A 56992-nucleotide genomic window follows, 5' to 3' on the forward strand; every position below is an offset into this window, starting at 1 on the left:
TTTGTTCGACATTCAGCATTTCTCCTGATCACTCTTTTTACAATTAACAATATGATTAATGTTAATTATATTTATTTTATGGAAAATGTCAATACTTTTCCCACTAATTATAAAGAGAAGGTAATTTATGTTGTAAATAACGTTATGTTTCGTATTTTTTAGAGTTTATATGCATAAAAAGCCGAGTGAAGAAGTTCTCATTCCCCTCTTCCCTCAGCTTTTTTCCCTTTTAATTAACGTGCTGCTAAACCAATCATCATTTTACCGTCTTTAAAATATTCAATGACATAGTCAACAGACGGACAGTAAATAAACGCTTCTTCTGTAAGATCAGCTGTTTGTTGAAAAAACGTTAAAGCTTGAGCTAAATCGACGCTTACAGCTTTAGTCGCTCGTTTCCAGAATAAAACAACCTGATGCTCTTTTATATTCATCTCTTGAAGCCATTTTTTGATTTCTTCAATATGCCGAGCGGACTTTTTAATTAATACTTTTCTCCAATTAATTTGCATGATTGTTAAAAAAGGAAAGGTGTTTGAAAGTTTTTCGAAGTAAATGCTTGTCTGCCTTTGCGTTAGCAAATCTGCACTGTTACCTAATGTTTGAATATAATGTTCTATTTTTGTCATAATCATCCTCCAGTTGAAATTGGAGTTTGCTAGAATTTTCAGAGACGATCTCTATACAAACGATACTCTTCTTGCTAAAAATCCTGCAGCTTTCCAACCGTGCTTTTTCTCAACAATTTTGAAGTTTCACCTTTATACAAATTATTCAAAATAATTTGCGTATTTTAGTTTACCATAAAACTTAATCTTTGACTTTGATTATGTAAAACCTTCTTTGTGTTTTGTCCAAAGAGCGAATTCCATAGAAGAAAAGCTATAAAAAAGTTGACATCAGAATTTATAAAAGTTAATATACTTACTAAAAGTAACTTAATTGCATATAACAAACAAGGTGAAGAAAATGAACTATCGAACAGATGTGTGTATAATAGGAGCCGGACCAGGCGGTGCTCTACTGGCCTATCTGCTGGCTAAACAAAATATATCAACTATATTGATAGAGAGATCTGATACGCTTGGAAAAGAATTTCGAGGCGAACATTTAAATGAAGATGGAGAAATGATTCTTAAGAAACATCGTATATTTGAAGAAATTGAAAGCTTAGGCCTCCTTCGAATGTCCAGGGTCGAATACTGGAAGGATGGACATGTATTCAAAACGATAAAATCTGAACTTGGACATGCAGGAATTCATGTTCCACAGCAGCATCTTCTTCAGTCTATAAATAACCAAGCAAGCAGCCATCCCTCCTACAAGCTTATGCTGGGCACAAAAATAACGGAACTCATGCAGAATGAAAAAGGCCGATATACTGGAATAAAAGCTCAGCAAAAAGGCCAAGGTGAAATAATAGTTGAAAGTAAAATCATTATTGGAGCAGATGGTCGATATTCAACTGTTCGCAAACTTGCGCACATAAAAAACAATATCCACAATCATGGATACGATTTGCTTTGGGCGAAAATTCCTGCACCTGCCAATTGGGAGCCTTCTATTAAATTTGCACTTGTAAAACAGCAGCAGGTGGCGCTTTTTTCTCAAGCAAAAGGCTACGTGCAAATCGGATGGAATATTGAAAAAGGTAGCTATCCTGCTCTTCGGAAACAATCGTTTAGACCGTTTATTCAGCGTTTAATAGACGCTTTCCCTAGCTTAAACCTTTCAATAGAAAGGTTTATTACGTCGTGGTCAGACTTTACGCTTCTTTCTGTGCAAAGCAGCATAAGCGAAGTATGGTCAAAGCATCACCTGTTATTATTAGGGGATGCTGCTCATACGATGACCCCCACTGGCGCTTTTGGATTAAACGAGTCATTAAAAGACGCTGACTTACTGTCTGACTTACTGCATCAAGTTTTTTATCAAAACAAAGAGATTTCAGAAACATTGAGACAGTTTGAACAGAAAAGAAAGCCTAAATTAATAACTCTTGAACGTATTCAGTTTCAGCGAGAAAAAGAATTCTCGTCTCATTTTATTTCTTCTTAAAACCTAAAAAAGAGATTCCATAGATAAATGGAATCTCTTTTTTGCAATCATGATTTTTTAGCAGTTATTCTACGTAAGTTCTCTTTTATGTATATTCCGCGAAGTTAATCTTGCTTTGCCCGCTGCCATTTTTGAAATTCAAGAAATTGTTTAAACTGCTCTTTGCTTATTCCTGACTCCGCTGCTTCTTTTGCTAACTCAAGCCACTCATCATCAATATCCAACGATTCAGATTTATCCATAGGCTCATGAATCAATCTATCAATACTCACGTTCAATGAGGTAGAAATTTTGTTTAGAAATTGAATGGATGGGTTGAGCTGAATTCCTCTTTCTACTGAAGATATGTACGATTTAGCAACACCCGCTCGGTTTGCAAGTTCTGTTAGCGATATTCCTTGTTTCGTTCTAAGATCTCGAATACGTTGGCCAATTGTCATTTTAATCACCCTTACTAATGCTTACTTATCGATAATAATACCATAATTTCACTTTACCGTGCATTATAAATAAACGTTCTTACCATAAAGGGGTGATTATACATCTAAAAAAGGGTGATTATGCATCTAGTGAAAATAGCTTGAGACTGGTTATAAAGGTTATCTATACTTGGGAACGATTTATTCCCTTATCATTGTATCGGCTAAGCATTTGAACTAATGCTTTGTAAAAATTGTCTAACTTCCTCGATGCTTATACCTGTTTGTTTTGCTTCCATTATGAGCATAACCCATTCTAAGTCTAACGTATTTTCGTCTTTAAAATTCATAATTCTCCTCCTTTCTTCTTTTTTCGAAATTGATAACGTTTTCTTTTTTCTGTTTTTGGGCATTCTCCCTTATTTCTCACTATGGTTTTACAGTATAATGGATATTACTAGAACATTAGACATTTTTTAATTACTAAAAAGCACCTATTTTTTTGAAATTTTTGTCTATTCTTATCATAATAATTTTACCGTTACACAAACGCTACAGTTAGACACTAGGGGGATTGTTTTTATGCCTTTTCTGCATACGGCGACAGAAAAAATTTACTATGAAGTTCATTCGCCCGCGTTCACTGACCAGACAGACACCATTGTGATGATTCATTCTGTTATCACTGATCATACGCTTTTTGATTCTATTACTGCAGAATTAACCCAACATTATTCTGTTATTCAATACGATTTGAGAGAGACAGGAAACAGCGCCTCCGCTACAGGGGAGATATCGTTCGAGGCTCATATTGAAGATCTTTTCCACTTATTACATACGTTACATATAAAAAAATGTTACTTAGTTGGAGTGGGATTTGGGGGACAAATCGCTGTTAAATTTGCCGCCTGCTATGAAGCTCTTATTGAAGGACTGATACTACTGTCTCTTCCTTTTTATTCAGATAGCACCATTCAAAAGATTAAGAGATGTTACAACGAAGAAAGCAAAAATCAAATACCGGTAGATAAAATCCTTGAATTAGGCAAACTGGAAAGTCTCAAATATCCAAACATACAAGAGGTAATTGAAAGACTTAAACAAATGGATCCCAATGTATATTTCCGTTTCGTTAAACTTTCTACTACAGCCAGTCTATTTCAAGAGCTGAGCAGCATTTCACTTCCTGTACTCACTTTATCTGGCCAAAATGATTTGCTGTTTTCATCTCAGTATCTGATTTCAAAAACGATGTTTTTAAAAAACTACAGTCATATGACCATACCTAACGCACATTCTCTATTTCTAGTAAAAGAAAAAGCAGCTTTACTCAGAGAAATTGTCGTAGATTTTATTAAAAGTAATACATATCAGCTGCCTTCTTTAAAGAATGATTCTATGAAAATACTTAAAAACTGGGAAAGTGATACGGCTATAGACATACAAAAAGACTTCCATGCCCACACACCCTCTCTTAAAGTAGATTTCTTATACTCTTTTTCCGTCTATGTAAATGGTCAGCTTATTACAGAAGGCTGGAATAAGCGCTTTGCTCAAGAAATTTTACTATATCTTATTTTTCACCATTCTATCAGCAGGGAACAGCTATGCGAAGCGCTGTGGCCCGAAATGCCTTTAAGCAACGCCAAAAAGAATTTACGCGTCTACTTATCTCATTTAAAAAAATTAATTGAACGCAGAACATTCAGAGCCGGTTTTACTTGTTAACAGGCAGCTCATTTCCTTAAATGCCGATGTGTCAAGCGATGGATTAGATTTACTAACTGACCTTCAGTGGATAACCGAACAGTCTGACCCGGCGCTGAAATTCAAGGAAGCTGAACAGCGATTGCATCAATTAGTTCCTCATTATTTAACAACGATTTATGACGATTGGTTCCTTGATATCCGAGTGAAAATAGAGATTATTCTTCTTGACCTATTAATCTGGATGAAAGAATGGCTTTGTGAAAATGGAAAAGTTTCAAAAGCCGTATTTCTACTCATTAAATTTATTGATTTAGTAGAAGAAAAGGAATTCATTTATGATGAAATTGTCGATTGCTATATCAAGCTCGATAACAATGAAAAATCAGAGTACTGGCTCGATCAAAAAATGCGGTATTTAGTTGAATAAAATAGATGGTTTTAACCAGCTAAAAGCGGCCTACTCTTCTTTTGACGAACAAAAGCTGTTTTCACTGCAGACATCCTATTGGGGATGCACGTATACACGCTTTGAGTGGCTGCTTGAAATTCAGTCTCATTTATACCACCACCGTGCAGAACTGTATACGCTTTTAACCTGTTACCGCAGAAACGGATTGGATGTAGTGCTTTTTGAGTGATATAATTTTTCACTCTCTATATTTTCGTAGCTTTTTAGAGGCTTAAAGGAAGCTTCTTTTATTTGTTTATCATTTTCCATCTATTATGAAATATAATTTGTATATAGATTTGTATATAGAAAGCATTAAAAGAAGAGGTTAGCAAGCTGTTAAAGCGTAAAATTAGCGGTGATGAGTTAGATTTAGAACCGCGCATCAACGTTATTAATGAATTTTTAAGCTTAGAAATTGACCGTTTAGACAAATACGTCAGAACTTTATCTGTAGAATTAGATGACCCTACATATGAATTAGATCAATTGTTTAGAGATACTTTAGACGAAGTTTGGAACTAAGTATAGAACAAAAAGGCTTATCCCTAATGCAAGTAGCAGCGGATAAGCCTTTTATTTATAATTTCTATTAAAGCGGTATATTATTATTCGTATTTTTTGTTTCATTCAAATAGCTCTCCACATATATTTGTTCTGCATCTGTAGCATTTTTAATTCCATCCTCCGGACTAAATTCAATGTTTCTCCTTATTGCTACACGATCTGCAATGTAACCCATCGCTAACAAAAACACTATACATCCGCCTGCCCACAGCCACATTGTCATTTTAATACCCCCTCTTTCTTCTTTAGTTCACCTAGCGTCGCGTAATACAGCATATATCCTCCGACTGTATATTAAATGTTTTTCCGCAAAAAGGAATTTAAATTAACATTCCCTATACTTACTATACGTTTTAGTACGAAGGAAGATTTCAGAAAATTACATCGATAATTCTTGAATTGATTTTCAGCAAATCTGATTATAGCTTTTTATGTTTCATCCTAAATAATTTCAAAAATACAAAGTTACTGCTACCAATTTATCTACAAAGCATTCGAGGCTTTACGCCGCTTCAATCAGATCTACTATTATTGCCAAGTGCATTAATTATGATGCCGACTGTGACTGAATGTATGAACCAATTACCTCAACATTTAATTTCTCGCGGTACAGCTTTAAATAATACAATTCGTCAAGTTGCAGGTTTGATTGGTACTGCTATATTTGTTACAGTTATGACGCAACAAGCTACGGGACACCTCGCTAAAGCAATAACAACTTCGACTATAGATATGGTAGGAACGATGTATTCTTATTTGCGACGCTATTGGCTCTAATTGCGTTATTACTCTCTTTCTTCTTACGTACATCTAAGATTAATAGAGAAAAATAATCAGAAGCCGTTTCTTTGTATAAGAAACGACTTCTTTTAATAAACAATTGTATTCAAAGTACTTATCTTACATTTGAATATCTAATTTAGATTCAAATGCAGACACTTTTTCTTTAGCATCTAAAAATTGTGTTTCAGCAATTTTCGTATTTTCTTCTAAAGTTGATTTATCCTTACCGCTTTGTTTTTGCAGAACTTCTAACATTTCAACTTGTTTATTTAATGACAAAGATATGCCATTGACTGCGGAAGACAATTGTTTATATTCTTCAGTACTAAAACTAGCTTTATATTTCTCCAATTCTTCCTTAATAAGCTTTATTCTTTTCATAGGAGTGCCTTGTATGGACTTAATAGCCTCAGTTGCGTCCGCATCAATTTTTTCATAATCATAGTTATCTGCATTAAAATCTTTGTCTAACTCAATAGTGTTCACCGCATTAAAGTGCTGAGTAATATCTGCTTTAGTTAATACATAATGTAAGTGAGTACCTATTGCAGCCTCGTACACATCTACTGCTGAACCATAACGCTTCTGAGCTTTTATTGCTTGATCATTACTTAAATTGTCTATCTCAGTTTTTAAGTCTTTTAAGTGTTTGTCTATTTCACCATCATCGCCCTGAAGAATATTCTTGCTTTCAATTGACTTTGCTAGGATGTTAAAGTCTGCTTCAAAAACAAGATAATCATCAGATTCCATATATCCTTTTTCTTTTGTATAGTCTTCATAGTCACTCTCTAATTTAGAGATTTTTTGTTCTAGTTCTTTCTTTTCTTTCCCCATTTGTTTCTGCTCTTGTTTAGCCTCTTCTTGTTTTTTCTCTTCTTTTGTTGACCCACAAGCTACTAAACTAATAGATAACAGTGATGCTACAAGTCCTAGGCCGATTTTTTTTAAATTCTTCATTTTTTCTCCTTTTTTTGGTATGTAGTTTTTTCACCCAACAATGATAGCATATATTATGCACTCCAAAAGAACGATTTTAGAAAAATTATCAAGTTTTCCATAGATGAACCTTTAGAAACAACAATATTTTATCTGTTAATAGCAGCTTTAAAAAAACTCTTATCCGCAGTTTTACTAACAATTGCTTAGTTATTAGATCTTTTATCTTACGCGCATTAAAACTAATTAGAAAAAAAGTAAAAACCGTTTCACTGTTTAGAAAATGGTTATTTACTTTAACATATAATTCTATACTTAGAGTTAATTTGATATTTCAACCTCTAGTTCTGATTCAAAATAATATGGTTGACTTGTTTTTCTAAAATAGAAATCAACCATTTTCTTCATAAAAATAGTACTATTTTCAAGAGGAATCTTTTATTTCTCCTGAAGATAGCACTACACTATATTAATTAGATAACCTTTATTTTTGTTTTAATTGTATAATATGTATCTGCTATGAGTCCTACTGCAAGTCCGCTAATCATCCCGTACGGTAATACACCCGGTACATTTTGATAAAAAGTGCCGATTAACATTGCAGCTAGGATGCCGAAAAGTACGCCTATCACAATATGCGAACCAAACTTCACCTGTTTTGCGGTATACATTCTTCCTCCTCCTCACTTTTTTTCCATTATATCACAACGGAATCGTTTATTTAATGATAACTGAGAGAGGAATGCGAATGTAATAAAATTGTAACCTTATATAACTATTTTAGTACTACTCTTTTAGCGAATAAAATTTCATATGAGGTTTTGTTTCTTGATAATACGTTAAGCGGTCTTGGAGCGTACCGGTGTGAAATTCAAATTTATGGCCGTCTGGGTCCGTAAAATAAATGGAGTTTTTGTCTCTCTCGTCACGGTTCCTTCCCGGTAAGATATTTACATTATGCTGTTTTAACAGCTCTTTTGCCTCGTCAAAGCTTTCAACGGAAATAGAAAATGCTAAATGAGTATAAGAATACTGAATTTCTGATCTAGGAATATTTTCTTCTTCGTTTAACGCCAGCCACAATCCATTTAGACTAAAGTAAGCGGTGGACTTTCCTTTTACTAAAAGTTCCGCTCCTAACACTTTTTGATAAAATGTGATGGATTGCTCTAAATTTGACACAGAAAAGCACATGTGATTAATTCCTTGAATCATCTTTTACCCTCGCTTTCTACAAAAAAAGTATTACATAACTCTCCTTTTAGCACCTATTCTACTTAAAAAACATACTTTTTGCCATGTAAAGAGCCACTCCCCAAATCATGCATGCAGAAGCCTTATTGATCCAGATCATTATTTTTCCATTTGAATCCATTTTCCCTACTGCTTTTCCTGCAAAAGCTAAGGATAAAAACCATATCCATGAAACACATATCGTAACGAGCGTAAAAATCCATTTTTCTTTTCCGCTATACAGCAGAGAATTTGTTCCGATTACGCCCATAATATCCATCAGCGCATGAGGATTTAGCAGAGAGACAGACGCAGCAAATAGAATTTGCGCTTTTACCGTCATTCCTACCTTTACTGACGTTTTTGAAGGTTCGCTCTTCCACGTCACAAAACCCATATACGCTAAAAAAAGAAGACCTATTCCAAAAATAAGCGTTTGGAAAACTGAAAAAGAAGCGGCTACTGCCGAAACTCCCAGCACTGCAACTACAATTAAAATCGTATCACAAACAGAAGCCGTCACCACTACGGGAAGCGCCTGTTTAAAGGTTCGTTGATTTGCTCCTTGATTAAAAACAAATACATTTTGTACTCCTAAAGGTAAAATCAAACCGAATGCTAACAACAAAGCATGCATAACCACTGTAAACATATTACTCTCTCCTTTCTCTTTCATCTTACAATTGACGTACCCTGTTGTCTCCATCCAAGTTTTGATTTATAATACCAACCAAATTACAAAAAGGTGGTATCACATGAATTGGATTCCAAATCCGGCTGATAAAAAGCCAATACACAAACAAATTCAAGAGTATATGAAAGAGAAAATTACAAATGGAGAGTGGCCTATTGGAACTAAAATTCCTTCGCAGCGCCATTTAGCTGCTAGCTTTTCTGTAAATAGAAGCACGGTGGTGACGGCAACCGAAAACTTAATTGCTGAAGGACTTCTCAGTGGAAACAAAGGTGGCGGCACCAAGGTCATCAACAATACGTGGAGCTTACTCGCATCAGCTTCTCAGATGAACTGGAATTCGTATGTAGAAGCAGGAATATACCAACCAAATTCTCCGACTATCCGCCATATTAACGAAGCTGAATTTCAACCGGGCATTATTCGTTTAGGAACCGGAGAGTTAGCACCTGACCTGCTTCCTTCCCATCAGCTTTCCGAGTTGTTCAGGGGAATGAAACATAGAAGCGTACACTTGGGCTATGAGCATCCAAACGGCAACGATGAACTGCGACAAGAGCTAGTGAAGCATGTAAAAAAACGAGGCATTGAAACGTCTCCTTCATCTATTTTAGTTGTATCTGGCTCTCTTCAAGCGCTGCAGCTAATTTCAATCGGCCTGCTGTCTCCAGGTGCCAATATATTAGCTGAAAAGCCTTCTTATCTTTATTCTTTGCCGTTATTTCAGTCCGCACAAATGAAAGTAACGGGCGTTTCGTTAGACGAAGAAGGAATGAAATTATCTTCATTAAAAGACCAGCATAAAAAAGAAAAAGGCACAGCTTTATATACGATACCGAACTTTCATAACCCCACCAATGTGACGATGAGTGAACAAAGGCGCCAAGAGCTGCTTCACCAATGTGAAAGAATGCATTTGCCTATTATTGAAGATGATGCGTACGGAGAGCTTTGGTTCCATTCACCGCCTCCACTTTCATTAAAAGCTCGAGATAAAAATGGAATGGTTCTTTATTTAGGAACGTTCTCTAAAACATTCAGTCCAGGATTTCGAATTGGATGGATTGTCGGGCCTGAACATGTAATTGAGCGATTAGCCGACCTTAAAATGCAAGTTGACTACGGAGCCAGCTCCTTATCTCAATGGGCAGCTGCTGAAGCTCTTAAGACAGGAATCTACGACAAGCACGTTATCAACGTACGCTATAAATTAAAAGAAAAATCTCAACAAGCACAGACTATTTTAGAGAAGCATTTAAAAAGTCTTGCTGCGTGGAATGCTCCGAGCGGAGGTTTTTATTTTTGGCTTACGCTCCATACACCTGTTTCAATGCGGAAATTATTTAAGCACTGTCTCGACGAAGGCGTTCTTTTAAATCCAGGCGCATTGTATGACCATGAGACATCACAGCATATCAGAATATCCTTTTCTTATGCAACGCTTGCAGAATTTGAATACGGCATCAAAATAGTCGCAAAAAAGCCTTAAGAATCTTTACACGTGATTCTTAAGGCTTTCTTGTGTTAAGGGCAGCTTTATAAAAAAAGTGAGCTTATTATGCTGAAGATCCGCTCGTATCTCTCCTTGATGCAGCTGAATGATTTGTTTTGCAATAGCCAGTCCTAAACCTGAACCATTTGCGTTCGTTCTTGATTCATCACCTCGATAAAATCGGTCAAATAACTTTTCCACCTCAAGTTTTTCACTGATGCTAATGCTGTTCCTAAAGGAAATTACCAACGAATTCTCATCAATTTCCTGATTCACCTCTAATACGGAAGGCTTTTCGCTGTACTTCTTGGCATTTTCGAGCAAATTTTGAAATACTCTTACCATTTTTTCTACATCAATAAATGCATTCCATTCACAAGTAAAGTTCGTCTGAACGTCAATTCCTTCTCTCGTTAAAATCGGTTCGTACTCTCCTATTACCTGCTGAAGCAAACGTTTCATATCAACCTCATTTCGCTGAAGCTGAAAATCCGGACTCGTTAATTTTGTATAGTCAAACAACTCGTCTATTAAATCCGTTAAATAATTTGCTTTTGAATCCACAATATATAAGTAGCTATCTAACTTTTCATCATCCAACTGTTCTCTTTTTTTGATTAAATCGAGGTACCCGACAATGGAAGTTAAGGGCGTACGCAAATCATGAGACACACTTGAGATTAGCTCATTTTTTACCTGTTCGATTTCTCGTTCGCGATCAAACTTTGTACGAAGCTGCGCAGACATTTTGTTAATGTTTTGACTTAATTCAGCAAGCTCATCTTTTCCTCGCACATGAATGGTTGCCCCTAAATCTCCATGTGAGATTTTTTGAACTTGTTTAGAGATTTCTTTCATATAACGAATATGAGAACGAATAAGTACTAAAAAAACCAAAACAAAAACCACAACGGCGATAAAGAAAAGTCCAAACGCCAATACATTATATGCAGGGACATTCATTTTCTCTTCTTGTATATACCTCCTCAAAACAAGCCTAGCAATTAAAATAAAAATTAAATTGGTAGCCAAAAAACTTATAATGATAGCAAAAAGAAGCTTTACACTTATTCTTCTCATATCCTGTATCCTACGCCCCATATGGTTTTAATATAAATCGGTTTTTTCGGATTATCCTCAATTTTTTCGCGGATTTTTGTGATATGGACCATTACGGTATTATCCGATTTAAACGCGTCTTCTTGCCACACGGATTCATATATTTTCCCCATACTCATCACTGTTCCTTTGTTGCGTGCCAGCAGCTCTAAAATATCAAACTCTTTTGGCGTTAAACGAACTTCTTGGCTGCGCACAAATACAAGGCGAGTGCTGCGGTTAATTTCCAAATCGCCAATTTGAATAACGTCACGCTCAGCGCGTTCATTGTATTTTTTATAGCGTCTAATTTGTGATTTGACTCGTGCGATGAGCTCGAGAGGATTAAATGGTTTTGTTAAGTAATCATCTGCGCCTGCTGTTAGACCAGAAATTTTGTCCATATCTTCTGACTTAGCCGACAGCATAATAATGGGCATGTTTTTTTCTTCACGTATTTTAAAAGCAGCATCAATGCCATTCATCTGCGGCATCATAATATCTAATATAATTAAATCTACTTCTTGTTCCTCTAAAAGCGCTAAGCCAGATACAGCATTAGAAACTTTCAGCGTTTCAAATCCTTCATTTTCTAAGTAAATAGCAATTAGATTACGAATTTGCTCATCGTCATCTATAATTAAAATTCTGTCTTTCATTTACAAACTCCTTATATCTCATTCTTTTCGCATGTAAAAATGTATGCGGGAGGAACGTTTCTCCACTCTTTTTCAACTTTAATATGCGGAAAAAACGAGCGGATCAGCTGTTTTTTTAAATTCGTATACTGAAACGTAATAAATTTCCCTCCATCGGCTAATACGCTGCGCGTGTTTTGCAAGATACAGTCCGACACTTCAGACGTTAAAGAAGCAAAAGGAAGACCTGATAGTACGTAATCCACTTTTGGAATATCATACTGGATCAAGTACTTTTGAACATGTTCAGCGGATCCGTGTATCACATACACATTTTTTTCATCTTTTACTTGTTCCTTTACTTTTTCGTAAAAATGCCGATTGTATTCGATAAGAAGCAAAGTTGTCTGAGCGCTTCGTCTTCTTATTAATTCACGGGTGAAAACTCCGGTTCCTGGCCCGTACTCTACTATACAGGCTGCATGTTCAAAATCAATCCCTTTTACCATTTTTTTCGCTAAGTGCGTAGAGCTTGGCAAAAGTGCTCCTACCGTTCGCGGCTGGTGAAAATATTGATACATAAAAGCTAAATTCATTTTCTATTCCTTCTTTCTACTCTTTCTTTCTAGAATAGAAAAAAAAACTAAAGAAACGTTAAGTAAATTTCTTAAGAATTCTTAAGAAAATAAAAAGGAGGATGTGACAAACGTATTTTAGTTGAAGAAAGGTCCGAACGATGAATTGAGATTCTTTATTGAGAATCAAGTTCGTTCGGATTTTTTATGGTTATGGTGAACGTAGGTTTCAGGTATGTAGCAGCTTCTAGCCGGTGATTGGAGCGCAAGCGACGAGCAGGCTCATCGGCCGCCCGCGGAAAGCGCAGTCTTGCACGGAAATCAACTGCGGTGTAACAAGCGTCATACTATTTATCCCATTTGTACGTCTTTGGATTGATGTAGTTAATGTCTCAATTCCTTTTGAAAGAGTATTCAGCGTAAATAACATCCGCTATTTAAATCAAAGGTGGCTCCTGTATAATGTTTTGATTGAGGACTCAGTAAAAAAAGAACCGTATCTGCCACGTCTTGAGGCGTAACAAAGCTTGGAATCAGCTGATGGGCGATGTATTCATTTTTGCGCCACTCTGGAATACTTTTCATCATATCGGTATTTACCATTGTAGGCGCTACGGCATTCACCCGGATATAAGGAGAAAAATTCATTGCACAGCTCTTGGTTAATCCTAATACCGCTGCTTTAGACATTCCATATATAGCATCGGAGCTTCCTTCCATTCGCGATACGGACGATATATTAATAATCGCTCCTTCTGTTTCCTTTTCCATTAATAATTCGCCAAAGTATTTGGAAAAATAAATATATCCTTTAATATTAATGTCCATCACAACATCTATTTCGCTTTCTTCATAATCCAATAAATTTTTCCCTAAATATACACCCGCATTATTAACTAACCCATACAAACTTTTATCTTTTATTTGATAAAAAAGATCTTTTACATCGTTTCCTTTTTTAACATCTACTACATACGTTTCAATATGGCCCTTTGTATCTTCAGCTAGCTGTCTCAAAGCTCCTTCATTAATATCACAAGCAATAACTGAATAGCCCTTCGACACACATTCTTTTACAATTTCTTTGCCAATTCCAGAACCTGCACCCGTGACGATTATCCATTTTTCTTTCATCTCGACACCTCTTATCTACTTTCTGTTACACATACTTTTTATGTAAATATTCAAACATTTATTATACCATTATTTTCTATATGAACATCCCTTTCTTGCGCTCTTTTTTAGCTTACCTGACAAAGAACGTATAGTTTTTTATACGAGTGATAACGATAAGACAGTACATTATTCCAAATAAGAAAGAGATGATAAGACATGGCAAAAGTACTTTATATTACAGCTCATCCTCACGATGAGTCTCAATCATTCAGTATGGCAACTGGAAAAGCGTTTATCGATGCTTACAAAGAGCACAATGCAAGTGACGAAGTTGCACATATTGACCTTTATAAAGAAAATATCCCTCATATTGATGCAGATGTATTCAGCGGATGGGGCAAACTGCAGTCTGGCTCGGAACTCTCTTCTCACGAACAAGAAAAGGTCAATCGCCTTGCAGAACTGAGCGAACAGTTTGTAGGAGCGGACAAATATGTTTTTGTAACGCCAATGTGGAACTTTTCGTTTCCACCGGTTATGAAAGCTTATTTAGACTCTGTAGCCGTAGCAGGTAAGTCATTTAAATACACGGCAGAAGGTCCTGTTGGGCTATTAACGGATAAAAAAGCGCTTCATATTCAAGCACGCGGAGGCATTTATTCTGAAGGTCCTGCAGCTGAGATGGAAATGGGACATCGTTATATTGGAATTATGATGAATTTCTTTGGAGTCCCTTCATTAGACGGCATTTTTGTCGAAGGGCATAACGCAATGCCAGACAAAGCCCAAGAAATTAAAGAAAAAGGAATAGCAGAAGCAAAAAAACTTGCACAAACTTTTTAATACAAAAACCCGCGTAAAGCGGGTTTTTCTACGCAAAAAAGCTTTCTCTTTCCTTTTCAATCCACCTGTCCATTTCTCGATCACTTTTTTCTACAAGCCTGTTAACGAGAATATCATGCCAAATATAGTTTTCAAGTAAATTAATGTTGACTGCGTTATTTGTATAGTAAGCCATTTCTTTATGACCATAAATCATTTCACTGCTGTCAACAGATATAATAAACCAGTTTTGATTCCCAATGTTTTCGGTATAGCTTGTATGACGGTGCCGGTCAAATTCCTCCATCGCTTCATCTTGTTCAAACACAATTCCTTTTAGTGTTACGCTCTCCCTTAGCTGTAATAAAAGAGGCTTCAACTCATTATAAATATCGGGCCAAAGCGAGATGACAATTTTATTTTTTGCTTTTGACAATAGCGACTCACAAAAAGCAAGAATGGCAGTTTCTCCTTTCATCGTCATAACCCGGCTTTCTTCTATAGACTCTGCAGCTTCAAGACGTTTAAGCGTTTCGCTAACGTCTTCATACGTTTCGTTCCATTTTTTCTGCAGTGAATGCAAAAAAGCATCGACGGGCAGCGACGTGTACTGAGTGCCATCATTACTCTCTTCTTTTAACACCATGCCTTTTTCCTCTAGTGTTTGTAAAATATCGTATACACGCGCTCTTGGCACACCTGAGTGTTTACTAATGCCATAAGCAGTGGAAGATCCTTTTTTGACAAGCGTCACGTACACTTTTGATTCGTACTGATTAAATCCAAGCGACTGCAGCTGCTGAATAATATTTTCCATAAAGGAAACCTCCCTGTTTTTTAAGTTATTTGAAATTTTCATCATTTACATATTTACAACTGCTTTTTATATAGTTACTATTTAAGTAGTCACTATATATTATGACATGAGGAAGGTGCTTTATGGAAGAATTAAGTTTACAGATTGTACTATTGCTTTTACTATTTGGGTTCTTAGCTGCATTCATTGACTCTGTAGTTGGCGGAGGCGGTTTAATTTCAACGCCTGCCCTTTTATTTTTAGGCCTGCCTCCGGCTGCTGCCTTAGCTACAAATAAATTAGCTGGCACGATGGGCGTATTAACGAGTACTATTCGATTTGTCAAATCTGGAAAAGTCGATTTTCCCGTTGTAGGTAAATGGTTTCCTTTCGTATTTATCGGTTCTTTAGGAGGCTCAATCACCGTTCATTTTCTATCCTCTGCTTTTTTAAAACCGGTTATTTTAATTCTCCTTGTTTTGGTCGCTATTTATACGATTTTCAAAAAAAACTGGGGTGCTACGTCCACGTATAAGCCGCTGTCTATCAAAAAGCTTATTTTTTTTACCGCCCTTATTTTTATCATTGGCTTTTACGACGGATTTTTAGGAGCAGGTACAGGTTCATTTATTTTATTTGCTTTTTTATTTATGGGATTTGATTTCCTGCAGTCAGCAGGCAGCGCAAAGTTTTTAAATTTCGGCAGTAATTTAGGTGCTTTGCTTGTGTTTTTATATTTTGATTCTGTTGTATTTTCTTACGGATTAATTATGGGGTTTGCGATGATCGTAGGTTCTTTTGTGGGATCAAACGTCGCTTTATCAAAAGGCGTGACGTACGTCCGAACGCTTTTTATCCTTGTCACTTTAAGTCTTATTAGCAAAAACATATTCGATTATGTGAATCAGTACAAATAGATCAATGGTTTCTTTAGAACCATAACAATGAACCTATATATCTATTAGATTAATAAAACCACCTCTTACTATTTTCTTATTTTTGGGTAAATGTGTAAAAAAACACTAAAATTGTTGTATACTAGTCCATGTTGTTTTACATAATTTAGAAACCTTATACAGAGGTGAACATTTTGTTTAAGAAATTCAGGTTTTTATGGTTTATTTTGCTGATCTTTGTACTTATTTTTGTCAAAAATACGTTCTTTTCTTCTTCAGAGAACGCTACTGAGACGCTAGCAACGTCAGATGTTCCACAAGCTGCGGCTACTTTCAAAGAGGGAAACGATCAGCAGGACGGAGTCATTATTCAAAAATATCGCAAACAGCTAGATGCAGCACAGAAAAAAAGCGACGAAAAAGCTACTAAAGAAATACAAGAAAAAATTTATGAAGATGGCAGGCAAGCATCCTTAAAATTTTTACCGCGCAATAAATTTCAAAGAGCTTTTTCTCAGCCTTCTAAAAAATCGGCCGATGACATTTATAACTTTCTAATTGCCCAAGTGGGGTTTGGAGGATATGATTCTCTTTATCAAGAAGCAATAGCCGCAAAAAAAGAAGCAGCTTCTTCTACTGATGAATTAAATACGAGTGGCATTCAAGCTAAAACCGCTGCACTTACATACGGCACACTAGCACAAAGAGAGCAGCTGCTTGTTACAAGTCTTGCCTATGACTTAAGCAGCGTAGGCGTCATTTCTTCCGATACAGCTAAAGATATTGATAAAAAAGCTACTCATATGCTAGAAGTTAGAAAAGAAGGAATAAATGCCGCGATGGAAGAATAGTTTTGCGAAGTGAAAAGCAGCAGGTAAAAACTGCTGTTTTTTTATTCTGAATAACGTTCAGGTACTTCACTATTTTAATAGCGGATCATTTAATAACGATGGTTATAGCTTTCATATAATAATATAAAAATGGAGGGGATTTTTATGAAAGAAGCGATTGTGTATCAATACGACGCGTTTAGCACGCGCCCTAATAAAGGAAATCCTGCGGGAATTGTGTTTAACGGAGATGATTTTTCAGCTGAAGAAATGCAGAAGATTGCTTATCAAGCACAGTTTAATGAAACGGCTTTTATCATGAACTCTTCCCGTGCTGATTTACGAATTCGATACTTTACGCCTGGACAAGAAGCGGATTTGTGCGGCCATGCGACCGTCGCTTCTCTTTATGCTTTACATAGTAAAAACAAACTTCCAAAAACTACATTTACGGTTGAAACAAATGCTGGAATTTTACCGATGACTGTGCAGAATAGAAACGGACAACCTGTTATCACCATGAGTCAAGCTTCTCCGCAGTTTCATCCGTTTTCAGGTTCAAAAGAAAAGCTGGCAAGAGCTCTTAATCTTCATATTGATGACCTTGATCAAAGACTTCCTATTGTATATGGAAGTACAGGAAACTGGACGCTTATTGTACCGTTAAAAAGTTTAGATGCCTGTAAAAAGATGAAGCCTAATCAAGAAGATTTCCCTCACATTTTAACAGATATGCCAAAAGCATCTATTCATCCCTTTTGTTTTGAAACGATTCACTCAGAAGCTCATATGCACGGAAGACATTTCTCTTCACCATTTTCGGGTACAGTAGAAGATGCTGTAACTGGAACGGCTTCTGGCGTGATGGGCGCCTATTATGCGAGATATGTGGATCAGCAAAAAAACGACCGCTGGCAATTTGTGATTGAGCAAGGACAGGAAATAGATAGAGATGGATTCGTTCATGTAGAAATTACAAAAAAAGAGAATACGTATGGTGTGGTAATCGCAGGAGAAGCTGCCTATGTAACAAAGCAAATCGTTTCTCTTTCCTAATAAAAACGTGTCCGCCTTTTTGGCGAACACGTTTTTTTGTTTAATAAATAATAGCCTGTACGCTCATTATTGTAACGGTTAAAATAAGAATCACGTTCCCTATAATTAACCACGGCTTTGCGCTTCCTCTTCTACCTTTAATAGCCGTGATTAGTCCAGCAATGGGCAACAAAGCCATAATGATGACCCAAATTTTACGAAGAATGCTGGAATCCAAATAAAACCCAAACTGCATCATCGCAAATAACACGACTGTAATAAGGAAGAAAAGTGTAGGCACAGCTAAATGAATGCCTCTTGGTCTCATTGAGTAGTACACAACATCACTTTCTTTCTATGTAAAATCTTACGTAAAATAACGTTATCATTTACACAGAGTTTTGACAACTTTTTGAAGGATTTTGTCAACAAATTTTAATAATCTAGAAGAAATTACTTCTCATTCAGCTGCCCGAAGACTGCCGGAAGTGCAGAAATAACGTCGCTTGCTAAAATATCTATCATTGTATGCCCCTGATCGAGCAGAACATCCGCCGCCTTTCCGTGAACATATACCGCATTACTGATTGCTTCTTGAAGAGAATCATGCTGCATGATAAAAGCGAGGATGATCCCCGTTAACGTGTCACCCGTTCCGCCTTTGGCAAGTCCTGCGTTTCCAGTGGTATTTACATATTGTTTCCCGGCAGGTGTTGTAACAATCGTATTTGGACCTTTTAATACAAGGTACACACCATTTTCCACTGCGTATTGTCTAGATATTAAAAATCGATTTTCTTCTACTTCTGAGATTGTTGTATCCACGAGTCTAGCCATTTCTCCCGGATGAGGTGTTAAAATCGTTGCGTGTGCTCTTTCTTTTACTTCTTTCATCAAATCTGGCAGATGAAAAAGAGCATCTGCGTCGATTACAACAGAAACCGGCTGTTGAAGCACTTGCTCGACGACTTTCTTCGTTTCTTTCGTTCTCCCAAGCCCCGGTCCGACTGCAACCGCATCATACTTCGCTTCTTCTAAAGGAATCTCGCCTGCAAAAAAGCCATCTTTGCTTGGGCATGGCTTGTACATCACTTCCAACATGTGAGCAGCTGCAATCGCATGAATATCACTCGGAAGCGCAAGAGTTAAAAGCCCTGCTCCGCTTGTGAGTGCTGCTTTTGACGTTAGCATTGGCGCTCCAGGTGTTTGGAGTGAACCTCCTATTACGATTCCTTTTCCATGCGTACCTTTATTGGACGAAGCATTCCGAATGGGAAAAGATTGTTTAATATGCTGGGTTGACCATATCTCTTTAAGAAATGAGCTTTTTTCAATTGCTAGCGGCGGAATACCGATATCTACTATAATCAATTCACCGTAGCTTTCTTTGCTCGGGTATGTAAATGCCGTGATTTTTGGCTGCTGAAGCGTAATCGTAGCATCTGCACGTATCGTAAGCTCTTGCTTCTGTTCCATTACTCCACTTGGGACATCGATGCTGTATATGTAAGCCTTAGAGTCGTTTATTTTTTTTATAATGTTATCATAAGGTGATTTGATGCTGCCTTTTACGCCTATACCTAATAGACAATCAATAAGGACCGTATACTTTTTCACAGAGAAGTTGTCTCCCGCCGACTGCCACGCGAATCCAGCATTTTCATAGATGATCATTGCTTTTTTGGCTGCGCCTTTTATTTTTTCCCGTGCAGGAACTACCCAGACGTCAACTTCATAGCCTTTTGACTTCAAAGCACGTGCAATGACAAAACCGTCTCCTCCGTTGTTTCCCGTTCCTATAAGCAGCCCTATTTTTTCATATTGTTCGATTCGCTCACTCAGCACGTTTGCAGCAGCCTGCCCGGCATTTTCCATAAGGGACTCTTCACTCATCCCAATTGTATTCATCATATAATCATCTACTTGATACATTTCTTGATTCGTTACAATTCTCATTATGCTGCTCCTTACTGAAACGGAAATGGTTCGTCTGTATTTACCGTTCCTTTTATTTTCGTTATAGTTAATTGTTCTCCTTTCATCCAATCTTCAAACGAGAAAATAAGAGGTTTTGCTTTTCGTCCAATACCGACAATGACTTGCAATGTCTCCGGTACATACGCCACTGTATGAAGCGTTCCAGCAGAATTCCGGTAATCTTCTTTAAAAATACCGTATTCATCTTCATTAAATAAAGTGAAAGCTTCAAGAGGCGATAGCTTTTTTTCAATATGATCTCGAATATGATCGAGCCTTTCCCTTGACTCTACCAAATGATGACGATTTTCTTCGACTAGCTGATTAAAATGGTTCGTACACCCCATCATCGTTCCTCTTTGTACATGAACGCCTCGTCCAGATGCTTCGACTACTGCTCCCTGTCCGCTGCGGTCATAAATGGAATAATTAAACGCATGACGGTGCGGTGCCCTTTCTAAAATAGCAACAGCCTCTTCTGTCGTTTCACATGTTTCTAAAATAAACCGCGCAAGCGTACAGCAAATAAATCCGTTCGTTTGACGGCGGCGATTGACAAAATGATAGCCAATTGCTAATCCCTTTTCGTTCATTCCATCCATTCGCCCTATCATTCTTGTTCCAAACCCGACGCTTGCATATCCTTCATTTGGCTGAAAAAGCAAAAATCGACCTTCGTACGTTTTAGGATGATAATCGTAGTTTCGCACGTACACGCCGTGCTGCATAAGAGCAGAACATCCCGTTTTCTTCCACTCTTGCTGATACCCGCTGTACTCATGTATAACGTCTTCAAGAGACCAATCTAAGCCTTCTGCTAAGCCCACTAGCTCATCCCACAGTCCGGGAGCAAATAAGTCGTAATAATGACGAGCTTCTTTTGCTATCGTTTGATAGCTTCGTAATGAACGTTTTCTTCTTTTTTGATGATTTTCAAACAGCTTTGTCCCTTTATGTAATTCCCCTTGCATTTCACCAAGCTCTCGGTAAGAGCCTCGCCCTTGAATAACTTCTACCTGTATTTCTTTCACTTTTATCACTCCAATTTTCCAGTACCTTTATTGTGCAGCAAGCGCTCTATTCTTTGCAACTTTCTCCTCTCATAGAACTCTCTTCCTTTGAATACAGTTATAAAGAAACAGGTCGAAAGATTGAAAAGCATTATCATAAGAGGTGATCATATTGCTAAAGGAAGTTCAGCTAGAGATTCAGCGAAGAATCGCCTATCTGCGCCCAACACAAAAAAATGACGGGTCATTTCGCTACTGTTTTGAAACAGGCGTTATGCCTGATGCGTTTTTAATTATGCTTCTTCGCACCTTTGATTTAGATAAAGAAGTGTTGATTAAACAATTAACCGAACGGATCGTTTCCCTTCAAAATGAAGATGGCCTTTGGACGTTGTTTGATGATGAAGAACATAACTTATCCGCCACTATTCAAGCTTATACAGCTCTTTTATATTCAGGCTATTACCAAAAAAACGACCGGATTTTACGAAAAGCAGAAAGATATATTATAGATTCAGGAGGCATTTCTCGCGCCCATTTTCTCACAAGATGGATGCTTTGTGTTAACGGCTTATACGAGTGGCCAAAGCTATTTTACCTCCCGCTTTCTCTTTTGCTTGTCCCTACCTATGTACCGCTTAACTTTTATGAATTAAGCACCTATGCCAGAATTCACTTCGTTCCGATGATGGTAGCGGGAAACAAAAAATTTTCACTTACTTCTAGGCATACACCTTCTCTTTCTCATTTAGATGTAAGAGAACAGAAACAGGAATCGGATCAAACTGCTCAGGAATCACGCGCTTCTATTTTTTTAGTCGACCATTTAAAACAGCTGGCTTCTTTACCTTCTTACATCCACAAGCTTGGTTATCAAGCAGCCGAGCGTTACATGCTGGAAAGAATCGAAAAAGATGGTACACTCTACAGCTACGCCACCTCTACTTTTTTTATGATTTACGGTCTTTTGGCTCTTGGCTATAAAAAAGATTCATTTGTGGTTCAAAAAGCAATTGACGGTATTTGTTCACTACTTAGTACATGCAGCGGCCACGTGCACGTAGAAAACTCTACGTCAACCGTTTGGGATACCGCCTTGCTATCTTACGCTCTACAAGAAGCAGGTGTACCGCAGCAAGATCCCATGATTAAAGGCACAACTCGCTACTTAAAGAAAAGACAGCATACAAAGCTTGGAGACTGGCAGTTTCATAACCCAAATACAGCACCTGGAGGCTGGGGATTTTCCGATATTAATACGAATAACCCTGACTTAGACGACACGTCTGCTGCTATCAGAGCTCTTTCTAGAAGAGCGCAAACCGATACAGATTATTTGGAGTCTTGGCAAAGAGGCATTAACTGGCTGTTGTCCATGCAAAACAAAGACGGGGGTTTTGCTGCATTTGAAAAAAATACCGACTCTATTTTATTTACTTATCTGCCGCTTGAAAATGCAAAAGATGCAGCGACGGATCCGGCTACTGCCGATTTAACCGGTCGAGTGCTTGAGTGCCTCGGAAACTTTGCCGGTATGAATAAATCCCATCCTTCGATTAAAGCTGCAGTAAAATGGCTGTTTGATCATCAATTGGATAACGGGAGCTGGTACGGCCGGTGGGGTGTTTGCTACATTTACGGAACGTGGGCCGCTATTACAGGACTCCGTGCTGTAGGAATTTCTGCTTCTGATCCGCGTATCATCAAAGCCATCAATTGGCTCAAAAGCATTCAACAAGAAGACGGCGGATTCGGAGAATCATGCTATAGCGCTTCTTTAAAAAAATATGTGCCTTTACCCTTTAGCACTCCTTCTCAAACGGCTTGGGCTCTCGATGCTTTAATGACAATATGTCCGTTAAAAGATCGAGCCGTTGAAAAAGGAATTAAATTTTTACTGAATCCAAATCTTACAGAGCAGCAAATTCATTATCCCACGGGAATTGGTCTTCCTGGACAATTTTATATTCAGTACCACAGCTACAATGATATTTTTCCTCTTCTTGCACTTGCCCACTACGCAAAAAAACATTCTTCGTAAAGAAACAGCGCCTATAGCTGTTTCTTTTTATATATAAAAGCAGGTTTTTTAGGAGACAAGTGGAATACCTTTTTAATGTTAGGAAAGAAAGGATGCATCAAATGAATAATGTTTCACCACTTTTAAAAGGAAAAAACGTGATACTAAGAAAACCAAAAGACAGCGATGTAAATGACTATTTAGCATGCAAGCAAACAAAAGAACTTATTCGCATGTACGGAGGCGATACCCGAAACTTAAAACCTCTTACATTACAAGATGCCAAGCGGCACGTCGAGTACATAAAGTCTCAAAAGCTGAATTGGTGTATTGAATATCAGCAGCGCTTTGTTGGAGAAGCCCGGCTGACCGTTAACGAATACGACCGGCGCGCACGGTATGCAATTGGTTTATTTGATTCTTCCGTTTGGAATCAAGGGCTCGGCACTGAAGTTACAAAATTGGTACTTGCGTACGCATTTGAACACCTTCACTTGCACAGAGTTGATTTACGAGTGCTTGAGTACAACTATAGAGCCATTGCTTGTTATGAAAAATGCGGTTTTGTAAAAGAAGGAATAGAGCGTGAAGGTGCTTTTATTGAAGAAGCATTTCAGACAGATATTATCATGAGTATACTCGAACAAGAGTATTATCAGCTGTAGAGGAGAGAACCAGCTGTCATCATCGTACTTCTTTAAAAGTTCGTATAGCCCAAGCCTTTTGTGAATAAAGTAACATAACGATATAACCAAAGGAGCCAACGATGACAACTTATGATTCCTCCTCTTTTGTATTTGTAACCATTGACAAACATGACATTGCTGCTTTTTTACTAATTGATATTATTTGCAGCACCACTATTTATGTAGCATGTAAACATTATCTCCACAATGAGCTGGTTTCCATTGCAAGCAGCGCTCTTTTTCCCATGGTATGTAAGAAGGTTTCTCGACGCTAGCTCAGCTTTTTACCGGTTCTTTTAATGACAGCCAAGTGCGTTCCTTCTGCTGCTGAATCTCTACGGGGTGATTAAAAAATTCAGAAAGATGCGGCTCAGTGAGCTGGTCTTTCGTTTTTCCAGAAGAAAACACTTCTCCTTGGCGCATACAAAGCGTATGGGTAAAGCAAGGCAAAATTTCTTCTACATGGTGAGTAACATAAATAAGCGTAGGAGCTTTTGGCTGATCTGCCATTTTTGCAATCAGCTGAAGAAGCTGTTCTCGGGCCATTATATCTAGACCTGTACATGGCTCATCAAGTATTAAAAGCTTTGGTGAAGCCATAAGAGCTCGGGCAATTAGCACTCGCTGGCGCTCTCCTTGAGAAAGTGTTCCGTAGGCCTGATTTTGTAAATCTTCGCAATTTAGCAGCTGCATTAATTCTATGGCTTGGTTCATATCTTTTTGATCCACTTGTTCATATAACCCAATAGATGCAAATTTTCCGCTTAAAATCATTTCTACAACCGTATCGTCATCTCGAAACCGCTGTTGAAGCGAAGAGCTTACCCATCCAATTTCTTTTCTCAGCTCAGACAGATTTGTTTCTCCAAATTTCCTTGAAAGAACTTCTACTTCCCCTTTTGTAGGCCAGATATATCCGTTGATGATATTTAAAAGCGTCGTTTTTCCGGAACCATTTAATCCAAGCAAACACCAATGTTCCCCTTTTTCCACTGACCACGACACGCTTTTTAAAATTTCTTTTTCTGCTCGTTTTACTGAAACGTTCTTAATGTTGATCATGCTAACACTCCTTTACTCTCATTTTTCATTATATATACTATAAAAAAATAATGATTTATCCCATTTGTTAACTTGCTTTTCTTTTTTCATGCCAATTCTTTCAGCCACTTTAATCGATGGGAAATTGTCAGGATCTATTAATGATATAATCTTCTGAAATTTCAGCGTATTAAGTCCGTAATGTAGGCAAGCTTTTGCTGCTTCACTCGCATAGCCTTTTCCCCAGCAGCTGCGTAAAAATAAATAGCCAAGCTCCGGGTCTACCTTTCCGTCTACTTTTTGAAGAACCATGCCGCACTGCCCTAGAAACTCTCCATTCTGTTTATCCTCAGCGACCCACATGCTAATGCCGTATGTTTGATAATGCTGCTTCATCCATTGAATCCAGCGATATGTGTCCTGTTCATTTTTAGTAGAAGAATAATACTTCATGGTTTCAGCATCTTCAAATATTTTCATTAAATTGCCTGCATCGCTTTCAGCCATAGCTCGCAGCGTCATTCGCTCTGTCTCAATAATCGTATAAATCCTCTCCTTTCTTCCATTCCATAGCGTAATATCTTTATTATCCGCTACTATTTTCTTTTCGTAAAGTTTTCCTTTTTTTATTTAAATGAAACAGAAAAAAAGGCTGCTACACACAGCCCTTTAATCTGGATCACACGTTTTCCCGTACCGTAATACGTTATATATAGCACGTCCATCACTTGCAGTTGTCTCTGTATATTGAATTGGAAGCAGTGAGAAAATAACATAATAGACTGAAAAATAAACAAATTGATAGCAAAATATATCTTCAGGCAGAATATTAGCCATAATGAATCCATTTATTATAAAAATAGTAAGTAAATTAAACAGTACGCCGCCCGCATACACCACTGCATGGGAAAAGCGACTGTCGTTCTTAAGATTTTCATATTTACAAAACGAGTCTAGAAAATAGACTGACTTAATTTTAAACTTCCCCATTTTAAGAATCGTTTTCCCCCGCCCAATAGTAAAATCGACCTTCCCTCCGAAAATAATTGCCATGACGGAATGCCCCAGCTGATGAACAAATGATACAAGTGGCAATACAAGACAGAATGACCACACAAACTTTGGAAGATCATTTAACCCAAACACGTTTATCCCTCCTTTTTGTTTCTTCTCTCTACTTTTCCTCCCCGTTTTCACTTAAAACTACATTTAATTTCTTTTTTAAAACTCATACGAAATAACCAGCATACACATCATGTCTTATGACCTAGATAAAACCCGATATATGTAGCTTATGAAAAATACATTTTCCGAAAAACAGTTGGCGTCACGTTTTCCTGTTCTTTGAAGCGCTTGATAAAATAGCTTGAATGTTCATACCCTACTTGTCTTGCTATATCTTGTACGGAGATTTGGTTGTTTTTAAGCAGCAGTTTCTTTGCTTTTTGAATCCGCACGCGCGTTACGTATTCAAACGGCCGGATGCCAAGAGATTGTTGAAAGAGCAAACACGTATACTGCTCCGTTACGTTGAGCTGCTGCGCCAGTACTTCTAGCGTTAACGGCTGATGATAGTATTCCTCGATATAACGAAGGACTGGGTTTAGCTGAGTAATTTGCTGCAGGCGACTTTTACTTTCTATATATACGCTGTCTTGGCGAAGTTTTAAAATGACGCTGTATAGTAGTTCAGAGCACTGCATGGTGCTAGAGGTATGATTTTCTTCTAACCGATTCATTAGTTCTTGAAGCATCCTGTAAAGACTTTCAGCATTTGTAAGGACGATTTTTCCCGAATTAATAAATTGAAGAGAAAGCATGATATCATCAATCAAACTTCCGCTAAAAGAAACCCAGCATACTTGCCATTCGCTCGTAACGGGATAGTATTCGTGCGGAACGTGCGGCGTCAGAAACATCCCTTCATTTTCTTTTATAATATAAACCTCGTCGTTTACACGAAGCTCTCCCCTTCCTTTTAGGCATTGAATCAATTGGTAATCAGGAAACTCTCCCTGACGCTTAATATGCGTTTGGTGTCTCCAGCTTCCAGCGCTTGTAACATAGAATGGCAGTTTCATATCTTCATCTGAAAGAGCCGGAAAGTACATACGGTCCACATTACTTCCCCCTTTTTATGTGAATATAGTTATATTATCATGAAAATAATTAGATTGATAAGGTTTTCAGAAAACGTTATCATTTTCATATAAACTAATAACCTAGTACTTTAGAAATGAGGGATCGACATGTTAAAAACCGGCAAGAAATTTCATTATACAGCACCTGCAAACGGATACCCTGAATGGAATAACAACCCTGAAATTTTTCAATTGAACCGTGCAAAAGCACACGCTTTACTTATGCCTTATCAAACGGTCGAAGAGGCTTTAAAAAATGATAGAAAATCTTCTGTTTACTATCAAAGCTTAAATGGCAGCTGGTATTTTCATTTTGCTGAAAATGCAGATGGCCGCGTCAAAAACTTTTTCGCTCCTGAATTTTCATATAAGAAATGGGACTCTATTTCAGTTCCTTCACACTGGCAGCTGCAAGGATATGATTATCCTCAATATACAAACGTGACGTACCCTTGGGTTGAAAACGAAAACCTCGAACCTCCTTTTGCACCGACTAAATATAACCCTGTCGGTCAGTACGTCCGTACTTTTACACCTAAATCCGAATGGAAAGATCAGCCGGTGTACGTCAGCTTCCAAGGCGTCGAATCTGCTTTTTACGTATGGGTTAACGGTGAGTTTGTTGGATACAGCGAAGATAGCTTTACTCCAGCTGAATTTGATATAACTTCTTACCTTCAAGAAGGTGAAAATACAATAGCAGTAGAAGTATATCGCTGGAGTGACGCAAGCTGGCTTGAAGACCAAGATTTTTGGCGAATGAGCGGCATCTTCCGAGATGTGTATCTTTACTCTACTCCACCGGTTCACATCTATGACTTTAGCGTTCGTTCGTCGCTTGATAACAACTACGAAGATGGTGAACTTAGCGTTTCAGCTGATATTTTAAATTACTTTCAGCACGATACTCAAGATCTAACATTTGAAGTCATGCTGTATGACGCGAATGGCCAAGAAGTACTACAAGCTCCGCTGCAAACAAATGTAAGTGTAAGCGATCAATATACAGCGTCCTTACGTACGCACATTAAAAGCCCTGCAAAATGGAGCGCGGAAAGCCCTAATTTGTATACACTTGTACTCAGCTTAAAGAATTCTGCTGGTTCTATTATCGAAACAGAAAGCTGTAAAGTTGGCTTCCGTACGTTTGAACTAAAGAATGGCCTTATGACAATCAACGGCAAGCGCATTGTACTTCGAGGAGTGAACCGCCACGAATTTGATTCAGTAAAGGGCCGGGCAGGCATCACACGCGAAGACATGATTCACGATATTTTGCTGATGAAACAGCATAATATTAACGCGGTGCGTACATCCCATTATCCTAACGATTCAGTATGGTATGAACTATGTGATGAATACGGGCTGTATGTTATTGACGAAACCAATTTAGAAACGCACGGAACGTGGACTTATTTACAAGAAGGTGAGCAAAAAGCCGTTCCAGGAAGCAAGCCAGAATGGAAAGAAAACGTATTAGATCGCTGTCGTTCGATGTACGAACGTGACAAAAACCACCCTTCTATCATTATTTGGTCGCTTGGAAATGAATCATTTGGCGGAGAAAATTTTCAGCATATGTATACCTTTTTTAAAGAAAAAGATTCCACTCGACTTGTTCATTATGAAGGAATCTTCCATCACCGCGACTATGATGCTTCTGATATAGAAAGCACGATGTATGTTAAGCCAGCAGATGTAGAACGCTATGCATTAATGAATCCAAAAAAACCTTACATCTTATGTGAATACAGTCATGCTATGGGCAATTCTTGCGGAAATCTGTACAAATACTGGGACCTGTTCGATCAATATCCAGTCTTGCAAGGCGGTTTTATATGGGACTGGAAAGATCAAGCTCTTCAAACAACAGCAGAAGACGGTACTTCTTACTTAGCTTACGGCGGAGATTTTGGTGATACGCCTAACGACGGTAACTTCTGCGGAAACGGCTTAATCTTTGCTGATGGGACAGCTAGCCCCAAAATTGCAGAAGTAAAAAAATGCTATCAGCCCGTAAAGTGGACAGCAGTCGACGCTTCTAAAGGAAAATTTGCCGTTCAAAACAAACACCTGTTTACAAACTTGAACGCCTTTGATTTTGTTTGGACGGTTGAAAAAAACGGTGAACTACTTGAAAAACATGCGTCTCTTTTAAATGTAGCTCCTGATAGTACAAACGAACTGACGCTTTCTTATCCTCTTTACGAGCAGGAAAACGAAACTGATGAATTTATTTTGACTCTTTCTCTCAGATTATCCAAAGATACAGCTTGGGCTTCAGCTGGATATGAAGTGGCGTACGAACAGTTTGTGCTGCCTGCCAAAACCGCTGTACCTTCAGTAAAAGCTGCTTATCCTGCTTTATCAGTTGACCAAAACGAACAAACGCTTACGGTTACAGGAACTAACTTCACGGCTATTTTTGACAAGCGAAAAGGACAGTTTATCTCTTACAACTATGAGCACACCGAGCTGCTTGCGTTGGGTTTCCGTCCGAATTTTTGGCGTGCAGTCACCGATAATGACCTTGGAAATAAGTTGCATGAAAGATGTCAAACGTGGCGTCAAGCAAGCTTAGAGCAGCATGTGCAAAAAGTAACTGTTCAGCCGCAAATTGACTTTGTTATCATTTCGGTTGAACTAGCTTTAGATAACTCTGTTGCTTCTTGCTATGTAACGTATACGCTATATAACGATGGTGAAATGAAGATTGAACAATCTTTAGCACCTTCTCAGACAATGCCTGAAATTCCTGAAATCGGCATGCTGTTTACGATGGATGCGGCTTTTGATTCTTTAACATGGTACGGCAGAGGCCCTCATGAAAATTATTGGGATCGTAAAACTGGCGCTAAGCTTGGCCTTCATAATGGCAGTGTAAAAGAGCAAGTTACACCGTATTTACGCCCTCAAGAATGCGGAAACAAAACGGACGTTAGATGGGCAACTATTACAAACGATCAAGGACGCGGCTTTTTACTAAAAGGTTTGCCAACAGTCGAGCTGAACGCTTTACCTTACTCACCTTTTGAACTGGAGGCTTACGATCATTTTTACAAATTGCCGTCAAGCGATTCAGTAACCGTGCGGGTTAACTACAAGCAAATGGGCGTTGGCGGAGACGACAGCTGGGGAGCTAAAACACATCCTGATTACACACTGTATGCCAACCGCTCGTATACAAACACGTTTACGCTAAAACCTCTATAAAAGTAAAAAGGACTTTCATTTGAAAGTCCTTTTTACTTATGATGTCACCTCCGGCTTTCGCTGAGAAAGCAAAAATACCGTAGCGATAATAAGAATTGTACCTAACCACTCTGTCCATCCAAAGGTCACATGAAGCCATAGAACAGAGAGCGCCGCCGCTGATAAAGGCTCTGCTGACGCAAGAACAATAGCTTCAGAAGCGCTAATATGCTTCAAGCTTTCCAAATAGCAATAAAATGCAATGAGCGTTCCGAAGATAATCACAAATAGCACCGCACACAGCGACAATAACGACCACTCACCGGCTATATGCCACGGCGGATGAATAAATGAAAAACTTACACCGCCTATTACCATTCCCCAGCCTACTACTTCAACTGAGCTCCATTTCGCAAGAAGGCGTTTAGGCTGAATCGTATAAAAAGCAGACGTCACAGCTGCCCCAATCCCCCAAAACAACGCCCATCCTGTAATAGACAGCTCGTTAAAATTTCCGCTTGTTGCAAGAAAAAATGTCCCCGTTATGACGAGCGCAACAGAAATCATTTCTACCTTCACCGGCCACTTTCTTGCTTGCAGGGCTAAATAGCCAATAATAAATATTGGCGACGTATATTGAAGTACTGTAGCTGTAGCAGCGTTTCCTGCTTCAATAGCTGCAAAATATGTATATTGTACGCCGAGCATACCGATTACACCAAACAAAAGCAGCGAAGTCCTCTCTTCTTTTGTTTTCCAAATCGCAAAAATATTGCGCTGCTTAGAGGCTATTGCCAAAAGCAGCAATCCGGATACTAGCATACGGACGACGACCAGCCACTCTGCGTTAAAACCTTTATGCTGAAATAAATATTGTGCTACCGTGCCAGATACCCCCCACATCGTAGCGCCAATGATTACAAGCAGCAGCCCCCATGCTCTTTTAGATGATGTTTGAACTCCTTCCACTTGCCATTCCTTCTCTCTTTTTCATATATATTTAACTTACCTCTCTCCTCTTTAACGGTCAATAGCAAAAAAAAGTCGAAGCAATATGCTTCGACTTTTTTAAATACTTTTGTGAAGTAATTTCTTGAGTAAAGGAAATAGCACATCGGGAAGTTCTTCGATGTTTGGTACTAGAATACTATATTTCCCGTACATATTTTGAATGGTTTTCTTTTGTCCTTCATCAATTTCACCGTTCGATAAAAAGACGTTGATGACTTCAATTCCATGTTTTCGTGCTTCTAATACCGCTTCGTGCGTATCTACAATACCATTTTGTTCATATCCCATAGCCGCTGGTTCCCCGTCTGAAAACACAAGTAAAAACTTCTGCTGCTCAGAACGCTGAAGCAAGCGACGTGTCATATGGCGAATGGCAAATCCATCACGGTTATCTTCTTCAGGCTCAAGCTGCATAATTTCAGGACCGCTTTTACGCTTTAATGATGCTTGAAAGTCCATAACCGTCTGCAGGTAGTTAGGCTGGCTTGTTTCGGTAGCATCATTTGTATCTTCCCAAAATCCTACAATTTGATGAGGCACCATAACAGATTTTAATGCTTCATGAAATAGCGTAATTCCGAGCTTCGTTTCATCCATTTTGTCGTACATCGATGCGGAACAGTCAACTAAAAGAGAGAAGACAGCATCAATTTGTGCAGAATCTTCATCTTTTTTATAAAACAAACGAGGATTATCATCCGTCCATAGTTTTAGAAGTTTTTTATTTAATCGGCCAAAGTGCAGCTCGCTTCTAGGAAGCGTTTTTTTATGTTCAAGCGTTTTTTCAATCATTTGCTTTAATTTCTTTTGATACGATGCAATGATTTTTTTATTCTCATCATACTGAACAACATGATCTTCGTTCGGAAGTTTAGAATCTATAAAAACAGCATAGGCATGCTTATTTTCTTTCCCATACTCATAATCTGCTTCTCCGTCTTTTTCCGGATGCGTTTGCTCCATGGCTTCGATTTGAGAGTAATCGTTCCTCGATGTTTTTTGAGAAGATCCTTGCACCATTCCCATTGCTTGATCTCCATCGTCGCCTTCACGAACACCATCGCCTAGCATATCTGTTTTTGAACCTTGATCCATATCAAACTGCAGAAAACTTTGCGTCGCTTCGCTTGTCTCTCGATGCCACATTTCCATTTTCTCTTCGTGAATGTCTTCATCTCCGTCTTTTTCATGCTCTAAAATATCATCGTTAACTAATGAATCTTTGCGTTTTAAATCTTCAAAGGTTAACCCTTCTTCTAACTGATCATACTGGAGTTCAGCCAAAAAGAAATAAGTATTAAGCATATCTTTTTCGATAATATCATCAAAAATATCTACAAGTTCAAGGCAGATGCGAGACACATCTTTTGTCGTTTTAGCTTCATATACATTTGTTAGCTGTCTGCGAATAAAAGGCATCGCTAAGTTAATCGATTCACTCATTGAAGGAATCTCTTCAAACGGATTTTCAGCCGTCAATAGCAAGTAGATGCCGTTAAAAAGTGCATCCGTATACACGCTTTTTGTTAAATTTGCGCTCATTTGTGTAGCAAAATATTTTCTGTAGAGATTTCTTCTGACTGCGAAGGCTTTTTTCGTTCCAGGACGTTCGCGTTTGCATACTTCTTCTAAACGAATATCTTCAAACAGCATAAACAGCTGCTTAGCTAAGCTAGGTACCGACGTTTTATTTATTTTCTTTAAATATGCATTAATTTCTTTGAAGTTTGAATGCTTATAGCTTCCAATACTCCTTAAAAATACATCACTTTTTAAACCGTGTACTTTGTCTTCTTCTGGACGGTTATCCCAAAAGTGACTGAGATAAATAATGCCGTGTACAGGGTCATAATAAGAAGAAACACGATACTCTACTTCAATTTCATCATTTTTTGTTAATGTTTTCGTTAAATCTGCCAGCTCCATATAGAGAAAGGAATCTACATTTTTGTCGTTAAATTTAATAAATCGCATAGCGCCACTCCTTACTCAAATAATGTTTCAGCAATATTTTGAATGGCGGCTTTTTCCCTTTCATCTTCTAGCTTTTCAATAATACCGCGTTTAATCGCGCGAAGAGGCGGCATATAAAGAGCTAAATCACACGTATCAATAAGCGCACGAATAGACGCAGCTTCTTCTGATACATGGCCGCTTTGAACTTGAGTAATTAAATCTGCAGAGAGCGTGACAAATTTATCAATTAACTTTTCGTCTTTTAACTGAGACTGAGACATTAGAACTTGCTTTAAGCTGCTCCCTTGAATATATGGCACTTCAATGACAACAAAACGATTTTTTAATGCTTCGTTTAATGGAACAGTCCCAACGTACCCTTCGTTAATAGCCGCTACTACGCCGAATGTTTGCTGACCGCGCACTACATCTCCAGTGAATGGGTTTGTAATCATTTTCCGGTAGTCAAGTACCCCGTTTAAAATAGGAAGCGTTTCAGGTTTCGCCATGTTAATTTCATCAATATATAATAAATGGCCTTTTTTCATTGCCTGAATAACAGGTCCTTCTACAAACTCGATACCTGTTTTACCTTCTTGTTCAGAAATTGTTTTAAAGCCAAGCAGCGCTTCTGCATCTAAATCAACCGAGCAGTTAACGCTATGCATCGGCTGAGAAAATAAATGCGACAGCGTTTCAGCTAGCTTTGTTTTACCTGAACCTGTTGGCCCTTTTAAAAGTACGTTTTTCCCTAGTGACAAGGCAATAATGGCATCTTCTAAAATATCTGCTTCTTCTGCTGTATAGCCGCCTTTTCCGATTAATAGCTGATCAGCATGAGATAGATTTTCATATTTACGATTCGCTAAAAGCGAAAGAACCTCTTTTGGTAATGATAATTGTGATAATTGAATTGACATAACAAAAAATCCTTTCTTTCTGCATACTTTCTATAGTTTACTAAAAAACATTCTTCTTCTCAAAGAATTGCTTTACCTATGCGTTTTCCTCAGGTTTCCGATAGAAAAATCGCCGCCTTTAAACATATATTCAGTAAAAAAAAGTAGGTTATTCACCTACTTTTTTACGATTTTATAGTTTTTATGATTAACGACTGTTTTCATGGATTCGCCCGTTTCAGCATCTTTCCCAAAATCGACGATAACCGAATTGTCTCGCACTACCATAACAATTCCTTTAAATCCTTTATAGTCGCCTTTTTTAGGCTGAATCGTATCGCCAACTTTAGCTGCTTTGACTTTAGGTGCTTGTTCTTCTGTACCTTGTGTATTTTCTACGTCCATCATGACCCCACCTTTTCCAATTTACCGTGTTTTTTATAAGTGAAAACACAATTTAATTTACTTTTTGTTGAAAATACTTAGTTTATTTTCCCACAAACATCCATGGTTAAACACCATGTGTTTGTCCATTTTAATTTTGCAAACAAACGCTGTATTTTTTATTATGTATGTAGCTGTTTTTTGTAAGAGCACATCCTTGTTCTATCATAACATTTTCTGTTTCCTTCGAACACCAATTACCCTTTAGTTTTTTAAAAAAATGACAAATTACACGGAATTATGTCGAATTTCATATGATTTTCTTTTTAGTATGATAAGCTATATATCGTATTTTAAGCATCTTTTATCTATTACATACGATTTTTGATAAAAAAACCGAAACTTTTATCCACAAATTGCGTTGATTAAATGAAAGGGGGAGAAAATGGCACAACAGCATAACTTTGAACACATTTATAAACAGCACATGCATGATTTGCTGCGCTATCTTCTCTCTCTTACTCGCAGAAAAGAATCAGCGGAAGATTTAATGCAGGAGACCTTTTACCGGGCACTTTTACACTTAGAAACGTATAAAGGCGAGGAAGTGAAGCCTTGGCTGTTCAAAATTGCTTATCACGCCTTTATTGACTGGTATCGAAAAGAAAAAAAACGCCCTACTGTCGAAATAGAAGAATGGCACTTTACTCCTCAGCCAAGTGCTGAAGAACAAGTGATGATTCAAAGTGAAATCGACGGCTGGCTTTCTGATGTATCTGCTTTGCCTCCGGCTAAGCAGAATATTGTACTGTTACGAGATTATCATGGCTTCACATATGAAGAGATTGCAGAAATGACTGGCTTTACTCTGTCAAAAGTGAAAATGGACTTGTATCGTGGTCGTCAACAATTGAAAAAAAGAAAGGAAGAGGACGGATGAGCTGTCAAGATATGAAGCATCAATGGGAAAAATATAAAAACGGCACTTTGACAGACAAAGAAGCAGAAACACTTGAACAACATACGGAAAATTGTGAAGCATGCTCAGCTCATTTAGAGCACTTGTTAACCGAAGATGAACCGTTATCGCCAACTCCATCAGCTACTTCACTAAGTGACGATACGATGTTGGATAATAAAAAAGTTAAAAAGTCCATCTATATGGCCAAATGGAAGCAGCGTCTTTCAAATGTGACAACTGTCATTAGCTCTGTCGTTCTGCTATGGATTGTCGGCAGCTTTTTATCCATTGTATATTATCATCAATCAAAAACCGAATACATAAACAGCGTCAATCAAGCGGCTATCGAATCTGCTTTTCCGAACGTTCATATACGTGAAACCACTTCTGATACACAGTCCTTTTTCCGAATGCAGTCGAAAATGGAAGCTTATAAGCAAATTGGACGTGAAGAGCAGGCCATTGGGACGTTTACATTTCATCAGCTGTTTGATAAAACGAGCGGTGTAGAAAAAGAATTTTCCGGCGGTAAATACGATCTTAACCTTTCCTTTGTCTATCCTGATCCCAAAAAACTAAAGCAGCATGCACAAGAGTATAAGGAATGGACGAATGAAACATGGAATGCATTAGAAAACCTGCCAAAAGGAACGGTAAGCGAAGTGGCTATTTCTTTTGATGATACGTATTCGCTAAAAGAAGTTCAGCAAAAAATGAACGCCATCGACAGCCGTGATTTTTCTACCTCTTGGTACGCGCTTAATACAGGGAACGAACAAAAAACAAGCACAAAAAATGAGCCATTAATTGACTTAACATCAACATTTGGCTTTCCAGAGTTTTTAGACTTGCCTTACGAGCACAAAGGAAATCAAACACACTCTACTAGCAAGTCGAACGTTTTAAATATGATGAAACTATTAGCCGATAATGAAGAAACGGTCCAAAAAGTTCGTCAGCTAGACCATTCCGATTTGTTGCTAAAGCAGCGATATTCTTATGTAAAGAAACATGGCGTCGGTGTGTACGGCGTTGTGATTACAGGACCTACCAAAAAGCTTCTGAAATTAAAAAATGATCCGTCTATCACCTACGCGTCACTTGGAGATGTAGAGCTATGGAATTGGTTCAACCGCCCTTCATCCGGCACGTTAATGAATCAGTAACAAGCACTTGAAAGCAAGTGCTTGTTTTTATTTTATTTCTTCGTTAATTCTTCAAACCTTTCTACAGCTTCGCTTTTATCAAATGAACTAAACCATCGATAGTCTTGGTCATCTAAAATACGATAGTGCTGACTAATCATATTTTGCTGCAGACGAAAAGAACCTTCTTTTTGGATCTCTTTCCACCATACTCTTCCACCGAGCGTTTTATCTTTTGGAGAAGATACGCCGTTATGAGCAATGACTTCTACTACTTCTAAGGGGACATCTCCTAAAACCGATTGAAGGATTTCACTGTCACGAAACAAACCGCATACTGCAACAGTGGTCGTCCACCCTGCTTCCGTGCGCCCTTTTTCAATTTGAACCAGTGTTTTTTTTGAAATACCAATGACTTCAGCCATTCTGTCTTGTGAATAGTTTTTTTCTAAACGAATTAATCGTATTTTATCCGATACGGATTTAATCACTTCTTGTTTATTCATTTTTACAGCCCTTTCTTTCCATACACGCACATTTCTTTAGTGTAATATTACACCTAATTTAAGAAGAGTTTCAAGAGTTTCAAGCGTTTCCCTTCATCACAAGACGGGAAATATACTGAAATGGTTTTTGTATACTAAAACAATTAAAAGGAGTTGAGAATATGTATATCATTGTATGGGCTATGCTTGTACTATACGTCTTGCTGCTAGCTCCGGGAGCAGGCGCCGCTGATGATTTGCTGTTTAAAAACCTTATCACAGGAAATTTCCAACAGGTAGATCCGCTCGTGGTTATGGTATTCTCTTTTTTAGGACTTTTCCCAGTATTGTTCCTGGTAATGATCTGTAAAAAAGATACGTACAAACTGCCTGGATGGCCCTTTTCTCTTTCATCATTTGCGCTTGGAGCTTTTTCTCTTTTGTTCTATTATCATTGGAAAGGACAAAAAGTTCGAACTCATTCGCGTATTCCTTCACGTTTCATTGCCATCATTTCTTCTCATTTGTGGATTGGACTATGCTTAGCACTCACGATTGCAGGTTACGTATACGGACTATCTATAGGTTCAATAAAAGCTTATGGAGATGCTTTTATGCAGTCACAGCTTGTTAGCGTGATGACCGCTGATTTTTTTGTTTTAACGTGGCTTTCTTACTCCGTTATGACAAAAGAAAAAATAGCGTCCTGGCCTTACCCTCTTTTGTGTTTCATTCCAGTTGCCGGCCCTTTTCTTATTTTGTTACTAGATAACCGCCAAGATATTAGAGAAGAAAAACTTTAAATAAAAGTCTTGCGTTCCATTCATTATTCCGTTATAATCATTTCTTGTACGATGAAAGTTGATTAATTAGAAAACATTTATATATCGGCATTTTATTTACATTTGTTATACATACCTGCGCTGTGCGTATACTCATGTTGTCTTAAACCTTTGAGTGTTAAAAGGGAGCTCAAAATTTAGCTGCAGATAGCACGCCCTTCTTGGGACGCTAAACCCGGCTATGAGGGCACCCACCTAGTAGATCTGGGTATTTAAGACACTTAGGGTTACGGCAGTGCGGGCTTATTTTTTAGTTAGCTGTAGCTAGCTTTTTTTATTTTTCAATTTATTAGTTTACATAATTATTTTATTGTTAACTTATATTTTTTTTAGACATGTATGTTTTATTTATCTTCGATTGAGGAACATAAAAAGTAATAAAGGAGATGGATAAAATGAATGAACAAAAAATTGCTAAAAAAGTAAATGAAGTATTAGAAGGAAATCGTGTAGGAACATTAGCAACAGTTGTAAACAACAAACCCCACTCTCGCTATATGACATTTTTCAGCGATGAAGATGGTATCGCTCTTTACACACCAACAAATATCAATACACATAAGGCAGAAGAAATCGAAGCCAATCCGAACGTACACGTACTATTGGGCTACAGCGGCGAAGGATATGGCGATCAATACTTAGAATTATCTGGGACAGCTGTTCTTCGTACTGGCGATCAATTAAAAGGACGTATATGGAACGATCACATGAAAGAATGGTTTGACGGTCCAAATGACCCTGAGTATGTTGTTCTGGAAATTACGCCAAACGAAATTCGCTTTATGAATGAAGGCGAAGAAACTCCTCAAACTGTTCAGCTATAATAAAAAAGCGCACACTGTGCGCTTTTTTATTTTCCTACCGCTTCTTTCAATTGAGCTGCTTTTTCTTTTGGAGACGCTGCTAAGCTAATCGCGGTAATAATAGAAACGCCATCTGCACCTGCTTCTACTACTTGTTTGGCATTTTCAGGCGTGATGCCACCGATTCCTACAATTGGAAAGTCAATATTCTGTTTTCGCACTTCTTCAATTAATTTTGTACCTTGCACTGCTTTTACGTCTTTTTTTGTAGAAGTAGGAAAAACAGGTCCCATTCCTACATAATCCGCCCCGTCTTTTATCGCTTGCTGCAGCTCTTGTATATTATGAACAGAGACCCCCACAATTCCTTTTCCTATTTTTTCTCGAACAATATGAGCTTTTTCATCTTCTTGTCCAATATGAACGCCATCTGCTTGTAAACGGATCGCTAAGTCAAGATCATCATTCACAACAAAAGGAACGTTGTGCTGCTGACAAATTTGCTGAAGTTCCTTCGCCAGCTGATATTTCGCTTCTCCTGTTAGGGCACCTTCGCCTTTTTCACGGAATTGAAACACGGTAACGCCGCCTTCAATTGCTTCTTTCAACACTTCTTTCGGATCTTTTGTACAGTTATTGCTGCCCATTATAAAATAAACTTGCAGCAGCTTTTTGATTTCTTCGTTTGTCATTTTCCGGCTCCTTTTAACGTTGATGTACTCTTGCATATGATTCAATATCCTGCCCAGATAAAAGATGAAGCTGATTTAACAGCTCAATTTGAAAGCTCCCCGGCCCTTCTTCACCTTTTTTCGCTGCGGCGATTTCACCTGCCACTCCGTAAAAACTTAAAGCAGCAACGCTTGCCTCGACATATTCTTTTTCTACAGCGGCGAAAGCTCCTATAATTGATGTTAACAGACATCCAGTACCCGTCACTTTCGTAAATAACGGGTGGCCGTTGTCTACTGTATACGTTGTGTTTCCATCTGTGATTACATCTTGTTTACCCGTAATAACAATCACTGTATCTAATTTGTTCGCTGCTTTCTCAGCAAGTTCAATGACGTCTCCTTGCCCTTCTAATGAATCAACGCCTTTAATGAGCCATGACTCGCCTACTACGTTCGCAACCTCAGCAGCGTTACCGCGAATAACGGCAATATTTAACTCTTCTACAAGCTGACGTGCCACTTCTGTACGAAATGGTGTCGCTCCCGCTCCTACAGGATCGAAAATAACCGGCACGCCGTTTTCATTTGCTGATTTTCCTGCTATTCTCATCGCTTCTACTTCTTGAGCCGTCAGTGTACCCATATTTAAGACAAGCGCTCCGGCGATTCGAGCCATGTCAGCCACTTCTTCCTTCGCATACGCCATAACAGGTGACGCTCCTAGAGCAAGCAGTCCATTTGCTGTAAAATTGGTTACCACAACATTCGTAATATTATGAACAAGCGGACTTGTATCTCTTACTTTTTCTAATTGAGCTGAAATTTTACTAATATCCATGTTCTCTCACTCTTTTCATTTAGTTTTAACACTGCAAAAAAAGACAAAAAAGCACTTTGCGCATGCAAGGTGCTTTGGTATGTACTCACATTCCCTGCGCTGGCATTATCCAACAGGTTCAAATGGTCAACAGGCGCCCCTGTACTCTCAGCCTGCCCCGCGCAAGCTCCCATACTATTCTTGTTACGTTTAAAGTTTACTATTAACTTTTTTTATTTGCAACCATTTCACTGTTTTGCCGATAAAATAAAGCTTCGCTATAGGCTGAGTGGTATTGTAAATCTTATAGCTTTACTAAAAGCAGCAGTAAAAGACCTCCGGTAAGCTACTGGAGGTCTTCTATCCCTTAAAAATTCTATCATTTTTTCCTTTTCGTTATTTCTCTTGAATCGCTTGATTTCTCACAGCTGCTTTTCGGTCCTTCCCTGCTCTTAAAGATAAAAGAAAACAAAGCAGCAGTACAAGTGCAGCTGATACGTACGGATAATTAATGTTTATATCAAAGAGAAAGCCTGCTACAACGGGTCCCATAATATTCCCCAGACTTGTATAAGCAGAGTTTAGTCCGGCTACATACCCTTGGTCGTCTTGTGCCATCATCGACATTTGCGTGCTGATTGCCGGACGTAAAATATCTGTTGCTAAAAAGACGATAAATGTCACAACAATAATAAGCCAGTACGTGTGCACAAATAGCGTAAGTAAAATAAAAAGTCCCGTCATCATCAAGCAAAACGAAATCACTCTTTTTTCACCAAACTTATTTAAAATCCAGCCAAAAATCGTAACCTGCACTACAGCCCCTGCAATAGAGCCAAACGTAATAACAAACGCAATATCTTTTGGCGTAAAGCTAAATTTATGATCCACAAATAGTGAAAAGATCGTTTCATAATTGGATAATCCAAACGATGTCACAAAAACGATAATTAAACTTAAAAAATAAGGTTCTTTATAGGAATTCATAAGCTGCAGCAGCAGCCGATCTTCTTTTGGATTCTCATTATTTGAAACAGCATGATTTTGTACAGGACGAGACTCTGGCAAAACAAAAAGCGTAATCACTGCAGCCAAGCCTCCTGCTACTGCGGCCATATAAAACGGTACGCGCATACCGTATTCAGCTAAAAAGCCTCCGATACCGGGCCCGATAATAAATCCTGTTGTAATCGCCGCCGTCACATAGCCCATTCCTTTAGCGCGTTCTTTAGCAGACGTCACGTCCGCTGTATAGGCCATAACAGCAGGCATAATAAGCGCAGCCCCGACCCCGCCTAGCATTCTGGATACAAATAATAAAAGAGGTGTACTCACTGAACCAAAGAACCATTCAGACAGGGCAAAAACAATCATTCCCGCTACAATAATTTTCTTTCTTCCTAACGAATCTGATAACCGCCCCGCTAAAGGTGAAAACAGAAATTGAGTTAGTGAAAACACCGCTACTAAAAGTCCCATCACGCTGCCGTTGATATGAAGCTCCGTCATATATGTTGGCATAATTGGAATAACGAGACCGATTCCCGTAAAGATAATAAAGATATTTAGCATGAGCAGCAAAATCGCCGCTCGATTTCTTAACAATAATGACATATAAACCTCCTGGTTACAAAAATACTGAACGTTCGGTCTATAAAAACACAAAATAATGAGGGATTACTCATTACCGCAATAAGCATCCCCGATTATTTAAGAAGACCTTGCTATAATTCCGTTTAAAAATACATCGATTGCTGAATGGTAAAGCTGCAGGGCATTTTCCGTACTCGTTTTTCGAGACATGCGGCTCATTCCAACAAACAGCCCTTCTAAAATTACTGCAAGCTGCTCTGCATTTTTATGAGAAAACTCGCCTTCATCGATACCTTGTTGCAAAAGTTCGCGATTAAACTCCACGTGTCGTTTCACCATCTCATCAATTCGCTCTTCGATGTCGCTGCCCTTTTCTTCGTTGTTAAAAAACTCATCGGCAGCTTTCGTAAGAGGGTGATTCAAATCATCTAAAATGATTTGCTCCGCTATTCCAAAAAGCTTATCTCTTGTTGTTTTGTAAAGAGACTCTCTTTCTTTCCAGTTTCGTTCCCACTCAAGATTCCATTCGTCTATTAAATAAAGAAAAAGCCCTTCTTTACTTTTAAAGTGATAATAAATATTCCCTTTGCTGCTTCCCGTAGCTTCTACAATTTCCTCAATAGATGTAGCTTTATAGCCTTTTTGAGAAAACAATGCTTTAGCGGCATCTGCCACTTTTCTTTTGGTTTGTTCACTTTGAAGCTTTTTTTTATTCAAGCTATTTCCACCGCCCCGTACATTTATTATTTATACTGAACATTCGTTTTGTATTATCTGACACCTATACTACATAGGAAAAACCTTTTTGTCTAGTGAGAAAACCTAGTTTATACCTTTTCATATGAATCATGACCAAAACAAAGCCTTTTAAAAAGGCCTTGCCTAAAAAGCTTACTTGCTAACAGGATAAATGACAGCTGCTTGCCCGCACAGTTTGCATACAAATAAAAAAATCATCTGCTCCTTCTTTCCTGCCTTTTAATCAGTCAATTTCTTTGTCATAAATACACTGTATGGATCTTCTTTGTAGGTAGAAAACGGTTCGCACTCGTAAAATCCAAAACTGGCGTATAGCTTTCTAGCCGGTTCAAAAGCGCGTGCGGATCCTGTTTCTAAGCTTAAGCGCCGGTACCCTCGTTTTTTTGCTTCATTTATTATGTACTGCAGCAGCTCTCTAGCAATTCCTTTCCGCAAATGGGCGGTAGCTGTTCGCATCGATTTGATTTCTCCGTGGTGCTCATCTAACTCTTTTACAGCTCCGCACCCTGCTAGCTGACTTCCTTCCCACACGCTCCAAAACGTAATATCACGTTGTTTTAAACTTTCAATACCTAGAGCATGAATACTTTCAGGGGGCGAATGTAAGTTCATTCCTTGAAGGTGAGAACTTACTAGTTCAATAACTTCATTGTTCGTTAAATGGTCTTTTGTTATTTTAATCATCTTCTCTTCCTTCCTGCTACTAAGGGGTAGTCAACTACAAACCGACTTATAAATAAATTCACTGTCGACCTTTAAAAATCCTTTTATACACTCCTTTCTTTTTCTCCAGTTATTAAAACCGACTTTGCCAAGCAGATGTTTCATACATTGTTAAACGGAGGTGAAATTCGTTGAAGAAAGTTTTATTTTGTCTTGTCCCTCTTTTGTTTCTATTATCCGCCTGCTTTAGTGATCCTGTTCAAGATGATTTAATCGACTATAACAATCAAGATTTAAAAAAAGCCGCTCAGCTTGAAAAAGAAGCGATTGACGCATACGATTCTGTTACAGGCGCTAACTACACAAGTGACGCTGTTATGTACGATACGATGACGAGTGAAGTCATTCCTACCTATCGTAAATTTGTTGACGAACTGGAAAACATCGATGTAGAAACCGACGATCTTCGAAAGGTTCATGAAGGCTATATAAAGGCTGCCAATACCCAGTATAATGCTTTCATTAAAATTGTCAGCGCTTTAGAAAAGCAGGATCGCAATCTTATTGCTGAGGCAAACGCTATGCTTGATGAAGCACGAAAAGGCATACGCGATTATAATGCAGCTATTAAAAAACTGGCTAAAGAACATGATGTGAAAATTGAAGAACCAAAAACACAGCGAGAAAGCAGCCTATAGTTTTGATGTAAAAAGAAGGTCTCTAAAAATAGTAAGAGACCTTCTTTCGTATGCTGTTTCAATTTCTCCACGTTCGCTAAATGAAGAAGAATATCAGGAAATATTGCTTAACGATGCATAATAAGAGGCAATAATTTCTTCATCTGAATGCGGAATTTCGTTTCCTTTTACAAGCTGAGCGCCGTTAATACAGCCGCTTGTAAGTAAAATAATATCATTCGGCTTTCCTAAAGAAAGCGACTTTAATACGCCTTCTGTTCGAGTAGGAGCACGATGAATATTGCTTGCGCTCGGATTTGAAAAACCTGTCATTACTTGATTTACAATTGCGTTCGGATCATGATGACCTGGGTGATCAACCGTTACGATAATTTCATCAGCTTTTCCTTCAATGGTACGCGCCATTTTAGGCATTTTATTAAAATCTCGAATGCCGATCCCTGCAATCATAACAATCAGCTGGTTATACTCCATCTTTTTTACTTCTTCTACTAAACGAGTAAGGGCAACAGGCGTATGAGCATAGTCTAAAATCACTTTTTGGTTATTCGGACCTTCTATCACTTGAAATCGCCCTTCTGGACTTTCCAATTGAGGAAGCACGCTAATAATATCCTCAATGTGGTATTCAAAGTGAAGAGCTGTACCAATGGCCGCTAGCACGTTAGCAATGTTGTAATCGCCATATACTGGCACTGCTACTTTGTATGATTGTCCTTTATAAAGTAAATCAAAGAAAGAGCCCCCTTCTTTGACAGTAATGTTTTTTGCTTGCAGAGTTGCCTCCGCATTATTTAATAAGCTATACGTGACTTTAGGGCCTTCAAATAGCCTGCTTAAGTCTTTACCCATGTCCTGATCATCTATATTAATAACGGCATGTTTGGCCTGTTGAAATAATTTCATCTTGCATTTTTTATAGTGCTCAAACGTTTTATGATACTCTAAATGCTCTTCCGATAAGTTTGTGTGAATCGCTACATCAAAATAGATATTTTCTACTCGCTGCTGATCAATCGCAATTGAAGATACTTCCATCACTGCCGCTTCATCGCCTCTTGTATACAAATCATAAAAAATCTTATGCAAGTCTACCGATTCAGGTGTTGTAGGCGTACTTTTTTTATAAACTAACTTCTTCTTTGATGACCAAATGCCGGTCGTTCCAATCGATCCTGTTGGCAGTTTTAAAAGAGTTAAAAGCGACCTTACGTAAGCTGCTACGGTTGTTTTGCCATTTGTACCTGTAACGCCAATTGTCTCAATTTTTTCATCCGTATAATCAAAATACATTTTAGAAAAAGACGCCATTACTTTGCGAACGTCGTCAACAGCTAAAAACGTACAGTGAGAATAATGAGTGCTTAAAAGACGCAGCTCCTCAATACTTGTCCCAAAGACTGCTACGGCTCCTCTAGCTATCGCTTCTTTAATATATTGATGTCCGTCTTCGTTTTCACCTTTTATACTAAAAAATACTGATCCGTCGTGAACCTGCTTTGAATGATATGTGAGATGGTTGATCGTTTGAGATGCAGGCCCAAAAATATGTTTAATTGATAAGTTCGTTACTGTATTAAAGTGGATGTTCATAGCTATTCCTCACAGTGTATAAATTTTATTTTTAATATGTTCTAAAATCCCTTAAATACTCTTTGAAGGGTATTTTTTCTTTATCTCCATTTATAAAGAACTTTCTACAATTCAATCTTTTTATTTTGCTTTCATGTGTAGAACGAAAATAAAGAAAAGACGGATCACTATTTTTTAAAACTAAAATCATGTAAAATATGGGTGAACTGTGTATATCATACCAGCAGCAAAAGCGAAGTATTGTAGTAAAATATTCCCCCTACACGTACGAAACGAAACCATTCTTTAAAATAAAATAATTTCATAGAGTAAATTGAACCATGATAAATACTTGAAAGTGGGGTAACAAAGATTACTGTATTAATCGGTCCCTCCCTTTGCAAAATAACAAAGAAAACATCATAATAAAAGATGCGCATCACAGCGTGAATGACTCTGCTTTGAAAGGATGGACTACAGCAAATGACGCGTTCTCTTTTAGCGATTGAACCACTTCCTCTTTCGTTTTATCAACAGCCTACGCTTGAATTAGCTCAGTCGCTGTTAGGATGTCTTCTTGTTCACGAAACGGCAGAAGGAACTGCATCTGGTTTTATTGTAGAAACAGAGGCTTACAAAGGGCCATTGGATCGAGCAGCTCATAGCTTTAACAACCGGCGCACAAAAAGGACGGAGGTAATGTTCGGTCCTCCTGGTCATGCTTATACTCATACGATGCATACGCATTGCTTACTCAATGTCGTAAGCAGCGACATCGATTGTCCAGAAGGCGTCCTCATTCGAGCTATTGAGCCCTTTAGCGGAAAAGATTTGATGAAAACTAGACGTCGAGGGATGGAAAATGAAATAAATTGGACAAACGGTCCTGGGAAACTAACAAAAGCACTAGGGGTTTCAATGGATTTGTACGGTCATGATCTAACCAGCTCTCCTCTTTATATTGCTCGTGGCTTCACTCCTCCAGCGATTTCCGCCGGGCCTCGCGTTGGCATTGATAATTCTGGTGAAGCGAAGGATTACCCTTGGCGCTTTTGGGTTACCAATCACCCTTTTGTATCGAAATTCAGGTGAACAAAAGGCAAATGATTTATTAACGAAAATAAAAGAAGCACCTCTTTTTAGAGATGCTTCTTTTTGCTTACGCCCACCACATTTGTGAGGGAGTTTCTTCAATTAATACACTTTGTAAGTTTGTAACCGCGCGTTTAAATCCTTCTTCAATCGACATGATTGGATCTTCGTGCTCAATGCTGACTACATAATCGTATCCGTATGTGCGAAGTGCACTCATCATATCAGACCACTCTTTTACATCATGTCCGCATCCTACGGATCTAAACGTCCATGCACGCGTTTGGACTTCTCCGTATGGCTGCATATCCGTCAGTCCATACATGTTAATATTATCCTGGTCCAAGTACGTATCCTTTGCATGGAAATGATGAATCGCATTTTCTTTTGCTAAAATTTTAATAGCTCCTACCGGATCAATTCCTTGCCACCATAAATGACTTGGATCAAGGTTAGCGCCAATCGCTGGACTTGTTTTTTCGCGAAGCTTTAGGAGCGTATACGGAGTATGAACTAAAAATCCACCGTGAAGTTCTAAACCAATTTTTACATTATGCTCCTCCGCTAGTTCTCCAATTTCTTTCCAATAAGGAACAAGCTTATTTTCCCACTGCCAATTCAATACGTCTCCATACTCGTTAGGCCAAGGAGTAACAGGCCAGTTTGGGTACTTCGCTTCTTCGTGATCTCCTGCTGTTCCAGAGAAGCAGTTAACCACTGGAACATCTACTAATGATGCTAGTTGGATGGTCTTGCGAAGCGTTTCGTCAGATTCTTTTGCAAAACTTGCCTCAGGTGAAATAGGATTGCCGTGGCAGCTAAATGCGCTGATTGTAAGTCCGCGGTCTTTTATCTGTTTCATATATGCTTCTCTTTTTTCTTCATCTTCAAGCAGCTCATCTAGCGGACAATGACTGTTTCCCGGATAGCCGCCCGTTCCGATTTCAACAGCATGAAGGCCTGCTGCTTTTACTTTATCTAACATCTCTTCAAAAGAAAGATCCGCAAATAAGACCGTGAATACTCCAAGTTTCATTTTAATTTCCCCCTGTGCGATATATTTCGTCAATAATAGCTGAGACTTGAAGCGCTTCTTGTGGCTTTACCACTAATTCAGCATTTCCTTTACACGCTTCAACGAAATTTTTAGCCTGACTTAAGCTGTAATCATCTTCTCCATCTATCCAAGGTGACGTGCTGTTCATGAGCATACCGTTTTTAGACGTGTATAGTTCAAACGGAAACACGCTTAAACCGCCCTCTACCCCTGATATGCTTACGTGCTCTTCATCATCTTCGATGTTAGCAGCCCAAGAAGTTTCTAAAAGAAGCGACGCTCCATTTTCAAATTTAATATAGGCTGTTACATGATCATCCACGCTGAATGATTCATGATCAAATGTTCCCCATTGATTTACTTGGTTAGGCGTTTTACTCAGGTCATTATATGTACTTCCCAGTACTTCAGTATGCTTTGGGTTTCCCATTAGCCAAAGGGTTAAATCAAGCAAATGGCAGCCGTAATCAATTAAGCTGCCTCCTCCTTGAAGATCTTTGTTCGTAAATACCCCCCAACCGGGAACCTTTCGCCGACGCATTGCTCTGACACGTGCAACTAATGGTCGCCCTACTTCTGTCATCATTTTTTTCGCAGCCTGTGCTTCTTTCATGAATCGGTAATGATACGCAATCGCTAACTGCTTACCTGATTCTCTAGCAGCGGCAAGCATTTCTTCACCTTGCTCTTTAGACATCGCCATTGGCTTTTCACATAGGACGTGAACGCCTGCTTTTAGCGCTTCTACTGCAAACTCGGCGTGAAATTTATTCGGTGTACAAATACATACAGCATCCACTTCTTTAAACATATCTTTGTAATCAACAAATACGTGAGGGATATTATGCTCATTGGCTACCTCTGTGGCTCTTTCACTATTAATATCGCTAAGCCCCCAAATCACACATTCATCACCCAGTTGTTTGAATGCCGGGATATGCCTGCTTACAGCAATCCCTCCTGCTCCGATTATGCCAATTCTCACGTTTTTCACCTCTTACACGCGCGTAATTTGTTTCGTTTGACTTGATTTTAAAGCTGCTAAAATAACAGCAAGTGATTTTAATCCTTCTTCACCAGGAACAGGAGACTCTTTATCTTCTGCAACTGCATCTACAAATTGTTCAATGACGTGAGAATTACTTTGTCCGCCTTCATCGTTCGACTGGATTTTTCCTAATTCATAGTTCACCACTTCACCGGTTGCATATTGTGCAACTAATGAATACGTCGGATCGTCTTCTAAACGAAGAATCCCTTTCTCTCCGTAAACAATCGTGGAGTTATCTTCTTTTCCATTGTAAGCCCAGCTTGCCGCAAGCGTCCCGATAATCCCGCTTTCCGTTTTTAATACGCACACAGCATTGTCGTCTACATTTGCAAAGTCTTTTGCATTGCTTTCCACAAATGCACCGACTTCTACAATTTCTTCACTCAATATGTAGCGAAGCATATCGGTTTTATGAACGCCTAAATCCCCCATAGCTCCAATAAACGCTTCGTCTTTTTTGAAGAACCAGCTGTCTTTTCCGTCCACGCTCCACCCCTCAGGGCCACCGTGGCCAAAAGCCGTACGGAAACTATAAATTTTACCGATTTCCCCTTTTTCAATAAGTTCACGAGCTTTTTGATGAGAAGCTACAAAGCGCTGATTATGTCCGATCATTAGTTTTTTACCGTTTGTTTTTGCTGCTTCAATCATTGCTTTCGCTTCTTCTTCTGATGTTGCCATCGGCTTTTCACACAGAACATGAACTCCGCTGTTTAACGCTGCAACCGAAATAGGCGCATGAAGATAATTGGGCGTACACACGCTCACTGCTTCCACTGTACCGCTTGCTAAAAGTTCTTCATAGTTTGTGTACGCTTTTACACCGTACTGCTGTGCTACGCTGTTTGCACGTTCGGTGTTTATATCGCAAACGGCTACTAATTCTACTAGTTCATTCATCTTATATTCTGGTAAGTGACGGTGTTGCGCAATGCTTCCACACCCAATAACGCCAATTTTTACTTTTGCCATCTTTCCTATCCCCTTTGCTTAAGCATTATTAATTAGTTTTTAACAGCGATTGATTCAAGCGGTTGCGCATTGCCGTAAACAGGACGTTTTCTCTCTGCTGGCTTCGCCCATTTAATAGCATTCATAATGACACGCTGAATGTCTTTGTTATGGTATGTTGGATATGTTTCATGTCCAGGTCTGAAATAAAATACTTTTCCGTTTCCGCGTTTGTACGTGCAGCCGCTTCTGAAAATTTCTCCGCCTTCAAACCAGCTTGTGAAAATCAGTTCATCAGGTGCTGGAATATCAAAGTGCTCTCCGTACATTTCTTCGCGCTCCAGCTCGATAAATTCACCAATACCTTCCACAATCGGATGGCTCGGTTCTACTACCCACAAGCGCTCTTTTTCATCTGCTTCACGCCATTTTAAGTCGCAGCTTGTGCCCATCAACGTTTTAAAAATCTTAGAAAAGTGACCTGAATGTAAGACAATAAGCCCCATACCGTCCAGCACGCGCTGCTTTACTTTCTCAACGATGTCATCTTTTACTTCGTCATGCGCTAAATGACCCCACCATACTAAAACATCCGTTTGATTTAATACTTCTTCTGTCAACCCGTGTTCTACTTCGTCTAATGTTGCTGTGTGCGTGCGAAACCCTCCTTCTTCTAAAAAAGAAGCGATGGCACCGTGGATGCCTTCAGGGTAAATTTCTCTTACAACCGGATTTTTCTGTTCATGACGATTTTCATTCCATACTGTAACGTTAATCATTTTCATATCCCCTTTTTTTGTGAATGCTAACTTATATCCCCTTTTTTGATAAATGCTAAACTTGGGTTAACCGGTTAACTTACTGTGGTTCACTCGCGCTTAGCAGTCGAATCTCGAATAATAAGTTCAACCGATAATTTTACATGTTGCAGCGTGCTGAAACGGTGTTCAATTGCTTGAATAACAGACGTCGCGGCGACGACTCCTTTATTAAATACATCTTGACGAATGGTTGTTAGACTTGGAGATGCATAGCTACTAAAGGTTATGTCATCAAACCCTACGATTGAATATTCCTGCGGAATTTTTTTCCCCTTTTCTTGCAGTGCTTTCATAATTCCAAGCGCCAGCGTATCAGAGGATGCAAAAACTGCCCGAATATCCTTATGATCTTGCAGCAGCTTGTTCCCTAAATTGTAACCGTTATCAAACGAACTTTCGTTCACTTCAAAAACAAACGTCTTTGATGGTGTAATGCCCGCTTCTTTTAATGCTTTCTCGTAGCCTATATACCTCTTTTTATCTACTGGACTATTGACGAGGTGATGAGCAACAAAGGCAATTTCTTTGTGTCCCAAACTCACTAAATGTGTTGTAGCTAGATATCCTCCATACTCATCGTCTACAGAAATATGATGATAATCACGTTCGTACCTTTCGTATGTATCTACTAGCACAATCGGATTCGATAACGCTTTCATTTTTTCATACAATCGATGCGGGAAGGCTCCTAAAAACAGAAGACCATCAATATTTCTCGTCCGAATCCATTTTAGGCAATCAGCTGGGCTACTCACTCCGGATATGACTAGATCATAACCATGCTTACGGATTACATATTCAATTCCACTAATCATTTCACTGTAATAATGGTTATCTTTAAATATAGTAGAAAGTGAATCATCTGTAAGCGGGAACATCACGCCAATCATATTTGACTTTTGTTTCGAAAGACTAACGGCGGTTAAATTGGGTTCGTAGTTTAATTCTTTTACCGCTGTTAAAATTCGCTCTTTTGTTTCATCGGATACTTTGTTAATTCCGTTTAAGACGTAAGATACTGAAGCTGCAGACACTCCTGCATGCTTTGCTACATCACGAATCGTTATCTTTTCTCCCATAAAATCTCTCCAGTTAAACGGTTAACTATTTACTCGTTCATTATAATTCACTCCTTTATTATCAGTCAACGTATTTTTCAAATTATCTGTTAACTATTATAATATCTTCCTAGATTGGTATGTTTTAAGCAGTGACAAGATGTATTGACACCTGTTAATCTTTGAAACGTACATATAAAGTTCGGTGCACAGCACGCACCGATCCGTGATAAAAGGGGCGTTCAAAAGGATTTCAGGAGGTACTTACTTTATGTTTAAGAAACTAGCAATTATTGGAGCACTAGCAGTTCCTATGTTCGGCATGAGTCACGGGGCAAATGCCGCTGAAACAACCCATCGCGTAAAAGCCGGCGAGACTCTTTACAAGATTGGCGCTGAATACGGCGTTACGGTTCAACAGTTAAAAGAAGCGAATCACAAATCTACCGACTCTATTAATGCAAATGAAACATTAACAATCCCTAACTCTATTAGCGAAAGCGATAAAGAATTGTTAGCTCGCCTTGTACAAGCTGAAGCAAAAGGCGAACCTTACGCTGGCAAAGTGGCTGTAGCAACAGTCGTTTTAAACCGCGTGGATAGCGATTCTTTCCCAAACTCTATTCATGATGTTATTTATCAAGGCACACAGTTTACACCTGTACAAAACGGTGAAATTATAAAGCAGCGGATGCTGAAGCAAAAAAAGCTGTAAATGAAGCACTAGCGTTTAGGGGTCAAGGAAAAGGTTCGTTATTCTTCTTTAATCCAGATAAAACAAGCGACCAATGGCTTCGTCAAAAACAGGTTACGATTACAATCGGAAATCACGTTTTTGCAAAATAAACAAAAAAAGCACTCAGAGGAGTGCTTTTTTTAATATGCAACAAGTAAGCTTAATAGAACAGCTATAATAATAATCGGCAATACGTATTTAACTAGAAAGAACCATGCGTTAAATAATTTAGCACCTTTTGTGCTTCCTGAAATAAACTCTTCGTACACAGCTTCTTTTTTCATTTTAAATGTCACAAAAATCGCAATGGCTAAACTCCCAAGAGGCAGCATTAAGTTGCTCACAAAAAAGTCAGCTACGTCAAATATACTTCTGCCAAAAAGTGAGACATGTTTTAATACACCAAACGAAAGCGCTGATGGGATACCTACTACAAACACAAGAATCCCTGATAGAGAAGCGTAGCGAGTTCGTTTTGTCTGATCGTCTTTGGTTAAAGCAGCTACGATAATTTCCAGCAGTGAAAAAGCAGACGTAAGCGTAGCAAATAGAAATAAAATTAAAAACAGTGCTAAAAAGACGGTGCCAAACGGCATTTTCTCAAATACTGTTGGCAAGACAACAAACAAAAGTCCAGGTCCTTCGGTTGGCTTTAATCCGAATGAAAAAACAGCTGGAAAAATAGCCAAGCCCGCCAGCAGCGAAACAAACAAGTTCAAAATAGCAATGGTGCCTGCAGAACGCGGCAAGCTTACTTTTTTCCCTAAATAAGAGCTATATGTCACCATGCAGGATAATCCCACGCAAAGCGAGAAAAACGACTGACCGAGCGCATAGAGAACAGATGACCCTGTAATGGCTGAAAAATCCGGTTTTAAAAAGAATTTCACCCCCTCCATAGCTCCGTCCAATGTTAAAGAGCGAACCACGATAATGATAAAACAGATAAATAACAGCGGCATCATGTATTTATTAGCACGCTCTATTCCTTTTTGTACGCCTTTTGAAATAACAAACACTGTAATTAATAAAAACAGCGCCTGTGCACCTAATACCACGTAAGGTTGGCTAATGACGGCATTGAACAACGGGCCGTACTCTTTTCCGCTTAGCATACCGGTTACGCTCATAATCGTATATAAAATCACCCAGCCGCCAACGACGCTGTAAAAGGAAAGTAAAATGACACAGCTTAGTACTCCAAGCCGGCCAATCCATACCCAAGCGGACTTTGGGGCAATTGCCTTATAAGCACTAATCGCTTCTTTTCCCGTATGTCTTCCAATGATAAATTCTGCCAACAGAAGCGGCAATCCAATAAAAATTGTAAATAAAATAAACAACGCAAAAAATGCTCCACCGCCACTGGTTCCCGTTACGTATGGAAATTTCCATATCGCTCCTAGACCAATTGCTGCCCCAGCAGATGCTAAAATAAAACCGAGGCGTGAAGACCACTGATTTCCTTTACTCATATAATGTTACTCTCTCCTCTTCTAAACTCAAAACTCACCTGATTAGTACTGTACCATAAATGCAGAAGAAAATCATTCCCGTTTTACTTTTTTCTATAAAACGATATCTATATAGAATAGAAAAAATGAAGAAGCAGCTGCTTCTTCATTTTAGGTTTGATGTTTCTATTCAGACATTATTCTCTGTACGATGATTCGTCTCCGCGGTAGGCTTCTTGATTTGATATTTCTTCAATATGCATATGCCCTTCTCTCTCTAAACGAAGAACCGTACGCTCTGCATCTTCATAGCTCTCGCATGTCACTTGTTTATATTCCATATCATCTTTATCCGTGTAAGCAACTAAATATGTTTCCATTTTAACTCCTCCTATATAACCTATATGTAACGTATTTTGCCTTTTTCGTTTATTTCTAAACATATAGGCTCCAAACATAATGCCTAGCATAGTATAATAGCGGAACTTCAATTTAAAAAGTTGAATTTTTCATTATGCACCGATGCAACATGGAGGTTACGCTTATGACATTTATTTTATCATTCGTACCAATTGTTGTTCCTTTTGGTATTTTAATTATCTTAATTGCTTTTACAGCTGCTTTTTTACAATCAAAAGAGCATCATAAAAAGCTCTAGCTTACAAAAGCTAGAGCTTCTTTTTAAAAACGTCTATAGCGTTTAATCAATCCCACAATAATGGCAATTGCTAATAAAACAACTGAAATGATGACAGTAATGACAATTAGCTGATTTCCACTTTGCTTCACTGCAATGGCAATATAAGCCCAAATAAAAACAAGCGGATAAACAGCGTCTCGGTTTTTTAATGTAAACACAATGCCCAGCGCAGCTCCTACCAGCAGCATAATAATCGTCCATGCTAACTCGTTTAAGCCAAGCAAGTGCTGTATTCCATTTGCTTGAAATACAACAAACACATTGACAATAGTCGCAACAGAAATCCATCCAAGATACAGAGAAATCGGCAGACGCATAAACCATGTCGTCATTCGAGAATGCTGAATAATGGAATACACAATCATTAATGTGCCTAGAATAAAGAGCATAACTAAAAGAGATAACTTATAGTAATCGTTTTGGAAAATAAAGATCCACGCACTATTTAACAAACAGTTTAGAGAAAACCAAATGCCGATACGTGCATATATTTCCTTTTGATCTTCTCTTGCAAAAAATTGGCGTATAACCCAAATGGTTAATAATAAATAAATAACGCCCCAGATAGCAAAGGCATAACCCGCTGGTGTAAACAACGTAGGAACTTGCGCAGAAGCTTCTCCCGTTGTTTTGCCTCCTATTGGAATAGCATTTGCTAAATAATTCACAAGCAGTGTAATAGCCAAGCCTACTGTATTTAATACAGCATACAAACGAAATTTCGCCATTTTGTTCTCTCCTTTCTTCTATTTATATGGGAATGTTTCGGAGACGAAAACGGCTCTTCCCTTCATTAATACCTCTTCTTCCCTAAAAATATGCATTTTTAAACAAAAATGATTAAAAATAGCTTCAAGATGCTACCTCTTTAAGAGATAAAAACCGTTAGGGAACAATTTTCCATAACGCTTTCTATTTTTCAGAATATATGGTAAGTTAAACATAGACTAATAGGAAGTCCACTAGGGGTGCCGACCGGCTGAGACAAGTTTTCTTGATCCCTTTGAACCTGATCTGGCTCATACCAGCGTAGGAAAGTGGCAATGTTCAGTTTTGTACTGTCCTTTGCCACTCCGTTTACAAACGGAGTGTTTTTTATTTCCTTTATGTGCTTGTTTGTGACTTCCTCATATTAAAGGAGGATTTTGATGTCATTTTCGTCTCACTTAAGACAAGAAGCAAATTATATTTACGAAGCAATTTTTAACCATCCTTTTATTACAGGAATTGCTGAAGGAAACGTGCCAAAAGAAGCGCTTATTCACTACGTTTCTCAAGATTACGAATACTTAACAGCATTTGTACGCATTTACGGCGCTGCTTTAACAAAATGCCGCACGCGTACCGAAATGGAAGCCTTTAATGCCGGCATTTCTACGGTATTACATAGTGAAGTACACCCTCACAATAATTTTTGTGAAGTAGCAGGCGTACGCTATGAAGACCTTCACACTGAGGCTCTTTCACCAACGGCCAGCCACTACATTAACCATATGACAAGCGTTGCGCATACAGGCAGCTTAGCGGAAATCATTGCCGTGCTTCTTCCATGTCCATGGACGTACGTTGAAATTGGCCAGCGGATTACAGAACAAGTAAATCCATCTCCTTCTCATCCTTTTTATGAATGGATTCAGTTTTATAATAATGAAGAAATGAATAGCACAACACAATGGTTTTGTAACAAGCTTGATGAACTTGCCGAACAAGCTACTGAAGAAGAACGTAATCGTATGAAAGATCACTTCATCAAAAGCTGTGAACTGGAGTATTTATTTTGGGAAATGGCGTATACGCAGGAAAAATGGCCGCTTTCTCAGCTTTCACTTTCAAAATAACGAAAAAGCCTCCTATCAGGAGGCTTTTTATTTCAATAATTTTTTGATCATTTTCAGGTTTTGTTTCTCCGAAGGATAGCGGAATGACAAATCAAACTTGGTTGTTTGAGACAACATGCTTTTAAAATGAGAAAATGTCTGAAAGCTGTCTTTTCCATGATATTGACCCGTACCGCTTTCTCCTACTCCGCCAAAGGGTAAATATGGCGTAGCGATATGCATAAGTGTATCATTTATGCAGCCTCCTCCAAATGAAAGACGCTCCGTTATGACGTTTTGTACATCTTCACTTTCTGTAAACAAGTAAAGAGCGAGCGGCTTAGCTTTTTCTTGAACTTTATGAATAACTTCGTCTAGCGTTTCGTATTCAATCATAGGAAGAATAGGCCCAAAAATTTCTTCTTGCATAACATCTGATGTCCAGCTTACTTCACTTAACACCGTAGGTTCTATTGTGAGCGTGCTTTTATTGTACCCGCCTCCAACTATAGCGTTTCCGTCTTTTAAAAACTCAATTAGCCGAGTAAAATGGCGCTCACTGACAATACGGCCGTAGCGGTCGCTTTCAAGCGGATTACTACCGTAAAATTGAGAAATTGCTTCGCGAAGTTTTTTCACCAGCTGCGCTTTTACCTTTTTATGCACGAGCAAATAATCAGGAGCAACACACGTTTGGCCTGCATTCATTCCTTTGCCAAACATAATTCGCTTCGCTGCAAGATCTAGGTTTGCATCTTCATGTACAATGCACGGACT

61 protein-coding genes, 1 other RNA gene, 3 pseudogenes and 2 riboswitches (2 of these 67 cut by a window edge) are annotated in these 56992 nt (G+C 38.5%); of the genes and pseudogenes, 24 read left to right on the forward strand and 41 right to left on the reverse strand.

Going from position 1 to position 56992, the window contains the following annotated elements:
• Nucleotides 1–12, reverse strand: partial view of an NUDIX domain-containing protein gene (locus N178_RS03250; RefSeq protein ID WP_045290423.1) — the 5' end (the start) only. 765 nt of this gene lie to the left of the window's left edge; the window shows 12 of its 777 coding nt (coding positions 1–12); it begins with the start codon at nucleotides 10–12; its stop codon lies beyond the left edge, outside the window.
• Nucleotides 13–233: 221 nt separating this feature from the next.
• Nucleotides 234–629, reverse strand: a complete 396-nt coding sequence (locus N178_RS03255; RefSeq protein ID WP_045290425.1) for a CDI toxin immunity protein — start codon at nucleotides 627–629, stop codon at nucleotides 234–236.
• A gap of 340 nt (nucleotides 630–969) precedes the next feature.
• On the opposite strand from N178_RS03255, the gene N178_RS03260 reads away from it, so the two are divergent.
• On the forward strand, nucleotides 970–2058 hold the full coding sequence (locus tag N178_RS03260; RefSeq protein WP_045290427.1) for an FAD-dependent monooxygenase: 1089 nt from the start codon (nucleotides 970–972) through the stop codon (nucleotides 2056–2058).
• A 104-nt stretch (nucleotides 2059–2162) separates the two neighbouring features.
• On the opposite strand, the gene N178_RS03265 is transcribed toward N178_RS03260, so the two are convergent.
• Complete coding sequence (locus tag N178_RS03265; RefSeq protein WP_013056901.1) at nucleotides 2163–2498, reverse strand: helix-turn-helix domain-containing protein; 336 nt, start codon at nucleotides 2496–2498, stop codon at nucleotides 2163–2165.
• A gap of 203 nt (nucleotides 2499–2701) precedes the next feature.
• Nucleotides 2702–2827 carry an anti-repressor SinI family protein gene (locus N178_RS25680; protein ID WP_013083022.1) on the reverse strand — a complete coding sequence of 42 codons (126 nt, stop codon included), beginning with the start codon at nucleotides 2825–2827 and terminating at the stop codon, nucleotides 2702–2704.
• A 232-nt stretch (nucleotides 2828–3059) separates the two neighbouring features.
• On the opposite strand from N178_RS25680, the gene N178_RS03270 reads away from it, so the two are divergent.
• From N178_RS03270 to N178_RS25685, 4 genes and pseudogenes are all read left to right on the forward strand, one after another.
• Entirely contained in the window at nucleotides 3060–4205 is a 1146-nt protein-coding gene (locus tag N178_RS03270; protein ID WP_237758384.1) for an alpha/beta hydrolase, read from the forward strand.
• Nucleotides 4168–4614 (forward strand): hypothetical protein, encoded by a 447-nt coding sequence (locus N178_RS27385; protein WP_237758385.1) that lies wholly within the window; start codon nucleotides 4168–4170, stop codon nucleotides 4612–4614. Before N178_RS03270 ends, N178_RS27385 begins: the two co-directional genes overlap by 38 nt.
• Complete coding sequence (locus N178_RS03275; protein ID WP_052942369.1) at nucleotides 4607–4825, forward strand: hypothetical protein; 219 nt, start codon at nucleotides 4607–4609, stop codon at nucleotides 4823–4825. The genes N178_RS27385 and N178_RS03275 overlap by 8 nt, the downstream gene beginning before the upstream one ends.
• Nucleotides 4826–4959: 134 nt before the next feature.
• Nucleotides 4960–5160, forward strand: a pseudogene (locus N178_RS25685) (DNA polymerase beta superfamily protein); the annotation flags it as partial.
• A 67-nt stretch (nucleotides 5161–5227) separates the two neighbouring features.
• On the opposite strand, the gene N178_RS03280 reads toward N178_RS25685, so the two are convergent.
• Nucleotides 5228–5425 (reverse strand): hypothetical protein, encoded by a 198-nt coding sequence (locus N178_RS03280; protein WP_045290429.1) that lies wholly within the window; start codon nucleotides 5423–5425, stop codon nucleotides 5228–5230.
• Nucleotides 5426–5667: 242 nt separating this feature from the next.
• Between N178_RS03280 and N178_RS27755 the strand changes: the two are divergent.
• Nucleotides 5668–5952 (forward strand): annotated as a pseudogene (locus N178_RS27755) (hypothetical protein); the annotation flags it as partial.
• A 150-nt stretch (nucleotides 5953–6102) separates the two neighbouring features.
• Here the strand turns inward: N178_RS27755 and N178_RS03290 are convergent.
• From N178_RS03290 to N178_RS03305, 4 genes are all read right to left on the reverse strand, one after another.
• Nucleotides 6103–6945, reverse strand: coding sequence for a hypothetical protein (locus N178_RS03290; protein WP_045290432.1), 843 nt, complete (start codon nucleotides 6943–6945; stop codon nucleotides 6103–6105).
• Between the two features lie 452 nt (nucleotides 6946–7397).
• Nucleotides 7398–7595, reverse strand: a complete 198-nt coding sequence (locus N178_RS03295; RefSeq protein ID WP_016763981.1) for a hypothetical protein — start codon at nucleotides 7593–7595, stop codon at nucleotides 7398–7400.
• A 115-nt stretch (nucleotides 7596–7710) separates the two neighbouring features.
• On the reverse strand, nucleotides 7711–8139 hold the full coding sequence (gene fosB / locus N178_RS03300; RefSeq protein ID WP_045290434.1) for a metallothiol transferase FosB: 429 nt from the start codon (nucleotides 8137–8139) through the stop codon (nucleotides 7711–7713).
• A 58-nt stretch (nucleotides 8140–8197) separates the two neighbouring features.
• Entirely contained in the window at nucleotides 8198–8809 is a 612-nt protein-coding gene (locus tag N178_RS03305) for a LysE/ArgO family amino acid transporter (protein WP_045290436.1), read from the reverse strand.
• Between the two features lie 103 nt (nucleotides 8810–8912).
• Between N178_RS03305 and N178_RS03310 the strand changes: the two genes are divergently transcribed.
• Nucleotides 8913–10340, forward strand: coding sequence for an aminotransferase-like domain-containing protein (locus N178_RS03310; protein ID WP_045290438.1), 1428 nt, complete (start codon nucleotides 8913–8915; stop codon nucleotides 10338–10340).
• Between the two features lie 6 nt (nucleotides 10341–10346).
• On the opposite strand, the gene N178_RS03315 is transcribed toward N178_RS03310, so the two are convergent.
• The 4 genes from N178_RS03315 to N178_RS03330 all read right to left on the reverse strand — a co-directional run bounded on the left by N178_RS03315 (nucleotide 10347) and on the right by N178_RS03330 (nucleotide 13788).
• The gene (locus tag N178_RS03315) at nucleotides 10347–11423 is read right to left on the reverse strand and encodes a HAMP domain-containing sensor histidine kinase (RefSeq protein ID WP_045290440.1); all 1077 of its coding nucleotides are present in this window, start codon (nucleotides 11421–11423) and stop codon (nucleotides 10347–10349) included.
• Nucleotides 11420–12100 (reverse strand): response regulator transcription factor, encoded by a 681-nt coding sequence (locus N178_RS03320; RefSeq protein WP_045290442.1) that lies wholly within the window; start codon nucleotides 12098–12100, stop codon nucleotides 11420–11422. The genes N178_RS03315 and N178_RS03320 overlap by 4 nt, the downstream gene beginning before the upstream one ends.
• Before the next feature lie 11 nt (nucleotides 12101–12111).
• Complete coding sequence (locus N178_RS03325) at nucleotides 12112–12675, reverse strand: class I SAM-dependent methyltransferase (protein WP_045290444.1); 564 nt, start codon at nucleotides 12673–12675, stop codon at nucleotides 12112–12114.
• Nucleotides 12676–13068: 393 nt separating this feature from the next.
• Complete coding sequence (locus N178_RS03330; RefSeq protein WP_045290446.1) at nucleotides 13069–13788, reverse strand: SDR family NAD(P)-dependent oxidoreductase; 720 nt, start codon at nucleotides 13786–13788, stop codon at nucleotides 13069–13071.
• A 198-nt stretch (nucleotides 13789–13986) separates the two neighbouring features.
• Here N178_RS03330 and N178_RS03335 point away from each other — a divergent pair, with 198 nt between their 5' ends.
• Entirely contained in the window at nucleotides 13987–14613 is a 627-nt protein-coding gene (locus N178_RS03335; RefSeq protein WP_045290448.1) for an FMN-dependent NADH-azoreductase, read from the forward strand.
• A gap of 28 nt (nucleotides 14614–14641) precedes the next feature.
• Here the strand turns inward: N178_RS03335 and N178_RS03340 are convergent, their stop codons facing one another.
• A complete protein-coding gene (locus tag N178_RS03340; protein WP_045290450.1) occupies nucleotides 14642–15409 on the reverse strand; it encodes a TrmB family transcriptional regulator in 768 nt (255 codons plus the stop codon).
• A 122-nt stretch (nucleotides 15410–15531) separates the two neighbouring features.
• On the opposite strand from N178_RS03340, the gene N178_RS03345 reads away from it, so the two are divergent.
• The 3 genes from N178_RS03345 to N178_RS03355 all read left to right on the forward strand — a co-directional run bounded on the left by N178_RS03345 (nucleotide 15532) and on the right by N178_RS03355 (nucleotide 18170).
• Nucleotides 15532–16305 carry a sulfite exporter TauE/SafE family protein gene (locus N178_RS03345; RefSeq protein ID WP_045290452.1) on the forward strand — a complete coding sequence of 258 codons (774 nt, stop codon included), beginning with the start codon at nucleotides 15532–15534 and terminating at the stop codon, nucleotides 16303–16305.
• A 164-nt stretch (nucleotides 16306–16469) separates the two neighbouring features.
• Nucleotides 16470–17135 (forward strand): hypothetical protein, encoded by a 666-nt coding sequence (locus N178_RS03350; protein WP_237758386.1) that lies wholly within the window; start codon nucleotides 16470–16472, stop codon nucleotides 17133–17135.
• 144 nt (nucleotides 17136–17279) lie between these two features.
• Nucleotides 17280–18170, forward strand: a complete 891-nt coding sequence (locus tag N178_RS03355; RefSeq protein ID WP_045290456.1) for a PhzF family phenazine biosynthesis isomerase — start codon at nucleotides 17280–17282, stop codon at nucleotides 18168–18170.
• Nucleotides 18171–18210: 40 nt separating this feature from the next.
• Here the strand turns inward: N178_RS03355 and N178_RS03360 are convergent, their stop codons facing one another.
• The 3 genes from N178_RS03360 to N178_RS03370 all read right to left on the reverse strand — a co-directional run bounded on the left by N178_RS03360 (nucleotide 18211) and on the right by N178_RS03370 (nucleotide 21157).
• A complete protein-coding gene (locus N178_RS03360; protein ID WP_223260155.1) occupies nucleotides 18211–18489 on the reverse strand; it encodes a hypothetical protein in 279 nt (92 codons plus the stop codon).
• Between the two features lie 113 nt (nucleotides 18490–18602).
• Complete coding sequence (locus tag N178_RS03365) at nucleotides 18603–20105, reverse strand: bifunctional ADP-dependent NAD(P)H-hydrate dehydratase/NAD(P)H-hydrate epimerase (protein WP_045290458.1); 1503 nt, start codon at nucleotides 20103–20105, stop codon at nucleotides 18603–18605.
• An 11-nt stretch (nucleotides 20106–20116) separates the two neighbouring features.
• Entirely contained in the window at nucleotides 20117–21157 is a 1041-nt protein-coding gene (locus tag N178_RS03370; protein ID WP_045290460.1) for a C45 family autoproteolytic acyltransferase/hydrolase, read from the reverse strand.
• A gap of 142 nt (nucleotides 21158–21299) precedes the next feature.
• On the opposite strand from N178_RS03370, the gene N178_RS03375 reads away from it, so the two are divergent.
• The 3 genes from N178_RS03375 (at nucleotide 21300) to N178_RS03385 (ending at nucleotide 24117) form a co-directional block, all read left to right on the forward strand.
• On the forward strand, nucleotides 21300–23177 hold the full coding sequence (locus N178_RS03375; protein ID WP_045290462.1) for a terpene cyclase/mutase family protein: 1878 nt from the start codon (nucleotides 21300–21302) through the stop codon (nucleotides 23175–23177).
• Nucleotides 23178–23278: 101 nt separating this feature from the next.
• On the forward strand, nucleotides 23279–23821 hold the full coding sequence (locus N178_RS03380) for a GNAT family N-acetyltransferase (RefSeq protein WP_045290626.1): 543 nt from the start codon (nucleotides 23279–23281) through the stop codon (nucleotides 23819–23821).
• 101 nt (nucleotides 23822–23922) lie between these two features.
• Complete coding sequence (locus N178_RS03385) at nucleotides 23923–24117, forward strand: hypothetical protein (protein WP_014460274.1); 195 nt, start codon at nucleotides 23923–23925, stop codon at nucleotides 24115–24117.
• A 1-nt stretch (nucleotide 24118) separates the two neighbouring features.
• Here the strand turns inward: N178_RS03385 and N178_RS03390 are convergent, their stop codons facing one another.
• The 4 genes from N178_RS03390 to N178_RS03405 all read right to left on the reverse strand — a co-directional run bounded on the left by N178_RS03390 (nucleotide 24119) and on the right by N178_RS03405 (nucleotide 26994).
• On the reverse strand, nucleotides 24119–24904 hold the full coding sequence (locus tag N178_RS03390) for an ABC transporter ATP-binding protein (protein ID WP_045290464.1): 786 nt from the start codon (nucleotides 24902–24904) through the stop codon (nucleotides 24119–24121).
• 18 nt (nucleotides 24905–24922) lie between these two features.
• Nucleotides 24923–25405, reverse strand: a complete 483-nt coding sequence (locus N178_RS03395) for a GNAT family N-acetyltransferase (RefSeq protein ID WP_045290466.1) — start codon at nucleotides 25403–25405, stop codon at nucleotides 24923–24925.
• 147 nt (nucleotides 25406–25552) lie between these two features.
• Complete coding sequence (locus N178_RS03400; RefSeq protein ID WP_045290467.1) at nucleotides 25553–26029, reverse strand: site-2 protease family protein; 477 nt, start codon at nucleotides 26027–26029, stop codon at nucleotides 25553–25555.
• A gap of 146 nt (nucleotides 26030–26175) precedes the next feature.
• The gene (locus N178_RS03405) at nucleotides 26176–26994 is read right to left on the reverse strand and encodes an AraC family transcriptional regulator (RefSeq protein WP_237758394.1); all 819 of its coding nucleotides are present in this window, start codon (nucleotides 26992–26994) and stop codon (nucleotides 26176–26178) included.
• Between the two features lie 138 nt (nucleotides 26995–27132).
• Between N178_RS03405 and lacZ the strand changes: the two genes are divergently transcribed.
• The gene (gene lacZ / locus N178_RS03410) at nucleotides 27133–30237 is read left to right on the forward strand and encodes a beta-galactosidase, LacZ type (protein ID WP_045290472.1); all 3105 of its coding nucleotides are present in this window, start codon (nucleotides 27133–27135) and stop codon (nucleotides 30235–30237) included.
• 36 nt (nucleotides 30238–30273) lie between these two features.
• Here lacZ and N178_RS03415 read toward each other — a convergent pair whose 3' ends face one another.
• The 4 genes from N178_RS03415 to N178_RS03430 form a co-directional block, all read right to left on the reverse strand.
• On the reverse strand, nucleotides 30274–31185 hold the full coding sequence (locus N178_RS03415) for an EamA family transporter (protein ID WP_045290474.1): 912 nt from the start codon (nucleotides 31183–31185) through the stop codon (nucleotides 30274–30276).
• 99 nt (nucleotides 31186–31284) lie between these two features.
• Complete coding sequence (locus N178_RS03420; RefSeq protein WP_045290476.1) at nucleotides 31285–33201, reverse strand: vWA domain-containing protein; 1917 nt, start codon at nucleotides 33199–33201, stop codon at nucleotides 31285–31287.
• Nucleotides 33202–33212: 11 nt separating this feature from the next.
• The gene (locus tag N178_RS03425; protein ID WP_014460283.1) at nucleotides 33213–34103 is read right to left on the reverse strand and encodes an ATP-binding protein; all 891 of its coding nucleotides are present in this window, start codon (nucleotides 34101–34103) and stop codon (nucleotides 33213–33215) included.
• 156 nt (nucleotides 34104–34259) lie between these two features.
• Complete coding sequence (locus tag N178_RS03430) at nucleotides 34260–34490, reverse strand: YkvS family protein (RefSeq protein ID WP_013056869.1); 231 nt, start codon at nucleotides 34488–34490, stop codon at nucleotides 34260–34262.
• Between the two features lie 421 nt (nucleotides 34491–34911).
• On the opposite strand from N178_RS03430, the gene N178_RS03435 reads away from it, so the two are divergent.
• Nucleotides 34912–35406 (forward strand): RNA polymerase sigma factor, encoded by a 495-nt coding sequence (locus N178_RS03435; protein WP_013056868.1) that lies wholly within the window; start codon nucleotides 34912–34914, stop codon nucleotides 35404–35406.
• Nucleotides 35403–36593 (forward strand): anti-sigma factor, encoded by a 1191-nt coding sequence (locus N178_RS03440; protein ID WP_045290479.1) that lies wholly within the window; start codon nucleotides 35403–35405, stop codon nucleotides 36591–36593. The genes N178_RS03435 and N178_RS03440 overlap by 4 nt, the downstream gene beginning before the upstream one ends.
• 32 nt (nucleotides 36594–36625) lie before the next feature.
• On the opposite strand, the gene N178_RS03445 is transcribed toward N178_RS03440, so the two are convergent.
• Complete coding sequence (locus N178_RS03445) at nucleotides 36626–37078, reverse strand: helix-turn-helix transcriptional regulator (protein WP_045290628.1); 453 nt, start codon at nucleotides 37076–37078, stop codon at nucleotides 36626–36628.
• A 161-nt stretch (nucleotides 37079–37239) separates the two neighbouring features.
• On the opposite strand from N178_RS03445, the gene N178_RS03450 reads away from it, so the two are divergent.
• The 3 genes from N178_RS03450 to N178_RS03455 all read left to right on the forward strand — a co-directional run bounded on the left by N178_RS03450 (nucleotide 37240) and on the right by N178_RS03455 (nucleotide 38723).
• On the forward strand, nucleotides 37240–37860 hold the full coding sequence (locus tag N178_RS03450) for a hypothetical protein (protein WP_045290481.1): 621 nt from the start codon (nucleotides 37240–37242) through the stop codon (nucleotides 37858–37860).
• Nucleotides 37861–37969: 109 nt separating this feature from the next.
• Nucleotides 37970–38147, forward strand: a non-coding RNA gene (gene ssrS / locus N178_RS25690) — 6S RNA.
• 147 nt (nucleotides 38148–38294) lie between these two features.
• Nucleotides 38295–38723 (forward strand): pyridoxamine 5'-phosphate oxidase family protein, encoded by a 429-nt coding sequence (locus tag N178_RS03455; protein ID WP_013082985.1) that lies wholly within the window; start codon nucleotides 38295–38297, stop codon nucleotides 38721–38723.
• A 26-nt stretch (nucleotides 38724–38749) separates the two neighbouring features.
• Here N178_RS03455 and thiE read toward each other — a convergent pair whose 3' ends face one another.
• The 5 genes from thiE to N178_RS03480 all read right to left on the reverse strand — a co-directional run bounded on the left by thiE (nucleotide 38750) and on the right by N178_RS03480 (nucleotide 43229).
• Nucleotides 38750–39394, reverse strand: coding sequence for a thiamine phosphate synthase (thiE, locus tag N178_RS03460; protein ID WP_045290483.1), 645 nt, complete (start codon nucleotides 39392–39394; stop codon nucleotides 38750–38752).
• Between the two features lie 13 nt (nucleotides 39395–39407).
• Nucleotides 39408–40214, reverse strand: a complete 807-nt coding sequence (gene thiM / locus N178_RS03465; protein WP_013056862.1) for a hydroxyethylthiazole kinase — start codon at nucleotides 40212–40214, stop codon at nucleotides 39408–39410.
• A 74-nt stretch (nucleotides 40215–40288) separates the two neighbouring features.
• Nucleotides 40289–40397: riboswitch (TPP riboswitch) on the reverse strand.
• Between the two features lie 192 nt (nucleotides 40398–40589).
• Nucleotides 40590–41807 (reverse strand): MFS transporter, encoded by a 1218-nt coding sequence (locus tag N178_RS03470; RefSeq protein ID WP_045290485.1) that lies wholly within the window; start codon nucleotides 41805–41807, stop codon nucleotides 40590–40592.
• A gap of 96 nt (nucleotides 41808–41903) precedes the next feature.
• Nucleotides 41904–42503, reverse strand: coding sequence for a TetR/AcrR family transcriptional regulator (locus N178_RS03475; RefSeq protein WP_045290487.1), 600 nt, complete (start codon nucleotides 42501–42503; stop codon nucleotides 41904–41906).
• Between the two features lie 261 nt (nucleotides 42504–42764).
• A complete protein-coding gene (locus N178_RS03480) occupies nucleotides 42765–43229 on the reverse strand; it encodes a GNAT family N-acetyltransferase (RefSeq protein WP_045290489.1) in 465 nt (154 codons plus the stop codon).
• Nucleotides 43230–43399: 170 nt separating this feature from the next.
• On the opposite strand from N178_RS03480, the gene N178_RS03485 reads away from it, so the two are divergent.
• The gene (locus tag N178_RS03485) at nucleotides 43400–43906 is read left to right on the forward strand and encodes a hypothetical protein (RefSeq protein WP_045290491.1); all 507 of its coding nucleotides are present in this window, start codon (nucleotides 43400–43402) and stop codon (nucleotides 43904–43906) included.
• A 93-nt stretch (nucleotides 43907–43999) separates the two neighbouring features.
• Here N178_RS03485 and N178_RS03490 read toward each other — a convergent pair whose 3' ends face one another.
• Entirely contained in the window at nucleotides 44000–45499 is a 1500-nt protein-coding gene (locus N178_RS03490) for a UDP-N-acetylmuramoyl-L-alanyl-D-glutamate--2,6-diaminopimelate ligase (protein ID WP_045290492.1), read from the reverse strand.
• 462 nt (nucleotides 45500–45961) lie between these two features.
• On the opposite strand from N178_RS03490, the gene N178_RS03495 reads away from it, so the two are divergent.
• On the forward strand, nucleotides 45962–46570 hold the full coding sequence (locus N178_RS03495) for a DNA-3-methyladenine glycosylase (RefSeq protein WP_045290494.1): 609 nt from the start codon (nucleotides 45962–45964) through the stop codon (nucleotides 46568–46570).
• A 67-nt stretch (nucleotides 46571–46637) separates the two neighbouring features.
• On the opposite strand, the gene N178_RS03500 is transcribed toward N178_RS03495, so the two are convergent.
• The 5 genes from N178_RS03500 to N178_RS03520 form a co-directional block, all read right to left on the reverse strand.
• Complete coding sequence (locus N178_RS03500) at nucleotides 46638–47606, reverse strand: sugar phosphate isomerase/epimerase family protein (RefSeq protein ID WP_013082974.1); 969 nt, start codon at nucleotides 47604–47606, stop codon at nucleotides 46638–46640.
• A gap of 1 nt (nucleotide 47607) precedes the next feature.
• Complete coding sequence (locus N178_RS03505; RefSeq protein ID WP_045290496.1) at nucleotides 47608–48612, reverse strand: Gfo/Idh/MocA family protein; 1005 nt, start codon at nucleotides 48610–48612, stop codon at nucleotides 47608–47610.
• 12 nt (nucleotides 48613–48624) lie between these two features.
• A complete protein-coding gene (locus tag N178_RS03510; RefSeq protein WP_045290498.1) occupies nucleotides 48625–49650 on the reverse strand; it encodes a Gfo/Idh/MocA family protein in 1026 nt (341 codons plus the stop codon).
• Between the two features lie 32 nt (nucleotides 49651–49682).
• Nucleotides 49683–50408, reverse strand: coding sequence for a ThuA domain-containing protein (locus N178_RS03515; protein ID WP_013056851.1), 726 nt, complete (start codon nucleotides 50406–50408; stop codon nucleotides 49683–49685).
• Nucleotides 50409–50497: 89 nt separating this feature from the next.
• The gene (locus tag N178_RS03520; RefSeq protein ID WP_045290500.1) at nucleotides 50498–51529 is read right to left on the reverse strand and encodes a LacI family DNA-binding transcriptional regulator; all 1032 of its coding nucleotides are present in this window, start codon (nucleotides 51527–51529) and stop codon (nucleotides 50498–50500) included.
• Between the two features lie 250 nt (nucleotides 51530–51779).
• Between N178_RS03520 and N178_RS03525 the strand changes: the two are divergent.
• Nucleotides 51780–52354: pseudogene (locus N178_RS03525) on the forward strand (cell wall hydrolase).
• Between the two features lie 30 nt (nucleotides 52355–52384).
• On the opposite strand, the gene N178_RS03530 reads toward N178_RS03525, so the two are convergent.
• The 3 genes from N178_RS03530 to N178_RS03540 all read right to left on the reverse strand — a co-directional run bounded on the left by N178_RS03530 (nucleotide 52385) and on the right by N178_RS03540 (nucleotide 55126).
• Nucleotides 52385–53719: a sodium-dependent transporter gene (locus N178_RS03530; protein WP_045290503.1), complete on the reverse strand. Its 1335-nt coding sequence runs from the start codon at nucleotides 53717–53719 to the stop codon at nucleotides 52385–52387.
• A 176-nt stretch (nucleotides 53720–53895) separates the two neighbouring features.
• A complete protein-coding gene (locus N178_RS03535; protein WP_013056847.1) occupies nucleotides 53896–54078 on the reverse strand; it encodes a hypothetical protein in 183 nt (60 codons plus the stop codon).
• A gap of 301 nt (nucleotides 54079–54379) precedes the next feature.
• Nucleotides 54380–55126, reverse strand: a complete 747-nt coding sequence (locus N178_RS03540) for a TspO/MBR family protein (RefSeq protein ID WP_045290505.1) — start codon at nucleotides 55124–55126, stop codon at nucleotides 54380–54382.
• A 226-nt stretch (nucleotides 55127–55352) separates the two neighbouring features.
• A riboswitch (TPP riboswitch) is annotated at nucleotides 55353–55451 on the forward strand.
• Nucleotides 55452–55546: 95 nt separating this feature from the next.
• Between N178_RS03540 and tenA the strand changes: the two genes are divergently transcribed.
• Entirely contained in the window at nucleotides 55547–56236 is a 690-nt protein-coding gene (gene tenA, locus N178_RS03545; protein WP_045290507.1) for a thiaminase II, read from the forward strand.
• A gap of 27 nt (nucleotides 56237–56263) precedes the next feature.
• Here the strand turns inward: tenA and N178_RS03550 are convergent, their stop codons facing one another.
• Nucleotides 56264–56992, reverse strand: partial view of an aldehyde dehydrogenase gene (locus tag N178_RS03550; RefSeq protein WP_045290509.1) — the 3' portion only. It continues 672 nt past the right edge of the window; the window shows 729 of its 1401 coding nt (coding positions 673–1401); its start codon lies off the right edge, out of view; the stop codon is at nucleotides 56264–56266.

Origin of the sequence: Priestia aryabhattai B8W22, from assembly GCF_000956595.1 — a bacterium.
GTDB classification, from domain to species: domain Bacteria; phylum Bacillota; class Bacilli; order Bacillales; family Bacillaceae_H; genus Priestia; species Priestia aryabhattai.

Bases quoted from the DNA above. Each gene is read 5' to 3' on its own strand.
- N178_RS03255 (WP_045290425.1), bottom strand. From the start codon at position 629: ATGACAAAAATAGAACATTATATTCAAACATTAGGTAACAGTGCAGAT.
- N178_RS03260 (WP_045290427.1), top strand. From the start codon at position 970: ATGAACTATCGAACAGATGTGTGTATAATAGGAGCCGGACCAGGCGGT.
- N178_RS03265 (WP_013056901.1), bottom strand. From the start codon at position 2,498: ATGACAATTGGCCAACGTATTCGAGATCTTAGAACGAAACAAGGAATA.
- N178_RS25680 (WP_013083022.1), bottom strand. From the start codon at position 2,827: ATGAATTTTAAAGACGAAAATACGTTAGACTTAGAATGGGTTATGCTC.
- N178_RS03270 (WP_237758384.1), top strand. From the start codon at position 3,060: ATGCCTTTTCTGCATACGGCGACAGAAAAAATTTACTATGAAGTTCAT.
- N178_RS03280 (WP_045290429.1), bottom strand. From the start codon at position 5,425: ATGACAATGTGGCTGTGGGCAGGCGGATGTATAGTGTTTTTGTTAGCG.
- N178_RS03290 (WP_045290432.1), bottom strand. From the start codon at position 6,945: ATGAAGAATTTAAAAAAAATCGGCCTAGGACTTGTAGCATCACTGTTA.
- N178_RS03295 (WP_016763981.1), bottom strand. From the start codon at position 7,595: ATGTATACCGCAAAACAGGTGAAGTTTGGTTCGCATATTGTGATAGGC.
- fosB (WP_045290434.1), bottom strand. From the start codon at position 8,139: ATGATTCAAGGAATTAATCACATGTGCTTTTCTGTGTCAAATTTAGAG.
- N178_RS03305 (WP_045290436.1), bottom strand. From the start codon at position 8,809: ATGTTTACAGTGGTTATGCATGCTTTGTTGTTAGCATTCGGTTTGATT.
- N178_RS03310 (WP_045290438.1), top strand. From the start codon at position 8,913: ATGAATTGGATTCCAAATCCGGCTGATAAAAAGCCAATACACAAACAA.
- N178_RS03315 (WP_045290440.1), bottom strand. From the start codon at position 11,423: ATGAGAAGAATAAGTGTAAAGCTTCTTTTTGCTATCATTATAAGTTTT.
- N178_RS03320 (WP_045290442.1), bottom strand. From the start codon at position 12,100: ATGAAAGACAGAATTTTAATTATAGATGACGATGAGCAAATTCGTAAT.
- N178_RS03325 (WP_045290444.1), bottom strand. From the start codon at position 12,675: ATGAATTTAGCTTTTATGTATCAATATTTTCACCAGCCGCGAACGGTA.
- N178_RS03330 (WP_045290446.1), bottom strand. From the start codon at position 13,788: ATGAAAGAAAAATGGATAATCGTCACGGGTGCAGGTTCTGGAATTGGC.
- N178_RS03335 (WP_045290448.1), top strand. From the start codon at position 13,987: ATGGCAAAAGTACTTTATATTACAGCTCATCCTCACGATGAGTCTCAA.
- N178_RS03340 (WP_045290450.1), bottom strand. From the start codon at position 15,409: ATGGAAAATATTATTCAGCAGCTGCAGTCGCTTGGATTTAATCAGTAC.
- N178_RS03345 (WP_045290452.1), top strand. From the start codon at position 15,532: ATGGAAGAATTAAGTTTACAGATTGTACTATTGCTTTTACTATTTGGG.
- N178_RS03355 (WP_045290456.1), top strand. From the start codon at position 17,280: ATGAAAGAAGCGATTGTGTATCAATACGACGCGTTTAGCACGCGCCCT.
- N178_RS03365 (WP_045290458.1), bottom strand. From the start codon at position 20,105: ATGAGAATTGTAACGAATCAAGAAATGTATCAAGTAGATGATTATATG.
- N178_RS03380 (WP_045290626.1), top strand. From the start codon at position 23,279: ATGAATAATGTTTCACCACTTTTAAAAGGAAAAAACGTGATACTAAGA.
- N178_RS03385 (WP_014460274.1), top strand. From the start codon at position 23,923: ATGACAACTTATGATTCCTCCTCTTTTGTATTTGTAACCATTGACAAA.
- N178_RS03390 (WP_045290464.1), bottom strand. From the start codon at position 24,904: ATGATCAACATTAAGAACGTTTCAGTAAAACGAGCAGAAAAAGAAATT.
- N178_RS03395 (WP_045290466.1), bottom strand. From the start codon at position 25,405: ATGACGCTGCGAGCTATGGCTGAAAGCGATGCAGGCAATTTAATGAAA.
- N178_RS03405 (WP_237758394.1), bottom strand. From the start codon at position 26,994: ATGTACTTTCCGGCTCTTTCAGATGAAGATATGAAACTGCCATTCTAT.
- lacZ (WP_045290472.1), top strand. From the start codon at position 27,133: ATGTTAAAAACCGGCAAGAAATTTCATTATACAGCACCTGCAAACGGA.
- N178_RS03420 (WP_045290476.1), bottom strand. From the start codon at position 33,201: ATGCGATTTATTAAATTTAACGACAAAAATGTAGATTCCTTTCTCTAT.
- N178_RS03425 (WP_014460283.1), bottom strand. From the start codon at position 34,103: ATGTCAATTCAATTATCACAATTATCATTACCAAAAGAGGTTCTTTCG.
- N178_RS03430 (WP_013056869.1), bottom strand. From the start codon at position 34,490: ATGATGGACGTAGAAAATACACAAGGTACAGAAGAACAAGCACCTAAA.
- N178_RS03435 (WP_013056868.1), top strand. From the start codon at position 34,912: ATGGCACAACAGCATAACTTTGAACACATTTATAAACAGCACATGCAT.
- N178_RS03440 (WP_045290479.1), top strand. From the start codon at position 35,403: ATGAGCTGTCAAGATATGAAGCATCAATGGGAAAAATATAAAAACGGC.
- N178_RS03445 (WP_045290628.1), bottom strand. From the start codon at position 37,078: ATGAATAAACAAGAAGTGATTAAATCCGTATCGGATAAAATACGATTA.
- N178_RS03450 (WP_045290481.1), top strand. From the start codon at position 37,240: ATGTATATCATTGTATGGGCTATGCTTGTACTATACGTCTTGCTGCTA.
- N178_RS03455 (WP_013082985.1), top strand. From the start codon at position 38,295: ATGAATGAACAAAAAATTGCTAAAAAAGTAAATGAAGTATTAGAAGGA.
- thiE (WP_045290483.1), bottom strand. From the start codon at position 39,394: ATGACAAACGAAGAAATCAAAAAGCTGCTGCAAGTTTATTTTATAATG.
- thiM (WP_013056862.1), bottom strand. From the start codon at position 40,214: ATGGATATTAGTAAAATTTCAGCTCAATTAGAAAAAGTAAGAGATACA.
- N178_RS03470 (WP_045290485.1), bottom strand. From the start codon at position 41,807: ATGTCATTATTGTTAAGAAATCGAGCGGCGATTTTGCTGCTCATGCTA.
- N178_RS03480 (WP_045290489.1), bottom strand. From the start codon at position 43,229: ATGATTAAAATAACAAAAGACCATTTAACGAACAATGAAGTTATTGAA.
- N178_RS03490 (WP_045290492.1), bottom strand. From the start codon at position 45,499: ATGAACATCCACTTTAATACAGTAACGAACTTATCAATTAAACATATT.
- N178_RS03495 (WP_045290494.1), top strand. From the start codon at position 45,962: ATGACGCGTTCTCTTTTAGCGATTGAACCACTTCCTCTTTCGTTTTAT.
- N178_RS03500 (WP_013082974.1), bottom strand. From the start codon at position 47,606: ATGAAACTTGGAGTATTCACGGTCTTATTTGCGGATCTTTCTTTTGAA.
- N178_RS03510 (WP_045290498.1), bottom strand. From the start codon at position 49,650: ATGGCAAAAGTAAAAATTGGCGTTATTGGGTGTGGAAGCATTGCGCAA.
- N178_RS03515 (WP_013056851.1), bottom strand. From the start codon at position 50,408: ATGATTAACGTTACAGTATGGAATGAAAATCGTCATGAACAGAAAAAT.
- N178_RS03520 (WP_045290500.1), bottom strand. From the start codon at position 51,529: ATGGGAGAAAAGATAACGATTCGTGATGTAGCAAAGCATGCAGGAGTG.
- N178_RS03530 (WP_045290503.1), bottom strand. From the start codon at position 53,719: ATGAGTAAAGGAAATCAGTGGTCTTCACGCCTCGGTTTTATTTTAGCA.
- N178_RS03535 (WP_013056847.1), bottom strand. From the start codon at position 54,078: ATGGAAACATATTTAGTTGCTTACACGGATAAAGATGATATGGAATAT.
- N178_RS03540 (WP_045290505.1), bottom strand. From the start codon at position 55,126: ATGGCGAAATTTCGTTTGTATGCTGTATTAAATACAGTAGGCTTGGCT.
- tenA (WP_045290507.1), top strand. From the start codon at position 55,547: ATGTCATTTTCGTCTCACTTAAGACAAGAAGCAAATTATATTTACGAA.